Source organism: Porphyrobacter sp. LM 6 (assembly GCF_001720465.1).
In the GTDB taxonomy this organism is placed as follows: domain Bacteria; phylum Pseudomonadota; class Alphaproteobacteria; order Sphingomonadales; family Sphingomonadaceae; genus Erythrobacter.
This window is the reverse complement of sequence record NZ_CP017113.1, coordinates 1068661-1125923: the sequence shown is the minus strand read 5'-3', so window position 1 is coordinate 1125923 and position 57263 is coordinate 1068661. Positions and strand designations below refer to the sequence as shown.

The 57263-nt window shown below is 55.0% G+C and carries 54 protein-coding genes, 1 pseudogene and 1 riboswitch (2 of these 56 only partly in view); of the genes and pseudogenes, 33 read left to right on the top strand and 22 right to left on the bottom strand.

Annotated elements, in window-relative coordinates; genetic code table 11:
* The 11 genes from BG023_RS05450 to BG023_RS05410 form a co-directional block, all read left to right on the top strand.
* Nucleotides 1–592, top strand: the final stretch of a protein-coding gene (locus tag BG023_RS05450; RefSeq protein ID WP_150122800.1) for a lipopolysaccharide biosynthesis protein. 953 nt of this gene lie to the left of the window's left edge; only the last 592 of its 1545 coding nucleotides appear in the window; its start codon lies off the left edge, out of view; the stop codon is at nt 590–592.
* Between the two features lie 159 nt (nt 593–751).
* Nucleotides 752–2014: a hypothetical protein gene (locus BG023_RS05445; protein ID WP_069309554.1), complete on the top strand. Its 1263-nt coding sequence runs from the start codon at nt 752–754 to the stop codon at nt 2012–2014.
* A 309-nt stretch (nt 2015–2323) separates the two neighbouring features.
* Nucleotides 2324–3241, top strand: coding sequence for a hypothetical protein (locus tag BG023_RS05440; RefSeq protein ID WP_190315820.1), 918 nt, complete (start codon nt 2324–2326; stop codon nt 3239–3241).
* 16 nt (nt 3242–3257) lie between these two features.
* The gene (locus tag BG023_RS14465) at nt 3258–4340 is read left to right on the top strand and encodes a glycosyltransferase (RefSeq protein ID WP_083234564.1); all 1083 of its coding nucleotides are present in this window, start codon (nt 3258–3260) and stop codon (nt 4338–4340) included.
* Nucleotides 4327–4923, top strand: a complete 597-nt coding sequence (locus tag BG023_RS14460) for an acyltransferase (RefSeq protein ID WP_083234563.1) — start codon at nt 4327–4329, stop codon at nt 4921–4923. Before BG023_RS14465 ends, BG023_RS14460 begins: the two co-directional genes overlap by 14 nt.
* Nucleotides 4920–6065 (top strand): glycosyltransferase family 4 protein, encoded by a 1146-nt coding sequence (locus tag BG023_RS05430; RefSeq protein ID WP_199797166.1) that lies wholly within the window; start codon nt 4920–4922, stop codon nt 6063–6065. Before BG023_RS14460 ends, BG023_RS05430 begins: the two co-directional genes overlap by 4 nt.
* Nucleotides 6066–6403: 338 nt before the next feature.
* The gene (locus BG023_RS05425) at nt 6404–7447 is read left to right on the top strand and encodes a polysaccharide biosynthesis protein (protein WP_269465920.1); all 1044 of its coding nucleotides are present in this window, start codon (nt 6404–6406) and stop codon (nt 7445–7447) included.
* 46 nt (nt 7448–7493) lie between these two features.
* Nucleotides 7494–8390, top strand: coding sequence for a dTDP-4-dehydrorhamnose reductase family protein (locus tag BG023_RS14455; protein ID WP_083234562.1), 897 nt, complete (start codon nt 7494–7496; stop codon nt 8388–8390).
* A 103-nt stretch (nt 8391–8493) separates the two neighbouring features.
* The gene (wecB, locus tag BG023_RS05420; protein WP_233993081.1) at nt 8494–9612 is read left to right on the top strand and encodes a non-hydrolyzing UDP-N-acetylglucosamine 2-epimerase; all 1119 of its coding nucleotides are present in this window, start codon (nt 8494–8496) and stop codon (nt 9610–9612) included.
* A gap of 62 nt (nt 9613–9674) precedes the next feature.
* On the top strand, nt 9675–10811 hold the full coding sequence (locus BG023_RS05415; RefSeq protein ID WP_199797165.1) for a glycosyltransferase family 4 protein: 1137 nt from the start codon (nt 9675–9677) through the stop codon (nt 10809–10811).
* 85 nt (nt 10812–10896) lie between these two features.
* Nucleotides 10897–11196, top strand: coding sequence for a hypothetical protein (locus BG023_RS05410; RefSeq protein ID WP_150122799.1), 300 nt, complete (start codon nt 10897–10899; stop codon nt 11194–11196).
* A gap of 48 nt (nt 11197–11244) precedes the next feature.
* Here BG023_RS05410 and BG023_RS05405 read toward each other — a convergent pair.
* The 6 genes and pseudogenes from BG023_RS05405 to BG023_RS05380 all read right to left on the bottom strand — a co-directional run.
* Nucleotides 11245–11691: pseudogene (locus tag BG023_RS05405) on the bottom strand (tyrosine-type recombinase/integrase); the annotation flags it as partial.
* Nucleotides 11692–11740: 49 nt separating this feature from the next.
* The gene (locus BG023_RS05400; protein ID WP_069309547.1) at nt 11741–12343 is read right to left on the bottom strand and encodes a UPF0149 family protein; all 603 of its coding nucleotides are present in this window, start codon (nt 12341–12343) and stop codon (nt 11741–11743) included.
* A complete protein-coding gene (gene tnpC / locus BG023_RS05395; protein ID WP_069311149.1) occupies nt 12340–13848 on the bottom strand; it encodes an IS66 family transposase in 1509 nt (502 codons plus the stop codon). The genes BG023_RS05400 and tnpC overlap by 4 nt, the downstream gene beginning before the upstream one ends.
* Before the next feature lie 92 nt (nt 13849–13940).
* Nucleotides 13941–14258: an IS66 family insertion sequence element accessory protein TnpB gene (gene tnpB / locus BG023_RS05390; protein ID WP_199797164.1), complete on the bottom strand. Its 318-nt coding sequence runs from the start codon at nt 14256–14258 to the stop codon at nt 13941–13943.
* A gap of 32 nt (nt 14259–14290) precedes the next feature.
* On the bottom strand, nt 14291–14728 hold the full coding sequence (tnpA, locus tag BG023_RS05385; protein WP_190315819.1) for an IS66-like element accessory protein TnpA: 438 nt from the start codon (nt 14726–14728) through the stop codon (nt 14291–14293).
* A gap of 31 nt (nt 14729–14759) precedes the next feature.
* Nucleotides 14760–15269: a site-specific integrase gene (locus tag BG023_RS05380; protein ID WP_069309545.1), complete on the bottom strand. Its 510-nt coding sequence runs from the start codon at nt 15267–15269 to the stop codon at nt 14760–14762.
* 35 nt (nt 15270–15304) lie between these two features.
* Here BG023_RS05380 and BG023_RS05375 point away from each other — a divergent pair, with 35 nt between their 5' ends.
* Nucleotides 15305–15547 carry a helix-turn-helix domain-containing protein gene (locus BG023_RS05375; RefSeq protein ID WP_069309544.1) on the top strand — a complete coding sequence of 81 codons (243 nt, stop codon included), beginning with the start codon at nt 15305–15307 and terminating at the stop codon, nt 15545–15547.
* 33 nt (nt 15548–15580) lie between these two features.
* Here the strand turns inward: BG023_RS05375 and BG023_RS05370 are convergent, their stop codons facing one another.
* From BG023_RS05370 to BG023_RS14685, 5 genes are all read right to left on the bottom strand, one after another.
* Nucleotides 15581–15925: a VanZ family protein gene (locus BG023_RS05370; RefSeq protein ID WP_069309543.1), complete on the bottom strand. Its 345-nt coding sequence runs from the start codon at nt 15923–15925 to the stop codon at nt 15581–15583.
* Between the two features lie 102 nt (nt 15926–16027).
* The gene (locus tag BG023_RS05365; RefSeq protein WP_069309542.1) at nt 16028–16294 is read right to left on the bottom strand and encodes an HGGxSTG domain-containing protein; all 267 of its coding nucleotides are present in this window, start codon (nt 16292–16294) and stop codon (nt 16028–16030) included.
* Nucleotides 16294–17955: an SNF2-related protein gene (locus BG023_RS05360; RefSeq protein WP_199797163.1), complete on the bottom strand. Its 1662-nt coding sequence runs from the start codon at nt 17953–17955 to the stop codon at nt 16294–16296. Before BG023_RS05360 ends, BG023_RS05365 begins: the two co-directional genes overlap by 1 nt.
* A gap of 789 nt (nt 17956–18744) precedes the next feature.
* Entirely contained in the window at nt 18745–18975 is a 231-nt protein-coding gene (locus BG023_RS05355) for a hypothetical protein (RefSeq protein ID WP_069309540.1), read from the bottom strand.
* The gene (locus tag BG023_RS14685; RefSeq protein ID WP_150122796.1) at nt 18972–19472 is read right to left on the bottom strand and encodes a hypothetical protein; all 501 of its coding nucleotides are present in this window, start codon (nt 19470–19472) and stop codon (nt 18972–18974) included. The genes BG023_RS05355 and BG023_RS14685 overlap by 4 nt, the downstream gene beginning before the upstream one ends.
* A 197-nt stretch (nt 19473–19669) precedes the next feature.
* Here BG023_RS14685 and BG023_RS05345 point away from each other — a divergent pair, with 197 nt between their 5' ends.
* Complete coding sequence (locus BG023_RS05345; RefSeq protein ID WP_069309538.1) at nt 19670–20038, top strand: hypothetical protein; 369 nt, start codon at nt 19670–19672, stop codon at nt 20036–20038.
* Nucleotides 20039–20058: 20 nt separating this feature from the next.
* Here BG023_RS05345 and BG023_RS05340 read toward each other — a convergent pair whose 3' ends face one another.
* The gene (locus BG023_RS05340; protein ID WP_069309537.1) at nt 20059–20448 is read right to left on the bottom strand and encodes a hypothetical protein; all 390 of its coding nucleotides are present in this window, start codon (nt 20446–20448) and stop codon (nt 20059–20061) included.
* Nucleotides 20449–20678: 230 nt separating this feature from the next.
* On the bottom strand, nt 20679–23705 hold the full coding sequence (locus BG023_RS05335; RefSeq protein WP_069309536.1) for a tetratricopeptide repeat protein: 3027 nt from the start codon (nt 23703–23705) through the stop codon (nt 20679–20681).
* A 302-nt stretch (nt 23706–24007) separates the two neighbouring features.
* Between BG023_RS05335 and BG023_RS05330 the strand changes: the two genes are divergently transcribed.
* A complete protein-coding gene (locus BG023_RS05330; RefSeq protein WP_069309535.1) occupies nt 24008–24388 on the top strand; it encodes a helix-turn-helix domain-containing protein in 381 nt (126 codons plus the stop codon).
* A gap of 11 nt (nt 24389–24399) precedes the next feature.
* The gene (locus tag BG023_RS05325) at nt 24400–25443 is read left to right on the top strand and encodes a hypothetical protein (protein WP_150122795.1); all 1044 of its coding nucleotides are present in this window, start codon (nt 24400–24402) and stop codon (nt 25441–25443) included.
* 29 nt (nt 25444–25472) lie between these two features.
* Here the strand turns inward: BG023_RS05325 and BG023_RS05320 are convergent, their stop codons facing one another.
* Together BG023_RS05320 and BG023_RS05315 are read right to left on the bottom strand one after the other, a co-directional pair.
* Nucleotides 25473–26045 carry a hypothetical protein gene (locus BG023_RS05320; RefSeq protein ID WP_069309533.1) on the bottom strand — a complete coding sequence of 191 codons (573 nt, stop codon included), beginning with the start codon at nt 26043–26045 and terminating at the stop codon, nt 25473–25475.
* Nucleotides 26042–26773: an NAD-dependent deacylase gene (locus BG023_RS05315; RefSeq protein WP_083234560.1), complete on the bottom strand. Its 732-nt coding sequence runs from the start codon at nt 26771–26773 to the stop codon at nt 26042–26044. Before BG023_RS05315 ends, BG023_RS05320 begins: the two co-directional genes overlap by 4 nt.
* Nucleotides 26774–27004: 231 nt before the next feature.
* Here BG023_RS05315 and BG023_RS05310 point away from each other — a divergent pair, with 231 nt between their 5' ends.
* From BG023_RS05310 to BG023_RS05295, 4 genes are all read left to right on the top strand, one after another.
* Nucleotides 27005–27550 (top strand): hypothetical protein, encoded by a 546-nt coding sequence (locus BG023_RS05310; protein WP_069309531.1) that lies wholly within the window; start codon nt 27005–27007, stop codon nt 27548–27550.
* A 66-nt stretch (nt 27551–27616) separates the two neighbouring features.
* Nucleotides 27617–27721, top strand: a riboswitch (SAM-I-IV-variant riboswitch).
* Nucleotides 27722–27750: 29 nt separating this feature from the next.
* Nucleotides 27751–28179 (top strand): DUF3293 domain-containing protein, encoded by a 429-nt coding sequence (locus BG023_RS05305; protein ID WP_069311147.1) that lies wholly within the window; start codon nt 27751–27753, stop codon nt 28177–28179.
* Nucleotides 28180–28276: 97 nt separating this feature from the next.
* The gene (metK, locus tag BG023_RS05300) at nt 28277–29461 is read left to right on the top strand and encodes a methionine adenosyltransferase (RefSeq protein WP_069309530.1); all 1185 of its coding nucleotides are present in this window, start codon (nt 28277–28279) and stop codon (nt 29459–29461) included.
* A 1-nt stretch (nt 29462) separates the two neighbouring features.
* On the top strand, nt 29463–29816 hold the full coding sequence (locus tag BG023_RS05295) for a hypothetical protein (RefSeq protein WP_150122793.1): 354 nt from the start codon (nt 29463–29465) through the stop codon (nt 29814–29816).
* 77 nt (nt 29817–29893) lie between these two features.
* Here BG023_RS05295 and BG023_RS14680 read toward each other — a convergent pair whose 3' ends face one another.
* Entirely contained in the window at nt 29894–30313 is a 420-nt protein-coding gene (locus BG023_RS14680; RefSeq protein ID WP_150122792.1) for a hypothetical protein, read from the bottom strand.
* A gap of 327 nt (nt 30314–30640) precedes the next feature.
* Between BG023_RS14680 and BG023_RS14450 the strand changes: the two genes are divergently transcribed.
* Entirely contained in the window at nt 30641–31402 is a 762-nt protein-coding gene (locus tag BG023_RS14450; protein WP_083234558.1) for an LEM-3-like GIY-YIG domain-containing protein, read from the top strand.
* 38 nt (nt 31403–31440) lie between these two features.
* On the opposite strand, the gene BG023_RS05285 is transcribed toward BG023_RS14450, so the two are convergent.
* Nucleotides 31441–32418: a helix-turn-helix transcriptional regulator gene (locus BG023_RS05285; RefSeq protein ID WP_083234557.1), complete on the bottom strand. Its 978-nt coding sequence runs from the start codon at nt 32416–32418 to the stop codon at nt 31441–31443.
* 22 nt (nt 32419–32440) lie between these two features.
* Nucleotides 32441–32683, bottom strand: coding sequence for a hypothetical protein (locus tag BG023_RS05280; RefSeq protein WP_069309526.1), 243 nt, complete (start codon nt 32681–32683; stop codon nt 32441–32443).
* Nucleotides 32684–32963: 280 nt separating this feature from the next.
* On the opposite strand from BG023_RS05280, the gene BG023_RS05275 reads away from it, so the two are divergent.
* From BG023_RS05275 to BG023_RS05235, 8 genes are all read left to right on the top strand, one after another.
* Nucleotides 32964–35681: a PD-(D/E)XK nuclease family protein gene (locus BG023_RS05275; protein ID WP_083234556.1), complete on the top strand. Its 2718-nt coding sequence runs from the start codon at nt 32964–32966 to the stop codon at nt 35679–35681.
* Nucleotides 35674–38841 (top strand): UvrD-helicase domain-containing protein, encoded by a 3168-nt coding sequence (locus BG023_RS05270; RefSeq protein WP_069311146.1) that lies wholly within the window; start codon nt 35674–35676, stop codon nt 38839–38841. The genes BG023_RS05275 and BG023_RS05270 overlap by 8 nt, the downstream gene beginning before the upstream one ends.
* Before the next feature lie 82 nt (nt 38842–38923).
* Nucleotides 38924–39454, top strand: a complete 531-nt coding sequence (locus BG023_RS05265; protein WP_069309524.1) for a HEAT repeat domain-containing protein — start codon at nt 38924–38926, stop codon at nt 39452–39454.
* A 46-nt stretch (nt 39455–39500) separates the two neighbouring features.
* The gene (locus tag BG023_RS15205; protein WP_442956779.1) at nt 39501–40193 is read left to right on the top strand and encodes an 8-oxoguanine DNA glycosylase OGG fold protein; all 693 of its coding nucleotides are present in this window, start codon (nt 39501–39503) and stop codon (nt 40191–40193) included.
* 77 nt (nt 40194–40270) lie between these two features.
* Nucleotides 40271–43486 carry a zinc ribbon domain-containing protein gene (locus BG023_RS05255; RefSeq protein WP_083234554.1) on the top strand — a complete coding sequence of 1072 codons (3216 nt, stop codon included), beginning with the start codon at nt 40271–40273 and terminating at the stop codon, nt 43484–43486.
* Nucleotides 43487–43488: 2 nt separating this feature from the next.
* Nucleotides 43489–44382 carry a 5'-nucleotidase gene (locus tag BG023_RS05250; RefSeq protein ID WP_069309521.1) on the top strand — a complete coding sequence of 298 codons (894 nt, stop codon included), beginning with the start codon at nt 43489–43491 and terminating at the stop codon, nt 44380–44382.
* A 145-nt stretch (nt 44383–44527) separates the two neighbouring features.
* A protein-coding gene (locus tag BG023_RS05240) for an IS3 family transposase (RefSeq protein WP_233993080.1) occupies nt 44528–45681 on the top strand; the annotation gives its coding sequence in 2 pieces (ribosomal slippage) (nt 44528–44786 and nt 44786–45681; 1155 coding nt in all).
* A 40-nt stretch (nt 45682–45721) separates the two neighbouring features.
* Nucleotides 45722–46198 carry a YbjN domain-containing protein gene (locus tag BG023_RS05235; RefSeq protein ID WP_069309519.1) on the top strand — a complete coding sequence of 159 codons (477 nt, stop codon included), beginning with the start codon at nt 45722–45724 and terminating at the stop codon, nt 46196–46198.
* A 110-nt stretch (nt 46199–46308) separates the two neighbouring features.
* On the opposite strand, the gene BG023_RS05230 is transcribed toward BG023_RS05235, so the two are convergent.
* Nucleotides 46309–46992 carry a HEPN domain-containing protein gene (locus BG023_RS05230; RefSeq protein WP_069309518.1) on the bottom strand — a complete coding sequence of 228 codons (684 nt, stop codon included), beginning with the start codon at nt 46990–46992 and terminating at the stop codon, nt 46309–46311.
* A 289-nt stretch (nt 46993–47281) separates the two neighbouring features.
* On the opposite strand from BG023_RS05230, the gene BG023_RS14445 reads away from it, so the two are divergent.
* The 5 genes from BG023_RS14445 (at nt 47282) to BG023_RS14435 (ending at nt 55202) form a co-directional block, all read left to right on the top strand.
* Complete coding sequence (locus tag BG023_RS14445) at nt 47282–48580, top strand: S1C family serine protease (protein ID WP_083234553.1); 1299 nt, start codon at nt 47282–47284, stop codon at nt 48578–48580.
* Between the two features lie 97 nt (nt 48581–48677).
* Entirely contained in the window at nt 48678–49658 is a 981-nt protein-coding gene (locus BG023_RS05220) for a helix-turn-helix transcriptional regulator (protein ID WP_069309516.1), read from the top strand.
* 2 nt (nt 49659–49660) lie between these two features.
* Nucleotides 49661–50362, top strand: coding sequence for an HNH endonuclease (locus tag BG023_RS15055; protein ID WP_233993093.1), 702 nt, complete (start codon nt 49661–49663; stop codon nt 50360–50362).
* Nucleotides 50363–50368: 6 nt separating this feature from the next.
* Nucleotides 50369–53488: a helicase-related protein gene (locus BG023_RS05215; protein ID WP_069309515.1), complete on the top strand. Its 3120-nt coding sequence runs from the start codon at nt 50369–50371 to the stop codon at nt 53486–53488.
* Between the two features lie 4 nt (nt 53489–53492).
* Nucleotides 53493–55202: a hypothetical protein gene (locus tag BG023_RS14435; protein WP_150122791.1), complete on the top strand. Its 1710-nt coding sequence runs from the start codon at nt 53493–53495 to the stop codon at nt 55200–55202.
* A gap of 28 nt (nt 55203–55230) precedes the next feature.
* Here the strand turns inward: BG023_RS14435 and BG023_RS05210 are convergent, their stop codons facing one another.
* The 3 genes in view from BG023_RS05210 to BG023_RS05200 are tightly spaced (at most 7 nt apart) and all read right to left on the bottom strand, a layout consistent with a single transcriptional unit that may run on beyond the window.
* Entirely contained in the window at nt 55231–55602 is a 372-nt protein-coding gene (locus BG023_RS05210; protein ID WP_069309514.1) for a hypothetical protein, read from the bottom strand.
* A 7-nt stretch (nt 55603–55609) separates the two neighbouring features.
* Complete coding sequence (locus BG023_RS05205; RefSeq protein WP_069309513.1) at nt 55610–56287, bottom strand: hypothetical protein; 678 nt, start codon at nt 56285–56287, stop codon at nt 55610–55612.
* Between the two features lie 3 nt (nt 56288–56290).
* On the bottom strand, nt 56291–57263 hold the 3' portion of the coding sequence (locus tag BG023_RS05200; protein WP_069309512.1) for a hypothetical protein. 419 nt of this gene lie beyond the right edge of the window; the window shows 973 of its 1392 coding nt (coding positions 420–1392); the start codon falls outside the window, past its right edge; it ends in the stop codon at nt 56291–56293.

Genomic DNA, 57263 nt, shown 5'->3' with positions numbered 1-57263 from the left:
CTCCGTCGGCCTGGCAGTTGTAATTCTTGGGAGCCTTTCCGATCGCCTGACGATGTTGTGGATCGGGCGCTCCATTCCCGAGGTTGAGAGCATCTTGTACGTGATGTTAGGTGGCATTGCTCTTGCCGCCATGCTGACCGCGGGGGGGACTGCAATTTGCAAGGGCCTGGGCATTCTGCACATTGAGTTGAGATACATTGTCTTATCTCTAGCCCTAAACGCAGCGATCAAGATCCTGCTAATCCCGATGTTCGGCGCGATTGGTAGCGTCATCGCTTCTTTTGCAAGCTGGGGCCTCGCCAGCGTCGCTTTCATGTTCATGTTTCATCGCGCAACTGGCATTGCAACCGGACCCAGTTTTCGCATCGCTGGGGCCATTGCAATCGCCCTCATCTGTATCGCTTTGGCGCGCTACATAAGTGGAATGGTGCCACTTGGCACTAACAGGTTTGACCAGGTTGTACCGATTGCGATCATCGCGACCGGCGTCACTGGCTTCTATGTCGCTCTTGCGATGGTAACCGGCGTGATTCCGCGCGAGACGGTGCGCAGCTTGCTCGGCAAGTACAAAGTGATGACTGCCAGAAAATGAGCGAGTTTGGAAGGCTGTGCGGACCAGTGCATTGGCGCGTATTGACGATCAAGGGTGCATGAGAATGCATTTTTCAGTCAGGAAATGCTTCTCGTGATCCCAAACTTGGACAATCGGTCACCAAGATCATCGAAAGTTGGCCTCGTTTATTGGGCGCCAATGATTGTACTGCAGGGTTATCTGGCGCTTACGGTATTTATCTACGCATTCGGTCCTTGGCCATGGCCAACAAAGCGGCCAGAGATTCTATATTTATTCCTCATTGTTGTGCAAATCGCACTCCTCATCGGTTACGGGATCGGACTCAAGGCGGCTCCCCGTGCTTATGACGGGAGATGGCGGGTCAAGACACTAATAAAGATATCGTTATTTCTTAACCTGATATGGATTTTACCAAACTTCGCGTCGCGGTCAGGGCAAACTGCTGTGAGCTGGGCCTCGCTAATCCAACAAGTTGTTATGGGTTTGAGTGATCCCGGACAGAGTTATCGGGATAGAATCGAAGCTGCAGCCAATTTGCAGGATACTTCTGCGCTAGGTTACCTGACGCAGGTTGTTAGCCCGCTGCTATGGCTTATGACTCCGCTGTGCGTGTATTTCTGGAGTTCCATACCCAGATCAACCAAGATCCTGTTTGTCGCCGTAGTTAGTGTAGATCTGATCACCTGGGTCGCTTTGGGTACCAACAAGGGCGTTTTTGATTTCGCATTGATGCTGCCGTGCCTCATCTTGGCGGCTAGGCCTCATTTGATAGCGAGGATGAGTGGAGTCACCGTGATCAAGGGCGCTCTAGCTGTCGCCTTGATTGGCGGCTTGCTCTTCGCTCAATTCTCGACGAGCCTGAAGGGCCGCGCAGGCGGTGAGGTGAGCGCGTTCGATTATTCAGCGGGAATAGCGCTCGATTTCGACAACTGGCTAATTGCGCCGCTGCCAAGCGGCATTCAGGCGTCTGCCGGTGCGCTGATGTCATACACTTCACAGGGCTACTATCCGCTGTCACTGGCGCTCAATGAGCCCTTTGTCTTTAGTAAGGGTGTCGGCAATTCTTATTACTATACGGGGATCGTTCAGAGCTTCACTGGTCCAGATACGATCTCGGACTTAACCTATCCTGCTCGGATCGAGTATCTTGGCTGGAGTAGATGGACCAAATGGCACACAATCTACACGTGGATCGCATCGGATTTATCTTTTATCGGCGTGCCCTTTTTTGTTTTTGCAATTGGATTTCTACTTGCGCGAACATGGCGAGACTCCTTGGTTTGTGCCAACCCCTTTGCTATCGCCTTGTTGCCACTATTGGTTCTGATGGTCTTCTATTTTCCCGCCAACAACCAGGTTCTCGGTTTCAGCAGGACAGCAAACGCGTTTTTTGCCTTGCTCTTCCTGTGGCTCTTCACACGCCGTCGAGTGCGACAGTGACTGGTCATTCAGCAGGTAAATTCGGATTCACGGCCTGATCGAATGAACATTCTAGTTGTTGCGTTTGATCTGGGCGTCACCTCGTCCGGAATAGTTACAGACCGGGTCTGTGCTCAGCTTAGCAGCAACGGTCATTTGGTGCGGGTCATCACGAGCGAGTGCACGAACGCGGTTCGGTCCTTCGACGTTTGTGTCATATCGCCCCATCCACTCAAGCCAGCGCGTTTGTATTCTGTAATGGGCAATGCAGTCGGACGTGATCTTAACTACTTGTTCTGGGAGAACCGGGCGGTCCGGTCCGGCATAGCGATGATCGATGCAATCCGGCCAGACGTGATCTACGCGCGTGGCTCGCCAGGGTGTGCGTTGCCGGTGGGCCACAAGTTATCTGTGGCCAGTGGAGTGCCACTGGCCATCCACTTCGCTGACCCGATACCTGCAACCCCCGACTGGCAAAAATCGGTGCTGGCCCGGCGCCGGCACTTAAGGACTATCTTGCCAGCCCAGAGGCACGCGTCGCTCGTTACAATCGTCAATGAACGGATGCTGGACTATCAACAGGAGACGACTGGCGAGGCGTTGCTGGACAAGTCGTTGATCCTGCCCAATCCCGTACCGGCACCAATGTCGATCGGCCAGATACCGCACGACAGATTTGTATTCAGCTTCCTAGGATCTTTTTTCGGCAGCAGGCGGCCAGACAGCCTATTGACCGCCTTCGCGAGTCTCGCCGCGCGTAACCCCCTTGTGGATCTGCACATCTATGGGGCCTGGCCGAGTAACCTGCCCAAAATCCTGATGACCGACCCTCTGCTTAACGGGCGTGTTGTACTCAAGGGATGGACCCGTGATGTGGCTGCAGCGATTGGCAACTCCTCCTGTTTGGTAGATGTCGATGCGGACAGCGAGCACGCAGTTTATACGTCCAATAAACTCATGGATTATCTTTCAGTTGACCGGCCAATCCTGCTCATCTCTCCGCCGGGCAGCGCCTCCCGGGATTTGATAGCTGGCCTCTCAAGAACCTGCTTCAACGCCGTTCACAATAGGGAAGCAATCGAGGCGGCTATGGAGGCGGTGATTGCAAAGTGCTGGACGGGCGCGGACTTTGTCGAGCGACACGCCCTTCGTCGCACTTTGTCACTCGAAGTGACCACGGCGCTGCTGGAAACACGATTGGCGGCACTCGCCGGTGTGCCCCCGGCGCTTGGCCGGCGCGACAACTAGAGGAAAGCGCATCGTTATGAATATCCTTGTAGTTGGCAATGGGTTTACCCGTCTTGAGCTTCCAGATGGCCACTATGTTAACCACCATACGGCCAAGTTCCTTGTCGATCTGGCGGCAAGTGGACGTGAGGTCACTCTGGCTCAATCTGTCCAGAATCTTCCTTCGCAGGCAGGCCTGAACAATGCACGACTGCCTGAAGATCAAGTGCGCTCGCTCGATCTGAACAAGCGCTCGCCTGCGGCTCTCTGGCGAGCCTTGCGAGAGACGATTGCAGCTGATTTCGTGTATCTCTTTTACCCTGGCCGTTGGCCGCATCTGCTTGGTACGATCAGGAGATGGCTGGGAAGGCCTTATGGCCTATACGTGCGTGGAGAGCGTTTCGAGAATGGCGGTTCTGCCGCGAAGCTGTTCAAGGCGGCAAAGCTTATCTGTGCGGAAACCGGACTAGATGATCGTCTGGCGCCTCATAACCCCAATGTCGTGGCTATCGCCCCAATGCTAGATATGACGGCGCAGGATGTGACAGCGCCTGATTTCAGCAATATCGCAGAGAGCCCCTTAAGGGTTCTGTTTGTCGGTCGGATCGAGGAGGCAAAGGGCATCCAAGAGCTTATTGATGCAGCCCATCTGCTCAAGGCTCGCAGGTTTGACTTCACGATGAGGCTTGTCGGGGGCGGGCCGCTCTATGGAGATTTGGTAAACAGCCTGCAGCAGCCTGGTGCGCCCGATATCGCAATGTGCGGGCTCGTTGCCGACAAAGCTGAGCTGATGGCTCATTACACCTGGGCAGATGTCCTCATTCTTCCAAGCCATCACGAGGGTTTCCCAAGGGTTCTCTTTGAAGGCATGCTCAAATCCTGCGTAATCGTCACCACGATGGTGGGGGGCATACCCTCACTTATGAAGGATGGTATAAACTGTCGGGCTCTGCCTCTGCGCGATCCCGTCGCTATCGCCGATATCCTTGAGGCCCTCCCGCGCGATCCGGCATTTTTGTTAGCACTCGCCAACGCCGGCCGCGAAACTGTATTAGAGATTTTGCAGACCCGCCCAACCCAAATTGACGCCGTTAACAAGGTGCTCAATGCTAGGAATTGATCGCATTTGGAACGGGCGCCCAAGTGGTGTTGTTGGCGCAATCTTGGACGCTGTAATCATCATACGAGACCGCCTTGCGGACAAACTCGCGACGCACATTTGGCGCGGCAATCTTGATCAGTTGGGGCCAAATTCTATCATCCAGCGAAATGTAACAATTAGATACCCAAGCAATGTAAAAATTGGATCGCAATGCTCAATTGCATCGCTTTCAAATATAACTTCAGAGTTTCCCGATTCATTCATCAGAATTGATGACAATGTTGCGATAAATCGTAATGTTCGCCTGGATTATAGTGGCGGATTAATAATCGGCAGGAACGCGCTGATTTCAGAGAACGTCATGATTTACACTCACTCTCACGGACATAATCCGCGTTCGGTGCCAACCAAGACGCCGCTCGTGATAGGGGAGGATGTCTGGATCGGTGCCAATGTGACCATTGGCGAGGGTGTGGGCCACATTGCCCCTGGCTCGATTATCGCAGCCGGAGCCGTAGTCACACGAGAGATTGTGCAGCCTGGTGTCTATGGTGGTGTTCCGGCGCGCTTCATCAAAAGAATTGGCGACGCTACGCGATGACGCCACCGTCAGTTTTGACATTCCAGCGAACCTACCTTCCCGGACATCTGGGCGGCGGGCCGGTGCGCAGTATCGCCAACATGGTGGAAAGTCTCGGAGACGAGCTTCGCTTCAGGATCGTTACGTCAGACCGAGATCTCGGCGCGACAATACCTTATTCCGGTATCCCATCAGATCGGTGGAGCACGGTCGGCAAGGCGGCCGTGCGCTATCTGCCCCAGGGTATTCGCAGCCTTGCCGTCATGGCTCGGTTAATCAACCGGGGAGATTATGACTGCATCTATCTCAACAGCTTTTTCAGCCCTCGATTTAGCATCCTACCACTATTGATCCGACGTCTTTCTTCGCCCGGTAAACGCGTTGTAATAGCACCGCGCGGTGAGTTTTCGAGCGCAGCTCTTTCGCTAAAAGCATCAAAAAAGCGCGCGTTCCTAACCGCGAGCCGGCTGAGTAAACTTCATCAAGGGGTTACTTGGCATGCCTCGTCTGAGTATGAGGCAGAGGATATTCGCAGGGTCTTAGGCCCCTCTGCGCGCGATATTCGCATCGCAGCTCCGATGCCCATGTCTATACCTGATTCGGCACCTGACGCCGATGCGGCTCAACCTGGCTCGCCTCTGCGCATCGTTTTCCTCGCGCGGGTTGTGCCAATGAAGAACTTGCTTTTCGCGCTAGAGGTTCTTGCACAGGTTCAGGTACCAGTGAGCTTCACGATCTATGGGCCTCATGAGGACGAGGACTATTGGGCGCTGTGCTCTGCGGCCATTGCGCGGTTGCCTGCCAACATCTCGGTGTCAATTCGTGGCGAACTGCCTCAAGAACGGGTGGCAGAGGTGCTGCGCAGTTTTGACCTGTTTTTCCTTCCTACCCTTGGCGAAAATTTTGGCCATTCAATTGCGGAGGCGCTGGGCGCTGGCCTGCGAGTGCTGATTTCCGACCGCACGATGTGGCGCAACCTGGAACGTGAGGGTGTTGGTCACGATCTGCCGCTAGACGCACCCGAGGCGTTCATCCAAGCTATCGAAGATGAAGCGAAGCTTTCGTGGCGGGCGGGACAAGCCGCCCGCAGCCGCGACTATCTCTCCCGCAAGCTCAATCTCGCGCAGTTGAGGACCGATACCATGGCCCTCTTCTCGGCGTGACCATTCATTCCGACAACAGATTGTGCCTTGGAGCCGATTACTGCCCCTCGCTGCCCATTCTCTTGGCCGCCAACTTCTTCCGATAAACTCATCTAGCTCAGTTCTTGCGAGTGAAACCATCGGCATGCTTAGCAATGTCCGGCCAGGTTATCTCTTGATTTAAGTTATCGTCCAGTGATCGGCTCGACGCCCTCGGCTGCCCCAGCGGCCTTGCTGCAGCAGCAGCATCTAGAAGCACAAGCCACAGCTTAGAATTCAGGCAGTTCGACGCACCCGAGCACTAGTTCGATCATGCGGGCCTTTGGCTGCAGCCAATCTTTCTTTGAGTGTTCCCTCCAATGGCGGAAACGACCATGTTCAATGATAAGACTCTACTCATCACCGGCGGAACCGGATCATTTGGCAATGCCGTACTGCGACGTTTTCTTGATTCCGAATTGCGCGAAATCCGCGTTTTCTCTCGCGATGAGAAAAAGCAGGATGACATGCGAAAGAAGTATAAGAGCGACAAACTGAAGTTCTATATCGGCGACGTCCGTGACTTCCAGTCTGTGATGAATGCTGTGCGCGGAGCCGATTTTATATATCACGCTGCTGCGCTCAAACAGGTGCCATCATGCGAGTTCTACCCGCTTGAGGCGGTCAAGACCAATGTACTCGGTACCGAAAACGTTCTTGAGGCGGCGGTACAGGCCGGGGTCAAGCGAGTGGTCTGCCTCAGTACCGACAAAGCTGTCTATCCGATCAACGCGATGGGCATCAGCAAAGCCATGATGGAAAAAGTTATCGTCGCCAAAGCTCGGTCAAGCAATGACACTGTCATCTGCGCAACCCGTTACGGCAACGTGATGGCCTCTCGAGGTTCGGTGATACCGTTGTTCACCAACCAAATTAGGGCCCGTCAACCGATAACGATAACGGACCCTTCGATGACACGCTTCATGATGACACTCGACGATGCCGTCGATCTTGTTCTCTTCGCCTTCAAGAATGGCCGCCCTGGAGAGATCTTTGTCCAAAAAGCACCCGCAGCGACGATCGAAACGCTCGCCAAGGCACTCACAGACCTACTCGGCGTTCCTAGGCATGAAATTAATGTAATTGGTACGCGCCACGGTGAAAAGCTGTTCGAAGCTCTCCTTAGCCGAGAGGAAATGGTCGCAGCTCAAGATCTTGGCAGCTATTATAGGATACCTCCTGACCTTCGCGATCTAAATTATGACAAATATTTCGAACAGGGGGAGATCGAGATATCACAAGCGACTGAGTATACCTCACACAACACAACTCGGCTGGATGTGAAGGGGATGCAAGCGTTGCTCCTGAAGCTTCGGTTCATACAAGCCACCATGCGCGGTGAGCATGTTGAGCCTGAGGAATGATTTGAACAATCGCTCTGCAAACGACATTCACAGAGGTAGGCTACGAATGACTGAACTGCGAAAGCCAAGGGTCCTCGTATTCGGGGCAACCGGAATGCTTGGTTCGACCTTATTCCGAGCATTCAGCGCAGATCAAAGTATAGAAACTTTCGGGACTATTCGCGACTCCCGCGGAGCCAAGCACTTCGCACCGGAACTTCGCAACGCTCTGATCCCTGGCATCCACCTAGAGAGCGAGACTGGCCTTTTAGCTGCTTTTTCAATGGCAAAGCCAGATGTCGTTGTTAATTGTGTCGGGATCATCAAACAACTACCCAACGCCAACGATCATCTTGAGAGCCTGGCTGTCAACTCCAGCTTGCCGCATCGCTTAGCGAGGTACAGTAGAATGGTCGGTGCCCGCCTTATACATTTCAGTACGGACTGTGTTTTTTCCGGGAGGGGCGGTCGGTATAAGGAGGAAGACCCTTCAGATGCTTATGACTTGTATGGGCGGACAAAGCTACTTGGCGAAGTTCACTATGAAAACTCGATCACTCTGCGGACGTCGATCATTGGGCACGAGTTGGCCAGTGCAAAAAGTCTTGTAGATTGGTTCCTGAGCCAGTCAGGCGAAGTCAAAGGGTTTACGAAGGCAGTTTTTTCCGGCCTACCAACGATCGAGATTGCACGTGTGGTCCGCGAATGTGTAATTCCAAATCCAAAACTGTATGGTCTTTACCATCTGTCGGTCGACCCGATAAGCAAATTTGATCTATTAAGCCTCATCGCTGAAACATACGGAAAAGACGTTGAAATCATTCGAGATGATCAATTGGTCATTGATCGCTCACTCAATTCCGACCGGTTCCAGGCAGCAACAGGGTTCTCGCCGAGACCGTGGCCTGATCTGATCAAGGATATGTATGACGACTATCTCGCCAACGCGGGTACTGCCTCTTGAGCGAGCTTCAATCTAGCATGCAGTTGCAGCTTTGCCCCGCCTGCTGGTTCATTAGTGTCGGGCGATACAGTTTTGCGAGGAAGAAATGAAACAAATGCGGGTAATGACAATTGTGGGCACCCGGCCTGAAATAATTCGGCTCTCAAGAGTTATCAATCAGCTAGATCGCCACTGTCAACACATACTAGTGCACACAGGGCAAAGCTACGACTACGAATTGAACCAGGTTTTTTTCGATGACCTTGGGATCAGAAAACCCGATTATTTCCTCGACAGCGCCAAAGGTAGCTCAAGTGCGGCTAACACAATTGGTAACGTCATATCCAGCGTCGATCAGGTTCTGTTAGGTGAGAATCCGGAGGCGGTATTGATTCTGGGAGACACCAACAGCAGCCTTGCGGCGATACCGGCAAAGCGCCGAAAGATCCCTGTCTTTCATATGGAGGCTGGTAATCGTAGTTTCGACCTTCGAGTGCCGGAAGAAATTAACCGCCGTATAGTGGACCATACTGCGGATATTAATCTTACTTATAGCACAATTGCCCGAGAATATTTGCTTCGCGAGGGTTTACCGCCCGATCAGGTCATCAAGACCGGAAGTCCAATGTTTGAAGTATTGCATCACTACATGCCGCAGATCACAATGTCGACAATATTAAATAGGTTGGATCTTGAGATTGAAAAATACTTCGTTGTGAGTGCGCATAGAGAGGAAAACATAGAAAGTGACAAAAATTTTCATAAGCTTGTATCAGTTTTGAATACGGTTGCAGAGGATTATGAGATTCCAGTTGTGGTATCAACACATCCACGAACGCAAAAGCGCATTAACGAGTCGGGAGTTTTATTCCACAAGCAAGTGAGAATGCTTAAGCCGCTGGGATTCCATGACTACATTCACCTGCAGCAGAATGCTAGAGTGACACTTTCAGATAGTGGGACCATCACCGAAGAGAGTTCAATCCTAAACTTCCCCGCGCTTAATCTCCGCGAAGCGCATGAACGGCCTGAGGGCTTCGAAGAGGCGGCTGTGATGATGGTTGGCCTTGAAGTTGACCGGGTGCGTCAGGCACTTTCTGTGCTGGCCGATCAACCTCGTGGTCCCACGCGCAGCTTGCGTCTTGTCGAGGACTACTCGATGCCCAATGTTAGCGAGAAGGTTCTGCGTATCATCCTGAGCTACACGGACTACGTGAACCGTGTTGTCTGGAAAAAATTCTAGATGTAGCCGTGAGACTCGCACTCATTGCAGACACGTTTCCGCCTATGCGAACCTCTGGTGCAGTGCAGTTGCGCGACCTTGCGCGGGAATTTGTTCGGCAGGGGCATGAGTTAACCGTTCTCTTGCCCGATGCCGATCTGGTTCAGCCATGGGCGCTAGAAGATTTCGACGGTGCACGAGTTTTGCGCCTTCGCTCGCCGCGGACCAAAGACATTGCATACTGGCGGCGCACCTTCGGCGAATGGCTAATGCCCTATGCGATGTGGCGTAACCTTCGCCGGAGCCCGTTAAGTGAGCAGAGTTGGGACGCGATCGTTTGGTATTCACCTTCGATCTTTCATGGTCCTCTGGTGCGTGCTCTGAAGCGGCAGAGTGGGGGTAAGGGATACTTGATCGTCCGTGACATCTTCCCCGAGTGGGCTCTCGATATTGGTCTTCTGCGGCGAGGACCTGCTTATCTTTTCCTCAAGTGGACCGCCCTTAGACAATACGGCCAAGCTGACATCATTGGCGTGCAAAGCCCAGGCAACTTGGGTTATTTCAGGAAGTGGAATCAGGCTCGGAAGGGTCGTTTACTCGAGGTGTTGCCAAACTGGCTTGATCGGCCAGCCAATGCCCGGTGCCAAATCAGGATTGAGGAAACGCCGCTCGCTGGTCGCAAGGTGTTCGTCTACGCCGGCAACATGGGGATGGCGCAGGGTATGGATATTTTGCTCGATCTCGCTGATCGGATGACGACGCGTGCCGACATTGGTTTTCTATTTGTTGGGCGAGGCAATGATGCGAGAAGGTTACGGGAGAGCGCGGCGGCGCGCGGTCTGGCCAACGTGTTTTTTCACGATGAAATCGAACCCGATCAAATCTCAGATCTTTGCGTTCAATGCGACGCGGGACTCCTCGCACTTGACCACCGTCATAAGTCACACAACATTCCCGGCAAGTTTCTGACTTACATCCAAAATGGCCTGCCGGTTTTGGCCAATGTTAACCCTGGAAACGACATCGCTAATCTTATCAGAAGTGAAAACGTAGGGGAAGTTTGCGAGACCAATAGTCTAGATGAACTTGTCAGACGCTGCGTTGCTTTGATTGATCGGCTTGATGAAGACCCGCTGTTGTCAGATCGCTGCATCAACCTCTTCGAACGCCATTTTTCCGTTTCTCGGATTGTTCAGCAGCTGGTTTCGGCACTGGGTTAAAAAGGACGAGCACCCGGTTTTTACGGCGAAAGCGTTCGGTCTCGCGAGCTAGATCTGCCTGTGGCATTGAGCTGAAATCGGTCAGTTGATCAATCAACTCCCGAATAATAATAAATTAATGAAAGACAAGCGTATTGAAAATTATTATTATAAAATGAGCGCTTGGTGTATCGAGATATATGATATCGTTGTACTGATCGTGACTATGCATCAAGTATTATGTATTGATAGTATTTTCAATAACCGAGCCGAGTTTTTTGAGCGGCTGGAGATGATCACCAAGAAGAACATCCCGATCATGCTTGGTGGCATTCGAGATCTCGCAGCCTTTCAAGGTGTAACTCGGATCGTTCTGCTCGAGCGAAGCGGTAAAGCCTCTTTTTGATCCGACTTCATTGGGCACACTAAATCGCATCCAACGAATTCGGCGCAACTAAGCCCACACATTGTGCTCCGCGAGCTCCAGATATCGCCCGAGCACGTTAACCGACTTCCAGCCACCGGCGCGCATGATCGCGGCCATGTCGAAGCCTGCACAGAGCAGGTCCTGGGCCGCACCAACGCGCAGCGAGTGACCACTGAACGCGGCCACATCCTCGGGCGGCAGGCCCGCCGCCGCAATCGCCTCCTTGATGATCACCTTGACCTTGGTCGTCCCGAGCGGGCGATTGATCGGCTTGCCCTGGTAGATCCCGCAGAACAGCGGATCGATTTTGTCTCCGCGCCAGTCGAGCCACTCTCGGACAAGCCGCGCCGAACGCGTTGAACTGAACGCGATGCGGCCGATGCCGAACGGATCGGCCTTGCTGCGGCGGATGATTGCCCGCAGCGTTCCGTCGCCCCGCATCATGATATCGTCACTGCGCAGCGCGACCAGTTCCGAGCGCCGGGTGAGGAGTTAGCGATGCGAGCGCCCCACGTTGACAGTTTTATTCGTATCCTGCGCGGCGCATCGGGTCGTAGAGTTCCTTGATCGCGGGAACGACGAGGGTGATGTCGAGATATGCCTCGTTTTCGAAGAAGTGCGCGGTCTCAGGACCTGGACGCGGTTTTCCAAGTACGGGCGCACCTTTCTTGTCGACGCAGTAAGCCAGGATTGGGAGCAACAGACCGTGATGGATGCCGCTGCGATTGAGCAACGGCTTCCAGGCACGCAGATTCAGGTTTATCGCAGCGTAGAAGCCACGGCACCAAGGACGCGGATCGATCCCGCCGTCGGCTTTTTCTGTAAACCGAGGGGCGTATTCCTCTGGCTTGTCAAAGAAGGTTTCGTTGATGCGGTTGTGGACCTTGGCGACGGAAGCGAACACCGCGTGTTCCAACTCGGTGCCATTGGCCAGCACGTCATAAGGCAATCCCATTGCCGGACAGATCCAGTACTGAGGGTCGGGGAACGGTGGCCCAATGACCGCTGCAGTCACGAAGCCATCGAGCGCAGACATCGTCCGCACTAGTGGACGCCGGTTGGTCTTTACCGCCAGCCAAGCCTCAAGGGCCTCGTCTGACAGGGCCATGTCCTCGATCGCGCTCATGCGGCCATGCGCATAGATGGCCGATCGGTAGGTTGCCAGTTCCACGCCAGAAGCTGGTCCAGATTGTTATTGAGGACCTCGCCCGATACGATCCGGGTCAACACGTCATTCAACCAGGTAAACGGATCGAGCCCGTTCAACTTTGCGGTCTGCAGCAAAGACGCGAGCACGGCCCAGGTGTGGGCTCCCCCTTCGTTACCTGCGAACAAACTATTCCGGCGACCGATGCCGATTGGCCGCATCTGCCGTTCGATCATGTTGTTATCGACCTCGATGCGGCCATCGTCGAGGAACGCACACAGGCCGCGCCAATGTCCCTGTGCGTAACGGATGTGTTCAGCCAAGTCAGAGACGCGTGAGACGCGCGGCAAGGTATCGTCGAGCAGTGCCTTCAGCTCGTCCATGACCGGTCTGGATCTTGCCTGCCGGACAAGCAACCGGTGCTCGGCACTGGTACCGCGGATTTCTGTTTCGATCGCGTATATGCGCCCCAGCATCACGATAATTTGCGCGGTTATGGGCGAACCGGTGCTCTTGTGCAGATCGACAAACCGCCGACGCAGATGGGCCATGCAAAAGGCGAGCTGGATCGGTCCGGGCTGTCGATCCGGATCTTCAAACGCCTTGTATGCTGTGTATCCATCGACCTGCAGCACTCCCGTGTAAGGGCCCAGCTGTTCGGATATCTCGCGATGGCTGCGGGATCGCGCATGGACGTAGCATACAGCTGGAGGCGCCGGTCCGTTCCACGGTCGGTCATCTGCGCCATGAGCCCAGAACTGATCGATGACGACTTTGCCGTTGCCGCCGCCGATCACTGGCATGCGGGTTTCATCGACGTGGATGCGCGCGGCGCTGTGGAATGCCCTGAGTTGCCGCTCGTACAGGCCCTCCAGCCACCAGGCGGCGCATTTAAGCCAGCGCGACAGTGTCGATCGGTCGATCTGTACGCCGTGTCCTGCCAGTATCTGGGCCTGACGATACACCGGCAAGTACCAAGCAAAACGCTGGGTCACGACCCAGGCAATGAGCGACGTCGTCGCCATGCCGCCTTCGATCATCCTGCGCGGTGCCGGCGCCTGAGCAACGCCGTTCTCACACGAACGACAGGCATACTTGGGACGGACCGTCGCGATGACGCGCAGGATAGCAGGCACGACGTCGAGAGCCTCGCTGATGTCCTCGCCGATCTTGTGCATAGGACCCTGACAGCAAGAACAGAGCGTACTTTGCGGCTCGATAGTGTGAACGAGGCGGGGCAGATGCTTGGGCAAGGCGCCAATATTCCGCTTGGCCCGGCGTGCTGCCGTTTTGGGCAAAGGATCGTCATTGGCCGGGGTGGCTGCAAGGATTGCGTTTAGATCACCCAGATCCAGACTGCCTTGTCCGTCGAGAATGATCCGCGCCTTCTCCGAGCGGGAGCCAAACAGCATGGCCTTGTAGGTGTTCAGCAGCTTGTTGGCGGCCGCCAGTTCCGCCTCAAGTTCATCGACCCGCCGGGTCATCGCATCGAGTGCGTCAGCTTGGTTTTCCGAAGGGCGGGTCACCCGATTTTCTTAGCACAAGACCCACCAAAAACCCAGAAAAACCGTGCTTTCTAGCCCGATATCTCGGGCTTTTTGACGGGATTTTCCTCAAGCCTGCGCCAGTCCATTCCGCCCAGCAGCAATGTCATTTGTGCCGAGGTCAGCTTCATCACGCCACCGCTCACTGGTGGCCAGGTGAACTTCCCGGCCTCGAGCCATTTTGTCATCATACACATGCCCGAGCCGTCAAAATGCAGGAGCTTCAAGCGGTCCATTCTCTTCGACCGAAAGACAAAAACATCATTGGAGTAAGGATCCCGCCCCAACTCATTCGCGACCAAAGATGCCAGTCTGTTTATCCCGGCGCGGAAGTCGATTGGTCCTGTCACGAGTACGACCCTGAGGTCACTGCGCCCACCGATCATTGCCCGCGCAGTACCTCGCAAACTGTCCGCAGCAACTGGGCATCCAGCGCCCCGCGCACCAGAATGCGTGCGCCGCCGATTTCGATCTCCAATTTTGCATCGGATGCCGTCGCTGCATCCTCGACTTCCAGCGGCACGAGCGAGATTTGCTGAACTGTCGCCCGATCCCGAACCGTGCGCCGCCAGTAATGCAACAGGCCAACGCTTACCCCGTGATGCCGCGCTATCGCGCTGATGTTCGCACCCGGCTCGAAGCTTTCCGCTGTAATCCTGGCCTTCTCGCGGGCATCCCAGCGGCGGTTCCGGCGCTGCGGGCCCAGAACAGTAGCCCCGTCCAAATCCGCTTTCGCACTATGCGGCACACTGACCCAATCCGAATTCGCACAGGGTGCCGCACTGTGCGAAACAGCATTTATTCCATCGTCATTGAGCATCGTTGCCATCCCACTGCCAATCATGACAGGGTCATTGGCTCAATAATGGGCCTCGTCCATGTGGGGTGCTCGCATCGCTAACGGTGAGGAGGTCGTATCCCAAAGATATCATCGCCCGGTTGCGCAGCCCCCAGGGATTGTCTGGCTGAACCTCGAGGCAGCGCAGGAGGTAGTCGCGGGTCATGCCCTTGGCTTGGCGCGGCCGATTGAGCTTGGCGCGCCGCACCCGCCGCAGCGTGATGGTGATCTCTTCATCCCACGTGGGATCGGGGAGCCGCAGCAGGCGGTGTACTTTCCGGATCGCGTAAAGCCGCCGCCGCACGCTTGCCGGGCAGAGGAATACCGCCTGGTCTTCCAGAAAGGCGCAGACGGTCTCAACCTCGGCGGGGAGGGCCTCCCAGCCGTGATCCTCGCACCACGCCACGAACCGGTCTACGTCGGTCAGGTAGGACTTGATCGTCGAGGGCGCAAAGGCTCCCTCAAGGCGCTTGAATTCCGCGCGCCAATCGTGTGAGGTGCTTTTAAGGTTATTTGTGGACATTAATGTCCATTTAAGAGACATTCTTAGGCGTGTCAATGCTCACTGGCGTTCAAATTCGTGCTGCAAGGAGTGCTCTTGGAATGAGCGCGGAAAGACTCGCGGCCCTTTCTGGCATCGCCACGAAAACTATCCGCAGGATCGAGTCAGAGGATGGTATTCCTCATTCCACGGCATCAACGCTGGCTAAAATTCAGACGGCCCTCGAAGCCGCCGGCATCCAGTTCGTCGGCAGCCCCGACGACGCCCCCGGCATTCGCATCCACCTCCGGCCGGCCTAGGCTGCGGCCCGCACGCAAGTCGGCCCAGGGGCCTCACCCCGCCATTCGCCGCGCCACCCCGACGAGCGCCAGCACGGCCAGGCTCGCGGCGCAGTCGGCCAGCCAGTCCACAAACTCCGCATCCCGGCCGAGCGCCGGGATCAGTTGCAGCACCTCGATTAGTGCGCCGAGCGCCGCCATGGCGATGAAGATCTCGCCGAGCCGCAGCTGCGGGTAGGCGAGGGCGGCGAGCAGGCTCAGCACGGCAAAGGCGATCATGTGCTGCGTCTTGTCGCTCGGCGTGCCGGGGAGGGCGGGCGGCTGCGGCAGCAGCGCCATCACCAGCGCGAAGACTAGCGCGAGCCAGAACAGCGCCCGCGCCATGACCGGCCAAGTCATCGCGCCATTTCCCAAGACGCGCCGCGATGCGGTGCGCGGGCGGCCCCAGGGCTCGTCCGCTCTTGCAGGCGCGCCTGCGTCAGGCTCTGGCCTCGTCCCATTTCACAATTCCTCGAAGATCTTGCGGCTGTCGCGGATGAGCTGCGCCACGTGGCGCCGCAGCTCGAGGCTCTCCGCGGTGTAGAGCCCTGACTTGAGGGCATTGCGGTTGCCGCGCGGCGCGCCCGAGCCCCGCGCCCCGCCATGCATCCGGCAGCGGGCCTTGCCCTTGACGGCGGGGGCCTGGCAGGTCCCCCCGGTCCGGGTCCGCGCCCCGCAGCGGCGCGACGCGTGCATGCCCGCGACATTGCGGGCGTGATCGCCCGCCATCAGCGCCTGACCTTGTCGCGCGTCGGCATCGGCGGCAGCGGCACGGTGTCCTCGCGCGGCGGCGCGAGCGCTGGCGGCGCGGCCGGCGCCTCGGCTGGCGGGGCGGCCGGCGCCATCTCCACATTGCCGAGCACCGCCTGGCCGCCGGGGGCGACCTGGACACGCTCGACCGTGATCTTCTGCTGGCCCTTGCCGCGGTGCTTGGCGAGGGCAGCCAACTGCTGGGTGTAGAGCGCCATCAGCCGCTGCGCCTGATCGAGGTTGGCATTGCGGCCCTCGAAGGTCTGCTCCGGGATCATGGCCCGGCGCAGGCACTCCATCGCCGCGTGGTGGGTGCCGACCATTTGCATGGCCAGCATGGTCTCGAGGCCCTCGGCGGGCTTGATGCTCTCGAACAGATCGAGCGCCTTGACGATCCGCGCGTCGCGCTCCTCCTGGCTGCTGCTCTCCGGAAACCACAACAGGCTCGCGATCTCGTTGAGCTTGGCAACCTCGACCAGCTCGGCGCGGGTCAGCACCTTGCCCTTGGCAGTGCCTGAAGCTGCAACGCCGGCCTTTTCGCGCCAGGCGGGATCATATTCCACGCCGTAGGGCGGATCGGTCACCATCAGGTGGGGCGAGACGCCGTTCAGCGCCTTGGCCACCGTGTCGGCATCGGTGCTGTCGCCGCAGACCAACCGGTGCTTGCCTAGCAGCCAGACATCGCCGGGTTTGGCGATGGGGTCGATCGGCGCTTCCGGGATGTCGTCGGGGTCTGTGTTACCTTCAGTCTTTTCGGCCAGCAGTTTGCCAAGCTCATCATCCGAGAACCCGGTCAGCATCAGGTCGAAGTCGAAGCCCTGCAGATCGCCGATTTCAACGGCCAGCAGTTCAAGGTCCCAGCCGGCGTTCAGTGCCAGCTTGTTGTCGGCGATGACTGCCTTCGTCCGCTGGGCACTCGGGTTCCGTATGAACTGTGCCTCATCAAGGATAACAACCTTCCAGAGGATCATGTTCAAGAGGCTGTTGTCCCCTACGGCGTTGTCATATGAGGTGATGACGACGTCGTAGCCCTGCAATTCCACAGGGCGGCCGGTGCGTAACGCACCGTGGTGCTTCAGCACGCGCAGGTGCGGAGCAAACTTCGCAATCTCACGACGCCAGTTCTCAAGCAGCGAGCCGGGGGCGATGATGAGGGCCGGGCTTAATGTTTTGCCGCCGGAATCGCTGAGTGCGGCGATAACCTGCAGCGTTTTGCCGAGGCCCATTTCGTCGGCCAGCAGGCCTCCCATACCCTCGGCTAGGAGAAACTTGAGCCAGCGCCAGCCAGCTAACTGGTAGGGATAGAGTGTGGCATTAATTCCGGAGGGTAAATCATTTGCCGGCGGTGTGAATGCAAGTGGCGAAAGCGCTTCATCGGCCAAACGGTCATCGACCGCACCACCTGCCGCACCAGCTTTGCGAACAGCCAGAAATGATCGCAGTGACGTTACCGGACCGACATTTGCCCCGGTGCTATTCAACAGATCGAGAATTTCCTTCGATGCAGTCGGCTCAACAGGATGCCAGGTGCCATCTGCGATCCGGTACCCTCGTTCGAGGTCTGCGATCTCAAGTTGAACCGATGCCCCTCGGGCGGAACCAACAACTGAAAAGACAGGTGCGCCCTCGTCGTTTTCCAAGATCGTCAGCGAAGGCAGCAGGGGGTACCGCGAAGCGCGCAGGCCTTCAGCGCTGGTTGGAATCCAAGGCTGTTCAGGCCGCCTCTCTACCAGTGCACGGTAAACGGCAGTGGGGGATGGCTGACTTCTATTGCCGTCAGGGTCGACAAGCGAAATTACCGAACCATCTATTTCCCACTTGGCGCTCAGAATTCCTCTCCTCTTATCAAGTTAACTCGGATCCTGAGACCTAATCAGCAGTTCTCAGTGCACGTCATCTTGTTGCGCATGAGCGCTCGGTAAGCAATGCCTCGGCTCTGTTTCAACAGACCAAGGTTGGCATGCCTTCGGGCAGCTTGACGTTGAGCCCGCACAGGGCCTCACGCGTAGCATGCAATCGAGTTCGATGCGGGAGGAATCTACAGACCCTACCGGAGTCCAACGGCCCAATTGCCACCTGATAAAACCCTTGTAATTCAGTTGAATATACTCATCCACCAAATCCAGCGCAGTCGAGAGCTTGGGAGAATATCGGGCCGAAGAGAGCAAAAACGGGTCGTATCCATCGCGAGGCGGTGAAGAGGCTTTTACCTATAACCCTTGAAACCCACGGGATTTTTAGCGCCGAACCCAAGGAATAGAATGATTCCAATGGGTTAAATGGCGGAGGATGCAGAACCCCAATCCGAAGTTCTCTGGTTCGCAAGCCATTGATTTTGTGACGTTGTAATCAAATTTCTAATACCGGCTTCGGCCATAGCGTGCCTATCTCTATATCACCTTCGAATGGGCAGGCTATGGCGTGAACGGTCATCCTGCGTTGTGCCAGAAAAGAGCATCATCGATGTATTTTTTCATCAATTTGGCCGCCGCCTTATCGTTGTATAAAACCGTGTCCTTTTCTATGATATTTTGCGCGAGCACGTTTGAGATATCCTGCAAGGCGCTCGCACAAATCTGAATTATTTCCTTTGGCTGTAGATCGTCCAAACCACCAGCTGCGATGCCAACACTGGGTTTGGAATTCAGGCCTTCTTTCATGTCTTTTGCTTAAATTCAGGGACGGCGGCGAGCAGGTCCTTTGAAACAGTTTCGAGATAATACATGACATTTACGGTGCCATCGGCGGCAAGCTTCCGGGCAAGCGCAATGTGTCCAGGTGTGCCGTCGAGCTTCTCGAGTTTGGTCAATTTAAGAGAGACAATGCCCTTGGACAAAGCGAGGGCAGCGTCATCACTTAGCTCGGGAATCTCCATGTGCAGCCAACCGTCATGCTTCGCAAGCGAGGCCGCCGCCGCAACTGAGAGAGACTTCAGGCCGCCAAGGTCAAGCGAACCTTTATGACGTGAGAGTATCTCAGCAACAGCATCTGAAATCTCTTCCAAATTACGCAAATCAACCGAGTCTTCAACCGCCGCGACCAACTCTGCCGCATCCTCAGATATTGAGGTAAATTCTGTGAGATCCAGTTCTTCCCAGCCGGGACGAAATTTAGCGATCCGCCGCTTTGCAACAGCAGCTTTCAATTCTTTAGTCATTCAACCCCCTCCACTATTTCCGGTTTGGAATCATTGGAAACACGCGTGTGCTAACGCCGTGATAGCATGCCGGCGTAGCACAAACAGTCTTGATCTAATTTCGAGCTTGAATAGAATTTTTCCGGCTTCCGTCGAAGTCGTTCAAAAATAGAGGTTCTCCTGCACATCTCTGCGGCGAAATGGGGTAATGCCGGCCTATGGGCAAAGCCGATCCAGACCTGCCTGACGCTGCTGTTGAACACATCAGCCACATGCTGACGCTAGCCAAGAGCAAGCATCAGGATGCCATGGCGCTGCTCGGCACGCCTGATCCGAACGCACTGCCACGCCTCCGCGAAGTGCTTCGGCTGCTGGAAGAGGTCGAGCTTCTGGCCGACGATGCCTCAACCTATGTAGAAACTGAGCTGATGAAGGCAGCGATCAAGGACCTGCATTTTCAACAGGCGGCCGTTCTAGCAGCGATAGCTAGGCTTGAGAGCGTGAAGGTCCAGTCGCCATGGGCGACGCCGTGGCCGTGGCTGACCCTGATCGTCTTGGCGCTGCTGATCGCCCAGGCCTGGGCATGAAGCGTTTGGCAAGCCCGGAGTTATTTGAAAGCTTTATACAGCGTGGCTTCGAAGGACTTCATCAGAAGCGGGACAACCTTACCCTCCTGCAGCCATCCAAGCGCGGTCAGGCGAGCCATGAGCTGAGCGGTCGCCAAGTCTTCCCGTAATTCGGGGCGCTTGAAAAAGTTTAGAGCCGTCGCGAGTGCTAGATCATGGGTGGAATAGGGGATTTCACCATCAAACAGCCCTCTCGCAATGTCGGAAATTTCAGATTTTTCAACCGCGCCCATCAAAAGAGAACTATGAGCTAAGTCTACCGCCATCCCGAGATCGGCTCTGCGCGCTTTGGGAGGACGATCTCCGTAGGCTGCCACAATGAACTGATCCAAAAGTGTCTTTGGCTTCTTTTTGAAGAGACCGAACATCATCCCCCCCCTGAGCGATATAACAGACGAATAGCCTGCCTGCCGTGTTGGAGACAAATGAGGGGATGCGGTCTAGGTTGTCGAGATCAAAGCTGACGCCAGAGCAATAACGCATGTCCCCGATTGGCATAGCGTCAGGCAATGCCCATGTGCTACCAAACTAGAAGTGCCGCTAGGGATATCTCAGTCTGCTTGACCGTGAGCATGCCTCCCACTCGGGCAAATTATTGGATCTATCGTTGAGCCCCAATCGTTGCCGCTAGCTCTTTGGCAAGTTCCTTTGCTTTTGCCATCTCATCAGCAGACATCCTGCTGCAAATATCCTCGATCGCGCCTTCTGCCCCTTCATATTCCTGCTCGGCTGCCAAGCGGAACCATGCATATGACTTAACACGATCAACGGGTGCGTGCTCGCCATGGCCGTACATCGCCGCGATGTTATACTGAGCAGCGGCATTTCCCTGGAGGGCCGATCGCTCGAAATACTCAGCTGCCTCTTCGAGATTTTCAGGCACGCCGTTTCCGGAGTACAGCAGCCAGCCTAAGGAAAATTGGGCGTCGGGAGAACCTTGGTCGGCAGCTAATCTGTACCACTTCGCTGCCTCTTCATAGTCCTGCCGGAGCAGTTCCCCAGCTTCGTATGCAGCAGCCAACTTCCTCTGCGAATAGGCAGAACCATTCTCTGCTGCCAATCGATGCCAGTGCAGACCTTCAACCTCATTCTGAGCGCATCCGAGGCCTTCATCCAACATGTAGGCAACCATTGCTTGGGACTCGCCATGACCTTGAGAGGCGGCTTTACGAAACCATTGCAGAGCAGTGCTCAAGTTTCGCTCGACCTTATCGCCTCGGTAAAGGATTTGGGCCAGCTGCACCTGCGCTGCCAGGTCATCATTGAGTGCCAACTTGTAAACGGCCTCGACATCGACCTCCTCGGTTTCTTCTGAAACACCGCCAAAAGTCCAATGGGCCCAGCGGCGGCCGGTCTCGACAGCAGCGGCTCTAACTGCGGTATCGACTAACGTGGCATCCAGCGGCCAATCTATGGGCGAACCATCTGCGGCCTTGGCATTACGCATAAAAATGAGAATTGTCGGAAACCAGCGTCCCTTGATGAGCGCGAATTCGCCTGATGCTCGGACGGTTTCAATATCGAGTCCGAGCTGCCCTGCGCATGCTAATTTAAACGCCTCAGCATCAACATGGAGACGTTCTCCCTCCGTGTGCCAACGTTGCTTTTCCTCAGCGATTTCTGAAATGTTCTCAAATGGAAGGCCGTCGTCAGCCTGGTCACCCAGAGATGTCGGGGCGCCAAGAGTAACCTTGACGCACTTTGTTTCCTCGAAAATCCGGTCGTTCAGATAAATGCTCTGAAGGATGGGCGCGACCGCCACGTAAGGGCAGCCACCAGCTTCCAAATTGACCCTAAGATGATCTAGCTCTTGCTTCCAGTGCGGCCTGACGCTCGGGAGAACGATCGGAATCTCTCGACGAAAAATGGTCTCGCCATTTTCCAAATCATAGGCCGTCGCCTCAAAGCAATCTGCTAGCCCGGTGTATAGGTTGCCATAAGCTGCCAGGCGGATCCCAAATTTATCCTGCGCCACAGGAGAGTGGTAACGTTCAGCAATCCAGACTGCAGCTTTAGCGTTTAACTCAGTCATTACGCTCTGAGCGGTATACAGCGCATACCCGAGGGGACGAGGAGACCTAACCCCAATGGTTTTGTCTCCACACGCCGACTGCAGTGTTTCGTTGGCTTGAGAAGACCACTCGACTTTCTGATCCTGAGGGTAATCCGGGAAGTCCTCAGTCTCAAAGCGATAGCCGACAAGGAAGCGCAATTTAGAAATCTGATTCCGCTGAAACACTACCTCATCCAGAGCCGTCTCCTCACGGGTGGCTGCGGCATACATTGTGATATCAGCTTCCACTGCCGGCTTATCTTCGTCGGTCCGCCACTTTTGCAGCATAGCGTGAAGAAGGCGAGTGGAGGCAATCCTGTTGAGGTTGGACCACGTCATGATCACTGGACAGAACTTGAACTCCTGACCATCCGGAAGTGGTGGGATTGCCTGGCAAATTTCGACGATCTGCTCGTCGCTAGTGTCAGTATCACATACCACCGGCATCGCGATGATTTGGCCCCAAGTTGCTCCGTTAGGCCCGTCGCAACGTTGGTTCGTGATCGCGGCTTCCCCTCGAGAAAACACGAACTCCCAGATGGCGGGTACCCCACGTTTGGTGATTTCTTCACCGATTTTGGAAGCTAGGGAAAAATCGCCACTGATGCCTATCGAGGCATCGATAATCTCGCAAAGCGCCTCGTTTACATTCGGGTCGGACTTCCTCGGTCCCTTAATAAGCTCCCAACACCTTTCAGTCAGGTCGTCGCTTATTAGAATGCCTTTGGCATCAGGCAGAGTGCATATACTCCAAATCCGGAGCACTTCAGCCATAACCCTGGGTTCGTGCTCAAGACTACTAAGATGAAGCATTCGGGAGGCAATTTGACGCGTGAAATCGTCAATTGGCACGGGCTTCAGAATGGCCAAAAGTTCTTCGCCCTGTAGGCTGGCATAAGGAAACGGCCGCTGCCCCGTGAACACGAACTCCGTTTGAACGTTTCGGCGTAACAGGGCCAAGCCTGAAGCCAGTTTGCCGAACAGGCCATCCTGCCCCAAATGAACAATTTCTTCGAGCCATTTCAGGAAGAACTCAACCGCTGCACTGCCAATAAAGCCGGTGTGGCAAAGGCAGGCCTCATTGATTTCATCTTCAGAGAGCTGGTGCCGCAGGTCCCAAAGTAGATCCGAGCAAACTCTCGGGTCTCCCGTGCTTAAAAGGCCGCCAAACACAGCCCCTCGGTTAACCGGATGCTTGCCCTCAATCATGCGGACAACATGACGAGGAACGAGCATCGGGTCGGCGCCTTCCTCGATTTTTGCGACACTGACGTAATCAAGGGTGGCGGTGGAGACTATGCCGCGATCCGTATCCCCCAGAACGAAGGGCACATATGTTAGCGCTGTGCAGTCTTCGAAATATTGTGTGAAGGTCGAAACCTCTTGAAAGAGTTTTTTTCTAAGTTCTAGCTCAAGACCGTCATCAATAGCCGTCTTATATTTATCTATGGCATAATTGACGCTTTCAGGGTCGGTGAAATAGCCGATCCTAACCAACTCACCCATTAGTGCATCGATAAGCCCACCGGCTTTGAGAAGTGCCTTCTCACGCGCGCTGGGGTCCTCGATCTCCATCGCAAGCTTTTTGAAACCCTCAAAATCCCTACGAACCAGTGGGTTCCAATTGATGCTATGCCCCGTCACTTATGCCCTCACGAATTCATTCAGATCACTCGAGATCTTGATTCGAGGTTGATCCTTCTGCCTGACTCTGACTGCGAACGGCTTTGTGCTCAATAGCGTTGGATAAGGTTAAGGCGTTGTTTTGCAGGCCAGCCCGTTTGAGTGCGACCAACAATGTCCTCATTTGGCATGCACCGTCAGCGGACTAGGCGCGCAAACCTTGACGTGGAAAAAATGGTGTCTATTTAGACAACATGAAACACTTGCTTAACAGTTCAAAAAACGCCTCGCTAGGTGATTACCTTCGTCAGAAGCGCGAAGCACTGGCGGTGGGTAACCGAGCGTTCACGTTGCGCCAGTTAGCCATGCGCTGTGGCGTAACGCCTGCATATCTCTCCCGCGTTGAGCGTGACGAGGTCGCGCCGCCAGGTGAGGATACACTACTCAAGCTGGCGGATGAGCTCGGAGAAGATGCCGATGTCCTGCTGGCCATGGCCGGAAAGATATCAGCCGACCTCCGACAGGCGATCCTCTCTCGCCCTAAACTTTTTGCGGATTTGATCCGCTCAATCAAATCCATGCCTGACCAAGCGGTGCTCAAGATCGTGCGGGATGTGCGTGACGGTCAATGGTGAAAGGAAGTTCAATGCCAACACTTGAAGATGATGACCTGGTTTTTCGCTTCCCAAGCATTGAACCTGATGCGCAGTTCTCGATCAGTTTCATGCGCACGTTGCGTATCCCAGACACCGATCAAACTTACTTTTTGCCGCCAGGGTTGGGCACATTTCCGCTCCGTCATGTTGAGGACTACGCTGAAAATCTACCCGGCCATACCTTAGATCGCGGCGGAGTGATTATGCCCATGTGGCAAGCTGAAGCCATGTGGATGAACTTCGACAACGATGGTCCAGAATGGTCCGATGGCAACTCGATGGAGACCGGGTACGGTCTCCCGGTTGCGGTTAAAATTGCGGCTGGCAAAATCAACGCGGTGTCGGGTGAGAGTTGGCGCCCAGGCCTCCATCGTGACCCTCAGGATTACGTAGTATCGCCATCCCAGCCTTGGTTGGACGGATTTGCGATTGAGAAAGGTGTAATCCGACAATTCGTCGCTATGCCTCTTGGCGAGGGTTATTCGGTTGAGGAGCAGCTCACACAAAACAGTGAGTGGGGTGGCGTGCAAATATCGGTCACGCCACTCAAGACGTCGGTCTGGAAAAGGATAAAGGAATCCAGACGCAATGCGATGCTTATGGATGCTTGCATGAGCATGTGCTGCGAGAGCGCGGAGATGGGCCTCGGAGCAGGCGGGCGAATGCACCAAGAGATCTATGAAGATAATTTCGCTCTTGAGGATTGGGACTGGGAGGCAACCGAACGCGTGTTCGTCTCGCTTATTCATGCGAAGGACTGGAAGGCAGTCACTGGCGAGGCTGCGCGGAATGAGCCGCCAACAGCAAAAGACTACACTGAGGCGGGGCTCCCATGGTTCGATTACTATGCAAAGGACCTTGCCGCTCTGCCCGGGAGCGCAGCACTGGCTGGCGTGAAATCCATCGCGAACGTTTTCACTGATAAGACGGGAGCCCAGCTTGTTGGTTCATCTGACATCCAGATCGACAAACCCGTCGTCCTTGCCCCCAATATTCCGGAGCCAAGGCCTGTCAGATCTTCGAGCGGTTGGTAACGGAACCAGGCCTGCGACGATTTCTGTGCTTACCTAACAAGGTCCGGCAGCCAGCGATCAAGCAGGCCTGAAACGTATTTCTTGTCGAGCATATGGGCACCTCCAGGCACGACCGTTACAGGAATCCCTGTGAGTTCACCGAAGCATTCGACCTTAGCTGGTTCACTCTGCCAATCTAATTCGCCAACGTGAATTTCGCAGTTAGTGGGTTTGGTGAGTTCACCCTTTTGCGCAAGTTCTAGGAGCCGCTCGGCGAATGGCGGTGAGAACCTTGGGCCATTCCCTGGGGCAGCAGTGGCCCCAATGATAGGGGAGAGCAGCAGGACCTTGCCGGGAAATGGATCCTGGAGTGTTTGCGCATGCAGGTAAAGATATGCGCCAAAGGAGTTGGCAACGACTAAGGCATCCTCCCTCCAAAACCCCTGTTTAAGGTCTTCGGCGATCGCCTGGATCTGATCTGAAAATCTTAGCCGCTGGAACTCTCCGAACAGCTGGCGTCCGTAAACGACGAAGCCCCGGCTTTGGAGAGCTAAGCCAAGCCCCTCATCTACCCTGCCGCCGCGCCCGGGTAGGTAATAGATCGCCTGGTCATCGGAGCTCACTGCCCATCGCTCCGGAAGACACTCGTTGCGGAGCCAACAATTTCACTCACCCATTCAGGGACAATCTGGCTTGCAGGCCCCAACCTCATTGCAGAGAAGTGTTCTGCGAACTCAGGCCGCTCCAAATTGAGCAGAAGCCTCTTAGCTCCCTGGGAGCCAGCTTCCTGAGCAAAGCCCGCCGCGGGGAAAACGGTCCCTGACGTGCCGGCGGCGACGAAAAGATGACACGTTTTGAGGGCCGCTTGAATTTGCGGCAGCCCTCTGGGCGCTTCGCCAAAGAAAACGATGTCCGGCCTTAGCGCCTCCAGCTGGCAGATTGGGCACTCCCGGCTATCCTCAAGGGGCCCGTGCCTAACCATCTGAAAGCCGCATTCCATGCAAAAGGCAGAGTTCAGCCTTCCATGCATATGAATGAGATTTTTCGATCCAGCACGCTCATGGAGGTCGTCGACGTTCTGGGTGACAAGTAAGAAGTCGCCATAGGAATGTTCGCGCCAATGTTGCTCAAGAGCAGCTAGCGCTCGATGTGCTGCGTTGGGCCGGGCTCGAGCGGCTAACGATTTTCGTTCATCGTAAAATTGGCAAACTCCGTTCGGATCGCGGGCGAAGGCATCCGGGGTGCAAACATCCTCGATGGCTTGATCAGCCCAGAGGCCATCTGCAGCTCTGAACGTTGCCAAACCGCTTTCGGCAGATATTCCCGCCCCTGTCAGCACAACCAGGTTCACGACCGAACCACCATCAAACACCCTTCATTTCATGCTCAGCACTTAGACAACGGGGGCTATGTTAGCTCGCCTCTAATTTGTCGGCTCTTGGGCTGAATTCTGGCTGGGCGTCAACTAAGACAGAGAGAGCTATGACCTCAATTGACACATCTAGGAAGCCTAGCCCGTTGCGCGAAAACTGGAGCCGCTCCATAGATGTAGGTGATTTTCGGCTCAAAGATTGGCTCACTCATGTCTGGTTATCTTCCTCTCCCTCAATCCTTATGGAGCGCGCGCGACGCGGCGATTGGCAGCCTCTGTAATGGCACGGCAGACCCTTCAGCTGAGAAGGAAATAGAGGCCTGGCTGGATGAGGATGGCGCAGATGCATTTTACGAGTTTGGAGATGCCGCACTGGGGACGATGCATTCCCTCGAAGCCGAAGATGCGGAAGTTAGGGATCGGCTTGAAATCGAGACTGAAAACCCAATTACTGACGTGGATCGTGCGGCCTACGCGCGCCAGGAAGTCGAATATGCCCGGTCAGAGTTTTATGGGCCTTACCTAGAAGGGTACCCGATCTCGGATCGGCTCGGAAACAGCGCGGTCCTGGCTGCAAAATCATACTGCTGCGGGCAAGGTGGCTGGGAGTTCGAATGGTTCGGTCTATTTTTAACGCCTGAAGCCGCAATCAAAGCAGCGGTCGATCAGGGCTTCTTCGTTGACAGCTGGGTGCCTGAAGGCAGGCGGATAGAGGATTACATAGATGAGGAGTTGGCGGCTTTCGTGGCTGGCTAGAATTCTCATACGGACTGATCCGGATTTGGAACGTCTTGCACCAGCAGCAGAAAGTTGGTATCAGACGCAAGTCATCAAGAGTTGGGTCGACACCCACGCCAACCTGCCGATCCGGGCAAGGTGGTTTTGCGAAAGCAGATGTGGCTCCTCGGAGCAACGAAGCGGAAGCCGTGTCGACCCTCCGTATGGAGGGTTTTTTTATGCCTGTTTCTGAAGTGCCGGCAGAACTGATCGAGGCCTACAAGCGAACGCAGTACCTAGTGCACACCAAAGACGGCATCCTGGCACTTCGCGTCGGCCAGCCGTCCAATGAATTGGCCGATCTGATCCATGCAGCGCAAGCTGTCAGCGGCACATTCATAACGGCTGAAAATCCTTTCAGCGAGGCTCTTGCCGCAGACGAGAACAAGGCACGACAGGCTCACCTTCGCGAAGATTTAGTTGGCCTTGGGGCGGTGGTTATCGACGGGGCTGGTCAGGGCAATGATCCCAGCTGGCCCGCTGAGGCCAGCTATGCGGCGATTGGTATTAGCTTGGAGCAGGCGTGTGAACTGGGCCGCAAGTATCAGCAAAACGCGATCATATGGTTCGATGCCAGCGGAACGCCCGAGTTGATCGTTCTCCGCTGATTTTCTGAAATAGGTCTGGCCCACCCACGGGCTGGGGGGATTTGTTCCTGATTGCCACCCCCGACGTCGTCGAAATGGCTAAAACCGGAGGCCTTCCATGTCGGTTTTCAATGGTCTGTTTACGTCGGAATCCGTGTCCGCTGGACACCCCGACAAGCTTTGCGATCGGATTTCCGACGCTATTCTTGACGCATTCCTGGAGCGCGACCGTAACGCCCGCGTCGCCTGCGAGACATTCGCGGCCAACGACAAGATCATCGTTGCCGGCGAGTTTCGGACTGAGCGGGTGGAAGATTTCAAAGCCGTTCGCGCTGCCGCTCCTGGGATTGTGCGCCATGCCCTTCAGCAGATCGGCTACGGCTCCGATCAGTACGATATTGATCCAGCCACCTGCGAGGTCGAGGTCCGCTTCAATCACCAAAGCCCTGAGATCCAGGCCGGTGTCGATGGAGGCGAAACGACTGGCGCCGGGGATCAGGGCCTTATGTTCGGTCATGCGGTGGACGAAACAGATGCCCTGACACCTCTGGCTTGGTCGCTGGCGTCGGATCTGATCCAACGGGCAAGCACCCTCATTGTTCCTGGTAGCGGTGTGTTGAAACCCGACGGCAAGGCCCAGGTGACTGTCCGCTACGTTGATGGCGTTCCCGTTGGGATCGATACCGCCGTGCTTTCCTGGCAACATCGGCCGGACATCTCGATCAAAGAAGTCCGGGAATACCTCGACGCCGAGGTGCTCGATCATGTGATCCCGCTCAGCCTGCGCACTGATAGCTTCAAGGCGTTTCTCAATCCCGCTGGCCCCTTCACCGTGGGTGGCCCCAAGGGCGACACCGGTCTTACGGGCAGAAAGATCATCGTCGACACCTACGGCGGTGCATGCGCTCATGGTGGCGGCGCCTTTTCCGGTAAGGACCCCACCAAAGTTGACCGCTCTGCGGCCTACGCGGCACGCCATGTGGCAAAGAACATAGTCGCTGCAGGCTTGGCTAAACGCTGCACCGTGCAGCTGGCCTACGCCATCGGCGTAGCTGAACCGGTATCCGTCAGTGTGGAAACCTATGGTACCGGAGCTGCACTAGACACCGAGATCTCAGCTGCGGTTGAGGCCATTTGGGATCTGACACCAGCGGGCATAATTCGAGATTTGGATCTGCTGCGCCCCATTTACACAGGGACTGCAGCTTTGGGCCATTTCGGGCGCTGGAAATCCTCCGAGATCTATCGCTGGGAAAGGGTGGATCGCACAGTACAGTTGCTTGAAAAGTTGGGAGGGCGTTGAAATGAGCTATCCCTACTGTTCAGCAGTGCCTTCCGGCCCGCACATCACCGCCCGGTTCCCTGGTGGATGGAACGGAGCTGGCGGCATGGTCTATAATTTCAATCATGCTTTGCACCGGCAGGCGGCTAAGTGGTACATCCGCCGTTATTATAAGCAACATGGTGACTGGCCGCGCGGCGAGCACACCTTCGAGGTGACCCATGGTAAAGGCGAAGGCTTCGACGTCCAGACGCCGATCGGCACGAGCTCTGGGACGAGAACGGTCACGATGACGTTTGAGGTCTACCTGCATGGCGATCCTGACGGGGCCACTCGATCAAATCTCAATGGACTGTTGTACGCAATCCCAATCTGAGCAGGACTGGAGGCGTGCCAGTTGGAGGCACGCCTCATGCTCAAAGTTTCATGGCAATTTTCGCTACCAGCGGGAGCTCACTTAAACTTTTTCAATGAAAATTCGCAATCGGTAGGCTGGGGCTCTTCAAAATCGTAACCCTGCCGGAAACGTGTCACGCCCTCCAGCATAGGCTTCTGACCTGCATCAAGAAGGGCAAGACCATCTTTGTGGATCTTAGATTTAAAAGTCCCCTTAATCGTAAATTTATACCTAGTTTCGCTTTGCATCTCAACAGAGATACCCCCTTCAATCGCCTCATTATCTCCTACATATATAATGACCGGACAGATGGGTTCATCTGGGTTTTCAATCCTAAAATTGATTGTGCACTTAGGATGTCCATATTCTTCGCAAATCTTCTCATTTTCACGACTTTTCCACTGATCTGAGACCCAGCCCACCTCAGGAAGGTCTACTTGGATTTCGCAGTCAGCTTTGACGAATATATTTGGCATTTTCCCCTCCGCATCTAGGCCCGTGATTAGGGCGAATCTCTTTTCAATCTGAGATGGGCAATAGCAACTCTGACGGAGACCAACCAGGCTTGACCTAATTTCTGATTTGAGGAAAATCGTTAATCCGATTGATCCTCAGCAGCAGTATCTCACACGACATTTCGCGCGTCCGGTTTTGTCGCTTTTGCCTCTATGTGGCCGTGAAGAGAGCCATTGCCGACCGGGAAACGACGACAAATGCGGCCGCATTTTTCATCGCGCACTGGCGACTAACCCAGTTCACGCTAAAAGACGCGAATTGGAGGCGGAAAGAATGAGGGCTAGAGTGTGAGCATCAACAGATTTCCACCTGAGATACACGGCGAACTCGGGTATTATGTCTACAGGCTGATCGATCCGCGTGACGGAACGACATTCTATGTAGGGAAAGGCAAAGGCAATCGAGTTTTTGCCCACGCTGACGACGAGCTCGCAAGTGACTACAAAGACGCGTCGGAGGATGATTTTTCTCTGAAACTACGAACCATCAGAGATATTCGAAACACTGGCCTAAAACCGCTACATGTTATCCATCGGCACGGCTTGTCGGAGGCAGAAGCCTTCGTAGCCGAGGCTGTGCTCATCGACGCGACACCAGGCCTAACGAACTTGGTGGGAGGGCATGGCTCCAACGATCGAGGCCCTTGCGCTCCGGAGCAATTAGTTTTGCGTTATAGAGCAGACGTCATGGAGATTGACCCCCAGCACAAGGTTATCGCGATCAACGTTAGGAGATCAGTCCAAGAGAGGCCTAACTATTATCATGCCGTTAGGTGTGCATGGCGTATCAATGTGTCGAGAGCGAGAAAAGCAGACTTAGTGTTTGCCGTGGTTGAAGGCATCTGTCGCGCCGTATTCGTCCCGAACGATTGGGTAGATGCCACAATCGCCAATTTTCCAGACCTAGAGCAGGATATGGTTGGCCGATACGGGTTTATCGGCGAACCCGCAGATCAAGATACGGAAGGACTGTACTTGGGCAAGCGATTGCCTCTTGTTCTGCAGCGTCGAAAGGGCATGGCCAGCCCAATTCTTTACAATTATTCGTGAGCGCAATTTAAAAGGAGCTTTCGGCAACATAATCCTAGTTAGAAAGAAATTGCCTTTGAGATCTGAGAAATTTCATCGATTAACTCTTTTGGACTAACTGGCTCAATTGAACCAGACCAAGTGCACAAATGCATCGCCAACTCCCTGAGGCCACCAGCCCGAAATGTGATGAGCAGTGAGCCGTCTGTCTCTTCTAGCAAGACCTGTTGGGTGTGAAAGCGCCATTGTTTGGCCAGCTCTGCCGCCGTCGGCAGCACCCTTAATGCTATCTCATATTCCTCTCCGCGCCAGATGCCGAAGCTCTTTGACATCCATTGGTCGATATCAAAATCAGCAGGCACGGTGCCTTGACGGTCACTAACATTAACAACAGCCATTCGGTCCAGCCTATAGAATACGGGGGGATCATCCCGCTCAGGCAGCTTGCCGATTAGATAACTTATCGATCCATGGACAACGCCATAAGGAATGACCCGCCGCCACTCGGCGTCACCTTTTCCTTCGGCCTGATAGTCGAACTCCAACATCATGCCCGCCATGATCGCTTGTTGGACCGCAGCGAGTGTTTCCGCCGCGATCGGTATGCCAGGCCCAGCGGGGATAAAGATCCTTTGGGCTCGCGTAAGGGCCTCGAGGTCCGGGGCTGTCCTGGTGCGCGTTGGCCCATCAAGGGCGCCCCTGATCTTGTTTAGCAGGCTAGCTAGCACATCAGCTTGCGCGTCTTGTGACGATCTACGGTAGCCGTCGACTTCTGCTTGAAGTGCCGCGAGCTCAGTCGGTGTCGGCTTGGTAAACATGCGCCCTAGCTTGCCAGCTATGCGCCACCGCTTAGTCCGACCTTCACTCATTGGCTCTAGGTCGAAATGCATCATGATAACATCCCGCATCCGCTCTGCTGTGCGGCGGTTGACCCCTACATGCTGCGCCATTTCATCCAGCGTCAGCCCCTCAGGTTCATCAACCATGGCGTGAACCAGAGACAGAAGCCGATCTAATTTAGCCATACGGTGGGTCATTGCGAGCCAGATCCCTCCGGAATTAAAGCATCTTGCTGCTGCCGCCTGAAAGCGACGAGAAGCGGTAGATGAATTTTTTGTTGGGCCGAGGATTGGTCAGTGGGCCAGTGAAAACCCAAATCTCATCACCGCTGATCTGAACGCCGTGCACCTTCTCTGCGTTCGGGCGAAGGTTCATGCAGGGGATGTAGCGGGTCATATTTTCGCCGGGACGAATGACCTCAAGGCGGTTCTTGTCCTCATCGTATTGCGCATAGCCTTGCATTCCTCACTCTCCTTTCGCGACAACCACTCGTAGAGCGGCTTGCGACAGATTTGGTCGCGGGGCATGCGGCCTAGTTAGCTTATTGCGCGACCAAATCTGTCATACATGCGGGGTGCTGAAAAGCCTGAAAGCGACATGGGCGACCATATTTGTCGTCGATTGGGCTGGCCATTTTCAGATCTGAATATAATCTGGCGAGTAGGAAGGGGATCCGACGTGCATCTGGGGGTAACAAGTGGGCTAAAACCCCACAGCGGGCTGACAATTCAGCCGAGATTTCATGATGTTTGATCGGGTCTACCTGAGAATCGGTTCTGGTCCGATTGCTGGCTGCCAGCCCCTGACGGTTTCATTGCTTTCTAGTCTCTATGCGCTTCCGGCCTTCCCGGAAGTGTCAGTTCGGGACACGCTAATGCGGCACATCGAAGACGCTCCATGGTCAGAGAGCTTCGGGGTTGCGCCTGAGCAAACCGCTGCTGCCGTAAGTGCGATGCTTACCGACGTGATGCTCGCTACAACTGACTTCGACGCCACTAAAATCGATCTGAGCACGCTCCCCCAAAATGAACGAGCAAAGCTGCATTTGGACTCCTTGGTTGATCTCTGGAAAGCGGTTCCAGATGTCATATCGGCTGAGATGCGGACCATTCAGGCTTTTCTGCAGTGCTCTGCAAATGATGCACTCCAACAGGTCCAAGTCATTTGGGATCGAGATTCTATCCGCCTTACAAGCCTGGAGCGCGCTATCGTCGAGCGCCTTGAGGGGCATCACGGTGCAGTGCCGGATAACGACCCTGACTATCTGAGGCTGATCGTTGACCCCAAAATTTCTTCAGCACCCCCGGGCAGCCTGCTAGGACACATCCAGCGTCATATCTTTGATGCGTCTGCGACACGAGTAGAGGACGATGAAAGCCTAGTCGTCCTGTCGGTTCGCGACAGCCTCTCCGAGTGCGAGGCTGCGGCTGCCATCGCCCAGAATTGGTTGGCGAAAGACGCGAACCTCAACGGCAGTGAAATCGGGATCATCGTTCCTGACATAGGGGACTACTCTTCCTACTTGGCCGAAGCCTTTGCTCACGCTGGGCTGGCTGTCTCTTCGCTGCCCAGCGGCTCAACCCGTCGCAATGTCGGCGCAGAGGCTGTCCTTCTCTTTGTCCAATGTCGGCGCCGTCCTGCGCCTGCTATGGCTCTTGCCTCTCTATACGCTTCACCCATCCTTTGCTGGCCCAAGGAGACGGGGTACCATCTGGCCACCAGGGTCATGGATGGTGATTTCAGCCCAAAATTGAGCAAAGAGCTCAAGGGCAAATCTGCTGAGCTTTATGAACTTATCCGATCTGCATCGCCTGCGAATGGCCGAGAACTAGCAAGTCAGCTTCGGCAGTTTGGGAAGCTGCTGTCGGAAGATGAGGGCATCATTGAAGACGTCTGGGAGGCCCGAAACCAGATTACCCGGCTAGCCATGTCCCTTGAGGGTGCGGCAGATAGAAGTGAGCCAGATTGGGATGTCATCTTCAAGACCGCCGGGCTCTACCAAGAGCCTGCGGCCGTGAAAGGCACATACTATCTTGGCGGTGTCAGCGTCCTTCGGGCCAGTGACACGCCGTCCAGGAAGTACCGAAAGTTGATCATTCTCGGCTTCAACGACGGTAGCTATCCGCGCCCCAGCTCCGGGACCCCCTTCTTTCTCGATAGCGAAATTGCGCTCATTGAAGAGAAAACAGGGCTCTGCTTGCCGTGCCAGCAGAAGCAATTGCGGCAGGGGCTCGAGCTCTTTGAGACACAGCTGAGGTCAGCATCCGAGCAGGTTATCACTCTCTATTCTGAACGCGACAGGTTGGGATCGTTTCTCGCACCGTCCTCAAGCTTGCCTTTGCTCTCTCGTCTGGTTGAGGGTATAAAAGAACCAGCGGACTTCGTGGCTCCTTTGGAGCGAGGCGATGGCACTGCATGGGACCGGCTAATCACCTGGCGTTCCAAGCCTGAGGCTGCGCGAGTTGAGCCTAAGGTCATTCCAGAATTCTATGAGCTTGATCGGAACCTGCTGATGCTCAGGCAAACGCCTGAGGGTAAGCCGCGCCCACAAAGCCCCAGCAGCCTTGAAACGCTGCTCATCAGTCCTTTGGCTTGGGTTCTGTCAGAGCTTGGTGCCCGCCACGTTCCTTGGCAGCCGGAACAGCTGACTGTCGCCCTTCGCGGTTCGTTGGCGCATGAAGTTTTCGAACGCCTGTTCGTGCCTGATCAGCCGATCCCAACCGATGACGAAATCGACAGTAGCGTTCCGGAGCTATTGGCCGACCGGATCCGAGCCATTGCTCCGTTCCTTCAGGCATCAACCTGGAAGGTTGAGCAGCAAGCTCTAGAAGGCGAGATTTTAAAATCGGCCAAGCACTGGGCCCTGGTTCTGAAATCGCTTGGAGCCACGTTGATCGGCAACGAGTTCTGGCTCGCGGGCGAGATCCTTGAACATCCTGTCCACGGTAAAGCTGACTGCCTCATCTGCCTGCCCGATGGCTTGCCTCTCATTGTGGATTACAAAAAAAGCAGCACTGGCGGACGCCGAAACAGACTGAGAGCCCAGTGGGACTTGCAGGTGGATCTGTATCGTAAAATGTCTGTGCGAACCAATGACCGCTCGACGTCAGACGAACTCAAGGTCGCAGCTTGCCTCGAGGCGTGGAGCGGCCGTCCAGCTGTCGCCTATCATCTGCTCAACGATGGCGGTGTCCTGATCAATGGCGCGGATGGCCTTGATCCATCTTTTGTAGAGGTGATTGAAGGCGACATCGCAGAAAATGCAAATGGCCAGCTCCAGTCTAGGTTCCAGCACCTTCGCGCGGGGCGCATGGAAACCAATGCTGCAGGCGACGAGAAATTTTATAAGAACAAGGCTTACTTGGGCGTTTACGCGCTGAGCTCCAGCCCGCTGATTAAAACTTTCATGCGCGAGGACGGCGAGGCAGCTGGTCCCTCGGGTGGAGCGACCGATGAATAATCTCTCGATTGTTCCTGCCGGGGCAGGAGCTGGCAAGACGCATCACATCCAGGAAACCCTGACCAAGTGGGTGCGTGAAGGCACCGTTCGGCCAGAGCGGATCTTGGCTGTGACGTTCACGGAAGCTGCAGCGGGTGAACTGCGCCAGCGTATTCGAGCGGCCCTTATCCAAGATGGCAACCTCGAAGCTGCTCTCGCGGTTGATCGGGCCTATGTTTCTACAATCCATGGTCTCGGCCGCCGGCTTCTCATCGAGCATGCTTTTGCAAATGGTGCTTCACCTCAACAGCGCCTGATCGCGGAAGATGAGCAGGATCTTTTAATCCGCCGGGCCATTGAAGAGAATGAAGATCTCAATGAGATCACTAGGAACCTCGGTGCCTATGGCTATCGCGCCAATTTCGGCTCTGATGGCAGCCAAGAAGATAGCTTCCGGCGCAATCTCTTGAACGTCATTGCCATGCTGCGGACTTTGGGGCCCCGAGGCTCAGACAGCAAAATGGCTGACTATGCCGAGGCGTCAATCCGGGCTGGCTATGGACTGCCTGACGGAGACAGTCCCACTCTAGCAAATCGCCTTAAAACTGCGATCGACAACTTGCTCACGCAGTTCCCGCAATCTTTGGCGGGGCTCATGAAGAGTGATGCCGCGCAGAAGGATTTTCGCAGTAACTTCTCCGATCTGAGGAAGGCTCAGAAGTCGCTCCAGGATGGGAAGGATGACTGGCGCCTGTGGCAGAAATTGAGAGGCCTCAGGCTTTCCAAAAGGGGCAGCAATACCCCTGACGGATACGATGATCTTGCTTCAGCCGTCATATCGGCAGCCGACCGCTTGGCCAACCATCCGGGGCCGCTCGAAGATGCGGTCAGCCATGCGCGCGCCCTGGTCACAGGGGCTCAAGCTGCGATGGCTGATTATGAGGATCGTAAGCGCCGTCTGGGCGTGATCGACTTCTCTGACATGGTTACCAATGCCGCTCAGTTGCTGTCTGACAATCCCACCGTGCTCAATGCGATCATGGCAGAGGTAGACTGTGTCATCGTTGACGAGTTCCAGGACACGAACCCGATCCAGTTCACGTTTCTCTGGAACCTTGCGCGCTTGGCCAAGCATGCATTGATCGTTGGCGATACCAAGCAGGCGATTATGGGCTTCCAAGGTGCCGACCCCCGCCTAAGCGAAGCCCTTACCAAGAAGTTCAAAACGAGCCCGCTTGACCGGAACTGGCGCTCTGACGCCCGTATCATGGACTTTGTGAATGCCCTTGGGCTGCGCTTGTTCGGATCCGACTATACAGATCTGACACCTCAAAATAAGGCAGGCGATGACACCGCTATTGAGGTGATAACGCTCGCTGAAAAGCGGAGTAGCCGAAAGGGCGGAAAGCCACAGCATTTCGTTGCGGATCGGGTGCTATCGCTGCTCACAGATGAGCAAGTTACTATTGTTGACCGATATTCGAAATTGCCGCGTCAGTTGGCGCCCAAAGACGTCGCGATCCTGTGTCCTACTCATAGCCTATGCCGTGCTTATGCCGGAGCGTTGCGGGCACTAGGGATCGACGTCCGGGTGGCTGAGGGAGGCTGGTGGAATAGCCCGGTTGTTCAAGCCGCCGTCTTCGCATTGCGCTATGCAACGGACCCGCAGGACACCCATGCAGCAATCTGCGCGGCAACGTTGGGACCATCCCAGGTCTCCTTAGATCTAGCCTTGCGGGCGATCGCTGATAGCGGCCGGATTGATGTGCCTGAGCTGAATGCTCTCGAAGCTCTTTCTGAGACAGCCTCTACCAGCCCCGTCAATCGCCTAGTCCATGACATGATAAGGGCAACGGGCCTTCGTGAGTGGTGCGAGCACCTTGACGATCCGCTACAAATGCGGGCCGATTTGTTGCGTTTTGAGGCTGAGGCTGAAGCCTTTTTGCAAGCACACAGAGACATGCGGGAGGCATCTGGTTTTTACGGCCAAGGTCCGCTTGTTTTTCTGGGCTGGCTGGAGAGCAAAGTCAGCAACCCTGACGAAGACAAGCGGCCTAACCCTTCAGGCATTGAGGCCGACGGAGTGGAGGTTGTCACCTGGCATGCTTCAAAGGGCAGAGAATGGCCTGTGGTCATAGTCTGCGGCCTTGATGATAACCGGAACCCACGAGTTGGCCAGTTCGGCACGGTATTCCCGAGCTTTGATGATCTCGATCATGTCATTGACGGTGCCAAGATCAACTATGCGCCGAAGTTTGCTGCGCCTGAAGCCTCCGATCGGTTTTTGAAGGGGCTATGGCCGGAAGCGGAGAAGACCTGCCATCGTCTGCTCTATGTGGCCTTGACCCGTGCGCGAGATAGGCTTGTCATCGAATGGCCTGTCTTAGGCGACCCCAAGGATGGCGAGCCTCCGATCACAGCTTATGGAGTGATGGTCGACGAGTGCGCGCTCTCCGTTGAGGGTAATCAGATAAAGATAGGGGAACGCGGGTTCTCCGCCCGCAATCTCATATGCTCGGCAGAGCTGCCCGGTTCGTTCAATGAGCCTCGAACAGATAAGGGCGGCTCCAGCTCCCGAAACCGATCGCTTCGTCACTCCATAGGACAAGCGCCGAGCCGTGAATATCAAGCTGTTGCAGGCCCCTCGAGTGCCACTATTGCACTCCGAGCGCTTCCAACAGAACTCGAGACCATTGCGCTAGCCCCTGGCCATCAAGTCAGCTCTGACGAGCTGCAACTGGCGACTGAGAAAGGTACCTCTATCCATGAGGCCTTCCGGATTTTGCTATTGCGCCCCGACATGAAATCGAAGGTCGGCCCTCACTGCCGACTGACGGAGCTGGATGTCGATGCTTTGGCTGCCCAGGCACAGGGGCTGCACTCGAGGTTGTCGTCGCTAGGCTTCCCGACCCTCCATGTTGAACAACCGCTTGAAGTCAGGCTGACCGATGGGGGAGCTTTGACGGCAATCATTGACCTGTTGGCCGAAGGTGAGGCCGGCTACATGATTGTGGATCATAAGAGCGGTCCGGTTCCAGACCACGAGCTGCGTTTCGCATCCTACTGGCCTCAGTTGTCAGCTTATGCTGATGCTATCGATGCTTTGGGCGGCAAGCCTGTCGTTGGTGTGAGCATTTTCTGGACGAATAGCGGGGAAATAACCGTGGCGAGGCTTATATAACGACCACTTTTGTCGCAATCATGAGTAACGCAGATTGAAGGACTGAGGCTGCTACAGACTTGTTTAAATAGGAGACTTTCGAATGGCATCCGTGAAATTCAAATTGGTGATTGAGGTTGATGGCGCCGAGTGTTTCAATGAGGAACTAGGTTCTGAATGTGTAAGCGGCCTTACCGGACGTCTACAGGATATTGAGGAAAATAAGGACCTTTTTGGGTATCTTGCCCAGTGTGCATCCTCGGAAGTTCGCACAGACATCGCCTACAAGGACAATTTGAACGAAGAAACCGTCGAGCTGCTCTCGCAAGACGCTTCTATTGAAGTGCGCCGTAGACTGTGCGGTCAGACACCCTTCCGAGAATGGGCATCAACCGAGCTTCTTCTCGAGTATATCGGCGCAGACATTGAATGCGCCAAAACCATTGCTGGCAGCGTTGGGGACTACAATAATGCGGATGCCAACAAGGTGGCAATTGAGCTGTGCAAACATTCCGACCCAGATGTCCGAAACGCATTGGCCGGAAGCTGGGGTGCGCCGAAGAAGTTTGTGAAGCAATTGCTCTCGGATCCGGATGCCAGTGTTCGTGCTTCAGCGAAAAGAACGCTCGACTGATCTGATTGTGAGAGGGCCCCCCCCTCTCACGCGATAGGGATGGAATATGAGTTCAGCAGACGTTTGGGATCACGGTGTCGCAATTAATCTCGCAAATTGGGAGCGATATTCTGCCTCCCAGGACGAGGGAGATGCCTGTTTGGTCGCTGAGATTTGCGCTGAGATACAGCATTCAGGTGAGTGCCTGATTACGCGCGGATATGTCCTGCAGACTTTCTCTCAGTCCTTCAGGAAGGGCGTTATAGCCTCGGTGATATGGGGCTATCCTAAAGGGAGATTTCCTGGCGGGAGGTCATTTTCCGGTATCTTCTCGAGGTCTGAAGAGCTTGCCATCACGCTTACAGGCCTAAGGCGCAGAGAGCCGATGGCTGCCCGGGATATCTGCAGTCAGTTCCAAGGGTTTCCTGGGCTTGGCCCGTCGACCTACACTAAAATGCTATACTTCGCTGGCATTGAAGCCGTCGAGGGACCCTGTCTGATTTACGATCAGATGGTGATGCGGGCCATTGCTGAAAGCGATGAGCCTTCCTGGGCGGATATCAAGGCCGAGCTTGGGTCATGCCGATATCCAAATGGCAGATTTAAAATGTATGCTCGGGGCACCCAAGAGGGCACTTACGGCGGATATCTGCGAGCCGCGCATGGTCTCGCGACTGCGGCGAGGAGCGCGGAGTCAATTGAACTTGAGCTGTTTATGCAGGCACCGCGGGGGCGGCCAACACAGCACCGGCAAGTATGATGCGGGTGGATGACAGAGTTTTAGGCCAGCGCGTCAGCGCTATGTAATTTGAATTGGGCAATTAGGGGATCAAGAAAATGTCAGTTTCGGATGTCGTGCAAAATTTCAAAAATATTGAGCGATCCAGCAGCTGCTATATCTACCCGAATATACCCCCAAAGAAGTTGAAAAACTGCATTGAGTCTTACTGCTTTTCTGGATCACAAGTAGATTTCCTTTTGGATGATACGATTTGGGGTTCAGCAAAAGACGGAATGGCGATTTCAAATGGAAACCTGTATTATAAGCAAATCGGAGAAGGCCCAAAAGTACTAGACCTCTCAACGGTAAAAAAATTCACTTATGAAAAGCGCATGCTCGGTAACATCGAAATATTTATCGATGGCATGCCATTTTTGACCGTAACAGGTTTCGACAAGGCATATCACGATATTTTATTAGATATGCTCAATGCTTGCGCTGCAGAAGCCTGTGGAGCATCTAAGCCTGAGGAAACTCCAAAGCCTAAGGCAAAATCGAAAAAGAAGGCTATTGAAGATCCGATAATAGAAAGTGAGACAGTCCAGTGTGCTGGGTGCGATGCGCTGCTCCCAAAAGATGCTAAGTTTTGTCCCGAATGCGGAACGAAAGTGCAGGCAAGGGGCATTTGCGGTGAGTGCAGCGAGGAATTGCCCGAGGCTGCGAAGTTCTGCCCGAAGTGTGGAGCGAGTTCTGGTGTGCAGAAGGCGCCAGTGGAGCCTGGAGCTAACCTGAATGCGCTGCGGGAACAGCTTTCTGAATGGCTGGCCGGGGCAGAGCAAGAGGCCTCGATCGATAGCGATGGCGATATGTCGTTCCGCATCAATCAAACCAAGCCTGACTTTGCCTCCGGATATCGCGCCTGGTCGACGAAATATGACATAACGGTCAGCTCAGAAGGAAAGAGCGAAGAGCAGACCGATACCGCCTGTTTTAGCCCCGACGATGATTTTTCAGTCGGCAGTCCTTACTGCCGTGTCGGCAGGTTGGCTTCTGCCCAGTACCAAGGAACCATCAACGCATCCTTCTTTGTGCTCAAGAATGTTGAGGTCCATGCGATCGAGCTGAAAGAGGGCCAGCTGCAGATCCCGAAGATCGGTTCGAATAAGATCAGCATTTCGAGCCTTACAGCCCGCAAGGATGACGACGGCTCCTTCGGGGTTGAATACGAACTGAGTGCGTATCCCGGCCATATCGTGAGCTTTGAATTTTCGTCCGAGAAGCCTGAGGATGATGCCAGCGCTTGGGGTCGGTTTGAGGAAGAGCCCACCCAAACGGGCACGAGCTGGCTATGGGATGTCAAACCTGGCCAGAAAATCTATCTGACGTTTGGTGAGTTTGAGCCGCTGGTAGACGGCGTGCAGGCCTCCTTCAGTGGCGAAGCAAGGCCGTCTGAAGGGAGCTATGAAAGCCACGAAGCCAGCGATAGCTCTTGGTCGGACGACGTTCCTTCATCTGGCAATGAAGAGGTCGACACTATCCTCCAGGCCGCAGCAGAGCGCATGCTGGAGCTCGACTGGTTCGAAGACAGCATTACCAATGGCGGGAGTATCCAAAAGCTTGCGCTATTTCTGACCGGAGAACCCGACGAGTTCACAATAACAGCCCGAATGGGGGTGGCCGACCGGCAAGACGAATTGGATGAGGATGAGTTGCAAGAGACGCGGTCAGCGATTGACACCTATTTTGACCTCAATGACGTCAAGGTGCAGCTCTCCTCCCAAGGGTATGATTGGAGTGGGCTGGCCGGCATTGAATGTGAAATTTCATTGCTGGAAGGTGAAAACGGGGGCTCACGGGGCTTCGGTGGCCAAGGATCCGATAGCGGCGATGGTGTGACTGGATATTTCGAATGGCACATGTTCCGCGGATCAGTGAACATCGATGACATGGAAGATGAAGACGAGCGAGATGCCGCAGAGCAGGCGGCAGTGTTTGTCGAGCAAGGTGACCAAGAAGGCGCGCTGCAAGCGCTTCCGGCGCTCTGGTTTGAATATAATATGGACAACCTGGACAGCTCTCCAGACGAGTTCATGCCCAGCAGCCAGCAAGTCTACTTTGAAGCCAACTATGCCAATCCGGATCACGATATCGTTCTAGATTACGAGGACGGCACGCTCATCGTAACCGCCACAATCCGGTTCCCGATGCAGGTCAATCCTGGCGTTGATGAGGATGAGATAAATGACTGGCTCAGTGAAAACGGCGGCTATGCGGCTGGTTTCCTGAGTGCGAATTGGTCCTACAACGGTGATGAAGGCGGCCACTTTGTGTTCCGCGAATTCGCCGATGAGGAGGGCTATGAGGAAAGCTCATCGTTTGAAACTGCCGATTTCCGCTCTGAGGCTCTTCAAATCGTAAGGGATACCCTCGCCAGCTCGAACGGTGTTACAGTTTTCATCGCAGAAGAGGCAGGTCAGGACCTACTGGATGAGCTCGTTCAGGAGCTGATCAGCGATGGGGCGCTGTGCGTTACAGTCGATGCCGGTCAGAGCATGATGGACTATGTAGCACCGCTCTTGGAAGTGGAGGATGGACACACTGCCATTCTGAATGGCGTCCAGAACATCTCTGAGGAAGTGATCGATGATTTCCTCCGGATCGTGTGCGATCGGGTGCTGGTTGGAACCATCGGAGAGGGAGATGCAGCCCGCAGTTTTGAAACAGCAATCCCTCAGTTCAATCTCGTGCTCGTTGATCATGGAAGTGACGATCTGAACTTCGGGACACTGCGAATGCGGCAGGCATCCCAATTGGTCGTCACTGATGACCAGGTCCTCACTTTGGACGGATCGTCTGATGGCGCTAGCCAAGATGATGATGACGGATCCGCCATTCCTGGCGAGGTCGAACAGTACATTCGGCTCAATGACGACGGTACTGTGAGTGCCGTTATCGTCTATACGGCCATCGAGGATGACAGCGGCAACGTTGTGATCCGCGGCGCCTATTACGGTTATTGCGGTGGCGGCGTGAACGACGGGGGGTATTTCGTCATTGATCATGAAAACGGTGATGTGCGCGCGCTAGAGTACAGCGACATTGACGAGCTTGAATCTGACGATCCCGAACTAGCGAGGATCTATAACTCGCTGATGCAAGAGGTCTGGAAGCTTCTCTCAGAGGATGATGGCGAACTAAAGCTATCTGCCGAAGGAGAGAATCTAATGGCCGAGGCCGATGACACGGAATGCTGCATGACCTCGGGTTTCGATGGGGATGCATTGGATGAAGTTTCGCAGCTCTGGCACATGACTTTGCATTTCGAGAGCTGAGCGTGCCTTCAGATACCAGCTTGCCGATTGTGATAGGCATCTCGAGCCGGGCTCTGTTCCGGCTCGAGGATGAAAATGCGATTTTTGAGCAGGAAGGAGTTGAGGCTTACCGGCAGCACCAACTTGATGCAGAAGAAAGCCTGCTCGAACCAGGCAGTGCATTTCCTTTGGTTCAGGGCCTATTGAACCTCAATGAAGCGCCTTCGAAGCCGCTGGTGGAGGTGGTGATCATCTCCCATAACAGTCCAGAACTAAGCCTCCGAATTTTCCGCTCAATAGAGGATCACGGCCTGGATATCCGACGCGCGGCTTTTACGAGCGGAGCCTCAATCGGACCATTTCTGGAAGCATTTGGCGTCGATCTCTTTCTCTCTCGTGACGCCGCAAGTGTTGTAGAAGGCCTAGAGCGAGGGATAGCGTCGGCGCATCTCTACACTCCCCCCGAAGGCTTCACTCCTGATGAGCAGCAAATCCGCATCGCTTTCGATGGAGATGCTGTGATCTTTTCGGCTGAGGCAGAGCGTATTTATCAATCACAAGGGCTCCATGCTTTCACCGAGCACGAGCGGGAAAAGGCCAAGGAGCCATTGCCTGAAGGTCCGTTCGCTAATGTGCTGAGGAAGCTGGGTGCCCTGCGTGCGCAACCTAATGTTGGGCCAGCGCGCCTTTCTTTCGCCTTGGTGACAGCCCGGAGCGCGCAAACCCATGAGAGGGTGATCAGAACCTTGCGACAGTGGGGCGTCACCCTAGATGCCGCATTTTTTATGGGGGGCTCGCCGAAGAAGCATCTTTTGTCTGCATATAAGCCCCACATCTTTTTCGATGATCAAGACGTGCATTGCGCGCCGGCCGCGCAGATAACACCCGCAGGAAGGGTGCCATCGATAGACGTTTGACCTTGCCATCCATACGACCACTTTTGTCGTTAAGCTAGCATAGGGAGGTTGCCGATTTTCAGTGCAAGGCACTAGAGGAAGTGACCTGCCCCCCGAAAGTTCCCTCATTCTGATGTAGAGTCTGCCACGAGAAGGAGCAGACGTAATGAGGAAGAGCCGTTTCACCGAGGCGCAGATTATCGGGATGATCAAGGAGCAGGAGGCCGGGCTGCCGACCGTGGAGGTTTGCCGCAAGCACGGGTTGAGCACGGCAACGTTTTACAAGTTGAAGGCGAAGTACGGCGGCATGGAAGTATCGGATGCCCGTCGCCTGCGTCAGCTTGAGGACGAGAACGGCAGGCTCAAGCGCCTGTTGGCCGACAGCATGCTGGACAACGCGATCCTCAAGGACCTGTTGGGAAAAGTCTGACGACGCCAGTCCAGCGGCGAGACGCGGTGCTTCGGGTGTTGCGGGATTACGAGATCTCGCAGCGCCGGGCCTGCGGGCTGATTGGTGTCGATCCCAAGACGGTCCGGCGCGAACGCCCGCCGGACCACAGTGTCATTCGCGATGCGATGAAGGAGGTTGCCGGTAAGCGCCGCCGTTTTGGCTATCGCCGGATCGGCGTCATGCTGGAGCGCCAGGGAATGATCATGAACCACAAGAAGCTTTACCGGCTATACAGGGAAGAAGGCCTGTCGGTGCGCCGTCGGCGTGGCCGCAAACGGGCGCGGGGCAGCCGAACGCCGATGCCTTTACCGCTGCGTCCTGGCGTACGCTGGTCGATGGACTTTGTGTCAGACACCTTCGGTGCGTCGCGCAAGTTCAGGATTTTGGCGATCAATGATGATTGCTGCCGGGAGAACCTGTGCTTGGTGGCAGATACCAGCATCTCCGGCGCCCGGGTAGCGCGTGAACTCGATACGTTGGTGCGCCTCTATGGGAAACCGGCTTGCATCGTCAGTGACAATGGGACCGAATTTACCAGCCGGGCGATCCTGGAATGGGCCGGCAAGAACCAGATCGAATGGCACTACATAGATCCGGGCAAGCCCCAGCAGAACGGGTTTATCGAGTCCTTCAACGGCTCGCTGCGCGACGAACTGCTGAATGAGGAGTTGTTCGACAGCCTGGCCGATGCCCGGCGCAAACTGGCCATCTGGCGCTATGACTACAACAACGTCCGGCCGCACTCATCGTTGGGGAACCGAACTCCGGCACAAGCGCGTCGGGCGTTCCTGCATGATGGAGGCGTCACACCCGACGCGCTTGTGCCGGTGCAGGGACCGTCGTATTTAACCGCTGGACTCTCGTTATGACTGAGGGACGATCGGGGGGCAGGTCAGAAGGTAACCCCTTATGACAGAAATAATTCCTGAATGTGACGTCACAATTGCGACGTTTGCCGATGTACTCAATGCTGCGGCCATCGATTGTACGGTAGAGAAAGGGGGAGATATCTACGTCACAACCTTCCTGTTCAATTTCTGGATTTCGATTGATGAAGAACGTAAGTTTGTGCGATTTTATTCATATTGGCCTGTGGCAGTCGATACTCCCGAGGACAGGATCTATCAGTTCGTCAATGACTGCAACGACAGCCTGATCCTGGTTCAATTTAGTGTGACGGAGGATAGGCAGCGGTTCTACGGTCACTACATGATGCCCTATAGAGAAGGTCTAATAAAATCGCATATTTTACGGATGGCCCGGCTCTTTTCAGAACTCTTTCACCAGGCTGTGGAACATAAAGATACAGAGGACTTGCTGGGAGTTGAGAGTCTGGATGCGTGCGCATCGATCCCCGACGCAGCCGAGAGAGGCGCGGTTCATTAATGACAATAGCAATTGAGGTGCCAATGTCGCCTCATGCCCATTGGGCGCTGCCTCAGAGGCCAGCTGCTGGCGCTACAGCTCGGGGATCCGTGCTGTCCCGCAGGGCTCAGTCACTCAACAACAGGGTAATACGGCTTGCCCCAATCATGGTCCGGGTTGTCCATCATAATGTTGATAAAAACAGGTAGCAAAACCCCTAAGAGCGCCGCCCCATCCTTAACCTGTGACCTGTTGACACTACTGTTCCACGTCGCGCCACCGTGGATCAGTTGGTTACGTAAGACATATAGCCGATCAAAAAGGACCGACAGTATCTTAGCCGTGTCTTTGCGGGCGATCGCACCGTTAATCGCACGCTGACTTGTGGACATGCGATCAGCCCAATCTTCATATCCTGGCACACCGTTCTGGTGCTTCCAAAAAGCCAAGAAGATGTGACGGTTTGCGATTAGAATCCTGATTTCTTGAGGAAATCTCTGCCAGACTGCTTGGTAGACCCTGTCGTCAGAATCAAGCCGAACAACTGCCTCGAAAAAGGTCTGAAAGACGCCTCGCTCGCTCTCGGTGTCACGCTCAATGTCCGCAGCGTAGGCGGCGTTGAAACCGATCCAAAGCAGAATGAATCGAATGTCGGGATCGTTAGTTTCAGCTTCCGCGCGACCTAGCCAGCTCAGCGCTCTATGCACGCGCAAACCCAAGCCCTCAGGAAAACTGCCGCGATTGGCCCTTTGCTTCTCTTTTAGAGCCGCAAAATTACCGATCGGAGGGATTTCTGGTTGATGAGTTTTTGCCATTCTTACCCTCAACCCTCCTGCGCCATCGATCCTCTCATCTCCATCAGTCCAGCAATTTAAGCAAGCGGCGCGGTCGTATCAGCTCGATGCGATTGCTTTATCAACTTCGTGGGGCCTGAGAGCGTCCCTCAGGGTAGGATGTCGAAAGTAGCTCAGCTTCGGCAGATTTCCGCATCGGATCATATGGTCTGCCATATAAGTGTCCTCTTTTGGCATACCCCAGCTATACCGCCCTGATTGTTCTGCTAGAGGCACGGCATCCGTTTGGGGCAGATTGTAGGGGGTAGATGTGAAGAGACTGGGCTTAGCCGTAGCACTTATATTGTGCCCTTTGCAGGCTCAGGCTCGTACGCCCTCAGCAGACGAAATCCTGGATCAGGCGAATCATTACACCGTCAAGGTGCGACGTGTCGGCTCGATTGGCTTCAATGAAGATGAGGGTACATCCGCCCATGCGACTGGATTCTTAGTTGATCGTGCCCGAGGGTGGATACTGACTAATGCGCACGTGGCTAGTCGTTCGCCAGTCACCCTTACGGTATCTTTCAAAGCGCAAAAATATATCACTGCACGGCGGGTTTTCGTCGATCGGCTGACTGATGTGGCCGTTCTGGAAATTGACCCCAAAGATATTCCATCAGACGCCGCCACGGCTGAACTTCAATGCAACGCAATGCCGCGCGTGGGAACTCCGGTAGCGATTTTTGGCCATCCCGGAAGCCTGTCCTACACTGCAACGCGCGGCATAATTTCCAGTATCTCCTGGGTGTTCCCGACCGAGATCATTCAGAGCGATGCGACGGTGAATGGCGGCAATTCAGGCGGGCCGCTAATTGATCTGTCGACAGGCAAGATTGTCGGCATTGCGGCGGCAAGCTTTCGCGACACAAACGACGATCATTCAACAGCAGTCTCGTTTTCCGAGCCCATACCGCCGGTCTGCCAGATCCTCGATCTGCTGAAATCTGGACGCGATGCGCGCTACCGGCAATTACCTGCGGCCTACGCTACAGCCGAGGACGATGATCGCCCCATTGTCGCAACAGTGTTTGACCCTACTTCGGGTCTTGAAATTGGCGACCGCATAGTTGCGGTCAATGGGCGCGGCGATGTCCGCAACACGTCAGACCTTGCCAGCAGGCTCCGTGGCAATGAAGGAATGGTCAATGTGACCGTTCAGCGGGATGGACGAGAGGTTGCTTTGAGCTTGGCGACCCGTGTGATGCCCGAAATCACCCAAACCAAATCGATCGAGCTTTCAGGACTGGTGATTTCCAACCAATGGAAACTGGATAGCGCGGAATTCCAGCACGAAGGCTATCTTTTCATCGATTTTACGAGGCCAGGCTCCGAAGCCGAGATGACCGAGGCATACCCCGGGCAGCACCTTGTTGCCGTGAACAATCGAACATTCACTGACTTGGACCAGCTTTTTAACTACCTCCAAAACCTTCCAGCAGAGAGCGACATTGATTTGATCCTCAAAGCGGCAGCTAGCGAGCAACCCTTCTATCGTCAGTATCATTTGGTCACACTGCCTCGTGGCGAACCACGTTGGCTTGAGGCTGCTCGGCCTGCTGACGATTGACGCCGGGCATTAGCATGCCATTTAGGGACATATATGAGCAGTTTGCGCGTGCTCTAACGCTTTGGCCTTGTTAAGCTTATAGGCCAAAGGGGGACACATGCGCTACAGCAGAGCTGAACGGCTTATTCAACTTGCACTCGAAATGCAGGCTGCGCGTGGTGGTTTGACCATCGCTGATATCGAGGAAAAATTTGACGTCAGCCGGCGAACTGCAATCCGAATGCGTGATGCAGTGATGCGGGCTTTCCCCAATGCCACCGAGGTTCCTACCGGGGAGCGGACCAAGCGCTGGCGCCTTAGCCCTGGCGTAGCACAGAGTTTTGCAGAGATAACATCAGACGACCTCGCCAGCATCGAAATCGCCGCCGCTGCCATGGAACGGGCGAATCTTCCTGTTCACTCTCAAGACCTGCGAGGTGTAGCCGCGAAGATCCGAAACCTAATTGAAGGGGGAGCCCTCAATCACATTGAACCCGACCTTGAGGCGCTCACCGAGGCTGAGGGTTTGGCGCACCGAGCTGGACCTCGCCCCCACATCTCCCCGAGCATTTTCGATGGGCTGAGAACTGCGATCAAGTCGTGCCGCAAGGTTTCTTTCGACTATGCTTCGCGCAGCGGAAAGTCGTCCACCCGTCGAACTGTTGCGCCTTTGGGCTTTCTGTATGGCCATCGCCACTACCTGGTCGCCCTTCAAGAGGGCGCAACGAAGCCTAAATTTTTCAGCTTACCTTCGATCAGCAAGCTGAAGCTCGAGACGGACGGCTTTGAGCGCGATCCTGGCTTTAGCCTGAAGGAGTTTGTTTCTCACAGCTTTGGCGTCTTCGAGGAGGCTCCCGTGGACGTCGTTTGGCGGTTTTCCGCTGAGGCAGCTCCTTTGGCGCGGACTTTCGTCTTTCATCACAGTCAATCCGTTGAGGATGAAGCGGATGGAAAGCTGATTGTTCGTTTCCGAGCCGGTGGTCTGCTGGAAATGGCCTGGCACCTCCTGAGCTGGGGCGATCAGGTTGAGGTCATAGAGCCAGCCGCTCTAAGAGATCTTCTGCCGGAAAAAGCTCAGTCATGGCCTGCTCTTCCGTGAAAATGGCCAGCAAGTCTGGCTGCGCCCAGGGGCAAGGCGACGTCCTAGAAGATTGGACAGATGCAAATCGCAAGGCTTGGGAAATTGAACAGGCCTGGAGCCTGTTAGAACAATCCTCGCCAACCGTATACGCCATGCGGAACGGATGGAGGCAGCAGCGATACGAGCAGCAAGGCGGCCGCTGCCTCTACTGCCGGCAGCATCTAATCCGCAGCGAGGCTCTCGCTAAAATCCCTAATTCACTGACACTAGACCATGTAATTCCTTTAGCCAAAGGCGGACCAGACACTTTCGACAACACGGTCGCTGCCTGCCACGCATGCAATCAAGCCAAAGGAATGCTCGATTTAGGAGAGTTTTCAACTCATCCCATTCGGCTCCAGAGATTGACCGCCGCAAACACTCCACCTGAGCGGTTAAGCGCAGACGAAAAGAGTCCTTACTACTCCAAAGCCGCTCTTGACCGAGAGGTGCGCGTTTTTTTTAACGAACGCGAGCGGTTTGACGTCCATGAATATTCGGTAACAGAAAAATGGATTCTTGTGCCAGCTGGAAAGTCAAAAAATAGATTTGGGCAGCCGTTGTTAATCAAGCTTTGGGGCCATATTCGAGTTCAATATCCTTCGGAACTCGACGATCTGTTGCGTGCCGGCGCTCTTGATTTTCCTCCGATGTCAGCAGCATCATTGGAACAGGGGGGATAAATAATCATGCCATTCAAGCCTGGTGAGCGAGTGCGCCTTAAGCGCGACCCATCTTCAATGGGGATCGTGACGGATGCACCTCCCCAAGAGATGACAGGTCGCCTCATGATTGAGGTGGAGTTTCCTTCGGGACGGGCTCGGCGTCCCGCAAGCCAGCTTGAGCGCGTAGAAGCCGAAACTAGCGCTATTGAAGATCTAAGGAACGGCAAGCTCTCATCGCCAATCGATCTCAGGCGGACCATCAATCATCTTAGAATGACCGGCAAACTGGCCGACATGATCTATGCCATGGGTGCGACAAACACCCAGTTTCACGCATACCAGTTCAAGCCATTACTCAAGCTTCTTAACGCCCCCGCTAGAGGCCTGCTCATTGCTGATGAAGTCGGCCTTGGTAAGACTATCGAAGCTGGCCTTATTTGGACCGAACTTGTTGCCCGCTTTGATGCTCGGCGGCTGTTGGTTGTTTGCCCCAAGCCGTTGGTGGAGAAGTGGCGGGCTGAGTTAAGATCTAAATTCAACGTAGAAGCGAAGGCCTGCAATGCAGCCGATCTTTTGGATTTGCTCCGGGACGACGCAGAGCGCAGACAGGGTTTCGCCGCCGTCGTGTCGCTGTCTTCAATCAGGCCGCCTGCCAAGTGGAATGATGATCTGGAACCCAACCAGACTGCTAGAGGTGAACTTGCGCGCCTACTCGCAGATGAGAGGGAGGATGAGCTGTTTGACCTGGTGATTTTTGATGAAGCTCACCACATGCGAAATGCCGATACAGCCAATCACAAGCTCGGTCAGTTGGTTACTGAAGCCTCCGATTACAGCCTTCTGCTCTCAGCTACCCCCATCAACCTTAGGTCGAATGACCTGCGCGTTTTGCTGAAGCTGCTAGACCCCGACACCTTCGAGAACGAATGGCAGTTCTCAATGTTGCAGGATGAAAACGCACCATTGGTAGCAGCCTGCGAGGCTGCCAGAAATCCGAGTGTACCTCTCGCCAATGTCGCTAAGTTGATCGAGGAGTTACCGCCAGGGCGCGTGTTAAAAACAGGGGGACGCCTTAAGCGACTTCGCGCTGAACTTGCAGGGGGCATGGAAGACACTCCGGAAACACGCGTTCGATTGGCTGCACGCCTTGAGGAAATGTCGCTCCTCGGATCAATTGTGAACCGGACACGTCGCCGTGACGTAACCGAATTCAAGGTCGAACGCCGCCCCCAAACCATAACTTGGGACATGTCTGCGGAAGAACGGAACTTTTACGACCGGATTACCCACGCGATCGAGCGCTACGCATTCGACAGGGATCTTAATGAGCGTTTTTTGTTAGCTCAGACACAACGGTTGCTCGCGTCAAGCCTAGCGTCAGCCTATCGTCATTGGGGGGAAAAAACTGGAAATCTCTCGCTTGACGAAGAGGACGATGATGCACCGAAATCGGTGCCCGGGCCATTGATCAGCGTCCTTGGTGATATCTGCAACAACCATGCTGACCTGGCTGAGTTGGAGCATAACGATACCAAATTCAACAAGCTGAGTGCAGCGATCAAAGGCCTTCAGGTAGCGGAAGGGGATCAAAAGCTAATCGTCTTCTCAAGCTTCAGGCGGGTCATTGGTTACCTCAAGGGGCGCCTCGAAGCACAAGGTATCAATGTTCTAGAACTGCATGGCGGTATCAAGGAAGATCGCCAGCAGACTGTAGAGCGGTTCGCAGATGCGCCGGGTGGGACCGTGCTCCTTACCTCAGAGGTGGGTGGCGAAGGTCTCGACCTTCAATTCTGTCGCATCGTACTCAATTGGGATCTGCCTTGGAACCCAATGAAGGTCGAGCAGCGGATCGGCCGCGTAGACCGTATTGGTCAGCAGGCTGAGACCGTCGACATTATCAATCTGATTGCAAGCAACACGATTGAAGAGATCGTTTATGACCGCCTCTACAAGCGCCTCGACATCATTCGCTATGCGCTCGGCGATTTTGAGCCGATTCTCGGAGATATCGTAAAAGATCTCGATATCATCCTCTCCGATCCCAAGCTGAGCCTGAAGGAGAAAGCGAAGCAAATCGAACTCGCCACGATGGCAGCGGAAACTCGTAAGCAGCAAGCGGATCAACTGGAACGCGAGGCTCCAGGGCTAATTGCGCACGGTGAGAACATCCTAAACCGGATCAAGGAGGCAAACGCCCCACACAAGATGCTCACCAGCAGCGACCTAAGGGACTATATCGTCAGCACCTTGGTCGAGAGTTTTCCAGACACCCGCTTTGATCGGGTGCCAAACTCGCCAGCCGAAATATACGAGGCTAGATTGTCCTCACGCGCGATGGCCGAGTTTTCTAGATTTTTGGATACCTCAGCCAAGCGCTATCCAACACGGTTTCGGCGCGATGGCGGGTCTGGAGTCCGCGTCATATTCGGAAGCAATCCCGATCCTGGTCGCTACAGAGCAATTGACACGATAACTATGACGCACCCGCTAGCAAGGTTCGCTTCTGAGATCCGTCAGCGGCGACTAGCCGGCCTTGCGGTTAAACCTGTCACGTCGCTGCAAATTTCTCGAGATCAAGCCGCAGGAATAAAGGCGGGGCGCTACGCTGTAGCTGTTGAGCGCTGGTCGATCGACGGTCTAGTACCGGTCGATAAGCTGTTCTACCTTGCGTCAGAAATTCAAACGGGGAGGATAGTGAGCTCGGACGACGCAGAAAAGCTCCTCATTCAAAGCTTGGCGTCTAACCCCAGCCTATCGGCCTTGGCGCCTGAGGAGCTTAATAGCGCTATCGACACGGTCGAGAATGCGATCCTCGAGCATATTGCCGCAGCTAGAGACGACTTCGAAAACGCCGAAGCTGCTCGACACTATGACCAGATTGAGACCCAGATCGCACTGGTACAGGAGCATAGGGATCGAAAACGCATCGAAATGGAGACGCGTATTCGTGATCTGGAACTATCCGGCGGTGACGTGCAGCAGAAAGACAAAAAGCTGCGTTCGGCTAAGATGCATCGCGGAAAGCTCGACAAGTTCCTGGCCCGAATGGATGTCAAACTCGACGATCTAAAGGTCAAGGAAGATGCCTTCGAAATTGCCCAGCCACAGTTGGTGGGGGTTGCCATCATCGAAGTGAGGGGTTGATCGAATGAGCCGGAATCGCCGCTTTCCGCCGGTTAAGCTTGGAGATCTTGGCACTCAATTAGGTGATCTGAAGCGTACTCTGATCAAAGCTGAGGCTGCTGCTGCAGAAGTAAAACGCCAGGAAGAGGAAGCGGAGAAAAAACGTGCGGCATCCGAGCTTCCAAAGCCTGCTCCAAAACCGACTGGGCCAAGGCCGCAACTGAAAAAAGCCTATCTTGACCGACTGAACACCCCACTACCGGGGGAGGTCAAAGCCAATCCGAAGACTACGACGTCGCCACCTCCGGCGCCCAAGCCAACAGTCATTCGCAAACCAATCGTAAGGCCCGAACCTCCTGCACAGCCAAAGCCTGCACAAATTAGTCCTGCAAAAATGCGCGAGCTTGCCGCCGATAAGGTGCGGGCACTGGTCGCCGCTTCGACGCCTTCGATCGAGGAGCGGCCAACCGCGATCTCTAACTCAAGCAGAAACAAAATTGACCAAGCTGTTTCGGCGGGCGCGGATCTACTTCGGGAAAATCCAGGGCCGGACGAGGACGGCTACATCATCGGGTTCGACTTTGGTACGAGTTCCCTTAAGGTGGCTTACCGTCAGCCTTACGTTGCGGACGATCCCGTCGCAGTGCTGCCCGTTCCAAAAGAGCTGCGCTCTGCCAATCACCCTGGCCTTTGGCAGAGCGTTGTATGGTTTCACCCACAGAAGGAAACATTCTCGCTTTATCCGGAAGATGGAGCGATTGCTCTTGATGGCTTCAAGACAGGGCTCATTGCAGGGAATGGTTGGAAGGCGATGCCTCAATCAGCCAATGTAACTCGGGGTGAAGCGGCAACGGCATTTTTGACATTGCACTTCGCCTACATTGTGGGTGCTTACTCGATTGAGCAGCCTCTGCATCCCGTAGGAGGTGAGCATTTTGCTCTAATAAATATTGGCATTCCGGTTGCGGTTCGTGACGACAAGAGGGCTTTTGCCGAATTTTCTCGCTTAGTCGCGGCAGCATACGCGTTGGCACCGGACGCATGCTCTCTGCGCCTCGACAGACTTAAGCAAGAATTGGCTAGCGCGCCCACAAAATTGCCAGAGTTTTTGCAGTTAGTACCTGAGCTTACTGCTGCGATTGCTGGTTATGCGGCAGACCCTATGGTGCAGCTTGGCGCCCATATCTTGGTAGACGTAGGAGCATCCACCCTTGATATCGTGGCCTTCAACCTCCAAGCGCAGCTAAGAGCTGCTGTTTTTACAGCTGGAGTTGACCTTTTCGGTGCTGGCGCGCTGCAGATTGCCCGCGCTGGAGGCGTCGATGACGACGATTTCACGCGTGCATGCGATCATCTTTTCGATGAAGTCTATGGAAGAGCGAAAGCCGATAATCGCGCACCGAGTTTGTTCAAGCCGGGGCCTCGTGGACCTTTAGGACGCGGTGAAAAGCCAGTGCAATTGGTCATAACAGGTGGTGGCTGCGATACCGATATTCACACCCGCTTTATAAACACTTTGCCTCGGGAAAACGTCCTGGGAGCGATCCCGTTTAAACGTCCAACTCCACCACCCAAGATCCTGAAGGAACCCGGGGACCAGTCGCGACTGTTACTCGCCTATGGGCTCACTCGGGACATAACAGAGCTTCATGAGTTACGACTTCCCTCAGAGATTGAGGACATCAAACCTATACCAGTTCAAACCTTCACGATGATCGATAAGGATATGGTTTGATTACAAAGCCCTGCATTGGTTGTGCAGCTCAATCTTCCTCCGCCAATTTCTGAACGAACGCGATGTCCTCGACCGGTTCGTCCCAGCGGTCGGAAAACCGTGTCCAGCGTTCGATCCGATTCTGGAACACAGGGTCATCGATCGAAATATGAAACGTATAGAGCCGGTTCACGATTTCCATCATCAGGGCGCGCATTCCATCCTGGTCGAGGTGGGACACTTCATTCCAGGGTATCTCTCGCCCATCAGCGTCAATTACGCGAACGTCAGAATAATCGCCGGCATGGGTGATGGGAACTTGGCCTGCATGCAGGGTTTCGATGCCCGTATTGCGGACGCACATCATCGCCAACGTTTTCGCGATTGTGGCAGCAATGCGCTTTTCGGTCTTCGGTTTCATTTGCTCACTATAGCCGCAAATCGGCCGTGTAGTAGGCTCGAACTATTTCGGCTGCATCCGTGCCAAGCACGGGCAATGGGTCTGCCGCGGCATTGACCTGCGGGATTTCCACTAAAGCACCATCGCCGCCAAACTGATCGACAACCTCGCGGAGCCCGACCCCATAGTCCGGAAACGACAGAACGATGATGTCGGGGTGATCCGCCCATTGCGACTGTGGCCGATAAAAACTCAGATTGCCTCCCCGCGGTTGAAACGTTGCACCTGGAACGCTCGGCGGCGGCAAGACCGCAAGGATGTCCAGCGGTGAGATGCTCTCGATGACCGTGCGCAAATCTTGCGCGATCGCTTCGGGATCAGACTCAAACCATCGCGGGTGTGGCTCGATACCGTCGAACCGCTCCGGGAACAGTTGAATAAACGAGTTCGGTAGGCATCGCCTGTGGAACTCGACCGCCGAGCAGAACCGCTCAACCGGATCCCGCCAGAAGGCATAGATGGCCGTCGGCGCGATTGCCGCCCCGAAACACGCCTCAGCCAACCTAATCGCCTCCGGAACCGTGGGATGTCGTCCCATCTCGCCAACCAAATCAACCCCGATCTGTCCAAGCACAGCCCGGGCCGTCTGAGATCCATTCTTCGGTACGCCGATGAACAGCGTCTGGCGGTCATGCGAAATGATCATGGGTTAGATCCCAGTCGTGGTGTTGGTGTAGGACCCGGCCGCAAAGCTGTAGGACGGCGTGCCAGACGTCAGAGAGCGGCTCAGCAGCGAGAAGCTTCGGAAAGTCAGCGACCAGAAGGTGGTGCCGATGCTGGGCGACGAGGCGCTGTAGGTCACGCCTTGGGTCGAGGCCCCTGCGACCGACCATGTTCCAGTCTTCGAGCCATCGATTGGTACTTTGAAGATGGCGCCGCAGAGGTCCATGTAACCGTAGGGCGAGAAGTCCATCATGGTGTAGATCGAGAACACCATGGCCGTAGAGCTGACCGCGAGGCCGGTGAGGCTGAATGAGTTAGCCCCGTTACTCGTGTCGAGGCCAACTGAGCGGGCCAACAGCAAGGTGCCATCGGTCGAAAACTGATAGATGTCCGCCCCGGCATAGATCGGCGCAAAGACCCGCAGACTGCCGTCCGGCCCCAGGTTCACCAAACCACTGCCGTAGCTAGACGGAAGAGACTTCTGCCACTGAATAACGGCCCCAGAACTGATCTTAAGCAGGCTCAGCGTGCCGTTGATGCCTGCGAGCCAGTAGATGTTGTTGCTGCTGTCTACCGCAACGCCATAGCCGTAATCATAACCCGTACTCCCGATTGAGCGCTGCCAGCTCACCGAGGGGGTGGCCGTATTGATGACGGTGATCAGGGCGTCGATATTTCCGGCAGTCGACGTCGAGGTGTTGCCCGAAAGGACCAGCAGGCTGCCGTCCGGGCTGAGGGCCATCTGGCTGGCATATTCGTTGCCGGAGCCACCAATCGACCGCTGCCACAGCAGGGTGCCGGCGCTATTGTATTTGGCGATCAGCGCGTCGGCATTTCCGGAGCCACCGCTCGATGTTGAATAGCCGGCCACGTAGACGCTACCGGACGCATCCACCGCCCCATTGTACCATATTTCCTGGCCCGAGCCGTTGAGGCTGCGCTGCCATTGCAGGGTTCCC

Excerpts from the sequence above, each read along its gene's own strand:
- BG023_RS05445 (WP_069309554.1), top strand. The coding sequence starts at position 752 with ATGATTGTACTGCAGGGTTATCTGGCGCTTACGGTATTTATCTACGCA.
- BG023_RS05440 (WP_190315820.1), top strand. The coding sequence starts at position 2,324 with ATGATCGATGCAATCCGGCCAGACGTGATCTACGCGCGTGGCTCGCCA.
- BG023_RS14465 (WP_083234564.1), top strand. The coding sequence starts at position 3,258 with ATGAATATCCTTGTAGTTGGCAATGGGTTTACCCGTCTTGAGCTTCCA.
- BG023_RS14460 (WP_083234563.1), top strand. The coding sequence starts at position 4,327 with ATGCTAGGAATTGATCGCATTTGGAACGGGCGCCCAAGTGGTGTTGTT.
- BG023_RS05430 (WP_199797166.1), top strand. The coding sequence starts at position 4,920 with ATGACGCCACCGTCAGTTTTGACATTCCAGCGAACCTACCTTCCCGGA.
- BG023_RS05425 (WP_269465920.1), top strand. The coding sequence starts at position 6,404 with ATGGCGGAAACGACCATGTTCAATGATAAGACTCTACTCATCACCGGC.
- BG023_RS14455 (WP_083234562.1), top strand. The coding sequence starts at position 7,494 with ATGACTGAACTGCGAAAGCCAAGGGTCCTCGTATTCGGGGCAACCGGA.
- wecB (WP_233993081.1), top strand. The coding sequence starts at position 8,494 with ATGACAATTGTGGGCACCCGGCCTGAAATAATTCGGCTCTCAAGAGTT.
- BG023_RS05400 (WP_069309547.1), bottom strand. The coding sequence starts at position 12,343 with ATGAGCGCGATCGAGGACATGGCCCTGTCAGACGAGGCCCTTGAGGCT.
- tnpC (WP_069311149.1), bottom strand. The coding sequence starts at position 13,848 with ATGACCCGGCGGGTCGATGAACTTGAGGCGGAACTGGCGGCCGCCAAC.
- tnpA (WP_190315819.1), bottom strand. The coding sequence starts at position 14,728 with ATGCTCAATGACGATGGAATAAATGCTGTTTCGCACAGTGCGGCACCC.
- BG023_RS05380 (WP_069309545.1), bottom strand. The coding sequence starts at position 15,269 with ATGTCCACAAATAACCTTAAAAGCACCTCACACGATTGGCGCGCGGAA.
- BG023_RS05375 (WP_069309544.1), top strand. The coding sequence starts at position 15,305 with ATGCTCACTGGCGTTCAAATTCGTGCTGCAAGGAGTGCTCTTGGAATG.
- BG023_RS05370 (WP_069309543.1), bottom strand. The coding sequence starts at position 15,925 with ATGACTTGGCCGGTCATGGCGCGGGCGCTGTTCTGGCTCGCGCTAGTC.
- BG023_RS05365 (WP_069309542.1), bottom strand. The coding sequence starts at position 16,294 with ATGGCGGGCGATCACGCCCGCAATGTCGCGGGCATGCACGCGTCGCGC.
- BG023_RS05355 (WP_069309540.1), bottom strand. The coding sequence starts at position 18,975 with ATGAAAGAAGGCCTGAATTCCAAACCCAGTGTTGGCATCGCAGCTGGT.
- BG023_RS14685 (WP_150122796.1), bottom strand. The coding sequence starts at position 19,472 with ATGACTAAAGAATTGAAAGCTGCTGTTGCAAAGCGGCGGATCGCTAAA.
- BG023_RS05345 (WP_069309538.1), top strand. The coding sequence starts at position 19,670 with ATGGGCAAAGCCGATCCAGACCTGCCTGACGCTGCTGTTGAACACATC.
- BG023_RS05340 (WP_069309537.1), bottom strand. The coding sequence starts at position 20,448 with ATGATGTTCGGTCTCTTCAAAAAGAAGCCAAAGACACTTTTGGATCAG.
- BG023_RS05335 (WP_069309536.1), bottom strand. The coding sequence starts at position 23,705 with ATGGAGATCGAGGACCCCAGCGCGCGTGAGAAGGCACTTCTCAAAGCC.
- BG023_RS05330 (WP_069309535.1), top strand. The coding sequence starts at position 24,008 with ATGAAACACTTGCTTAACAGTTCAAAAAACGCCTCGCTAGGTGATTAC.
- BG023_RS05325 (WP_150122795.1), top strand. The coding sequence starts at position 24,400 with ATGCCAACACTTGAAGATGATGACCTGGTTTTTCGCTTCCCAAGCATT.
- BG023_RS05310 (WP_069309531.1), top strand. The coding sequence starts at position 27,005 with ATGTCTGGTTATCTTCCTCTCCCTCAATCCTTATGGAGCGCGCGCGAC.
- BG023_RS05305 (WP_069311147.1), top strand. The coding sequence starts at position 27,751 with ATGCCTGTTTCTGAAGTGCCGGCAGAACTGATCGAGGCCTACAAGCGA.
- metK (WP_069309530.1), top strand. The coding sequence starts at position 28,277 with ATGTCGGTTTTCAATGGTCTGTTTACGTCGGAATCCGTGTCCGCTGGA.
- BG023_RS05295 (WP_150122793.1), top strand. The coding sequence starts at position 29,463 with ATGAGCTATCCCTACTGTTCAGCAGTGCCTTCCGGCCCGCACATCACC.
- BG023_RS14680 (WP_150122792.1), bottom strand. The coding sequence starts at position 30,313 with ATGCCAAATATATTCGTCAAAGCTGACTGCGAAATCCAAGTAGACCTT.
- BG023_RS05285 (WP_083234557.1), bottom strand. The coding sequence starts at position 32,418 with ATGACCCACCGTATGGCTAAATTAGATCGGCTTCTGTCTCTGGTTCAC.
- BG023_RS05280 (WP_069309526.1), bottom strand. The coding sequence starts at position 32,683 with ATGCAAGGCTATGCGCAATACGATGAGGACAAGAACCGCCTTGAGGTC.
- BG023_RS05275 (WP_083234556.1), top strand. The coding sequence starts at position 32,964 with ATGATGTTTGATCGGGTCTACCTGAGAATCGGTTCTGGTCCGATTGCT.
- BG023_RS05270 (WP_069311146.1), top strand. The coding sequence starts at position 35,674 with ATGAATAATCTCTCGATTGTTCCTGCCGGGGCAGGAGCTGGCAAGACG.
- BG023_RS05265 (WP_069309524.1), top strand. The coding sequence starts at position 38,924 with ATGGCATCCGTGAAATTCAAATTGGTGATTGAGGTTGATGGCGCCGAG.
- BG023_RS15205 (WP_442956779.1), top strand. The coding sequence starts at position 39,501 with ATGAGTTCAGCAGACGTTTGGGATCACGGTGTCGCAATTAATCTCGCA.
- BG023_RS05255 (WP_083234554.1), top strand. The coding sequence starts at position 40,271 with ATGTCAGTTTCGGATGTCGTGCAAAATTTCAAAAATATTGAGCGATCC.
- BG023_RS05235 (WP_069309519.1), top strand. The coding sequence starts at position 45,722 with ATGACAGAAATAATTCCTGAATGTGACGTCACAATTGCGACGTTTGCC.
- BG023_RS05230 (WP_069309518.1), bottom strand. The coding sequence starts at position 46,992 with ATGGCAAAAACTCATCAACCAGAAATCCCTCCGATCGGTAATTTTGCG.
- BG023_RS05220 (WP_069309516.1), top strand. The coding sequence starts at position 48,678 with ATGCGCTACAGCAGAGCTGAACGGCTTATTCAACTTGCACTCGAAATG.
- BG023_RS15055 (WP_233993093.1), top strand. The coding sequence starts at position 49,661 with ATGGCCAGCAAGTCTGGCTGCGCCCAGGGGCAAGGCGACGTCCTAGAA.
- BG023_RS05215 (WP_069309515.1), top strand. The coding sequence starts at position 50,369 with ATGCCATTCAAGCCTGGTGAGCGAGTGCGCCTTAAGCGCGACCCATCT.
- BG023_RS14435 (WP_150122791.1), top strand. The coding sequence starts at position 53,493 with ATGAGCCGGAATCGCCGCTTTCCGCCGGTTAAGCTTGGAGATCTTGGC.
- BG023_RS05210 (WP_069309514.1), bottom strand. The coding sequence starts at position 55,602 with ATGAAACCGAAGACCGAAAAGCGCATTGCTGCCACAATCGCGAAAACG.
- BG023_RS05205 (WP_069309513.1), bottom strand. The coding sequence starts at position 56,287 with ATGATCATTTCGCATGACCGCCAGACGCTGTTCATCGGCGTACCGAAG.